The following is a 55651-nucleotide window of genomic DNA, read 5'->3' as shown; positions in this document are numbered from 1 at the left end:
CACGAACCCGCCGGCCGCCGCCACCGACACCGCCGAGGTGCCGCCCTCGCGGAAGAAGTCCTGGATCATCGGGCTGGCCTGCTCCAGGATCCCGATGCCCGCCGTCACGTTGCAGAACAGCACCACCCACAGCAGCCAGAACGACCGCGTCCTCACCGCGTTGGCAGCCGACACGTTCGCGGTCGTCACCAGCGGCTTCTCCGCCACCCGGGCCGGGTCGAACCCGGCCGGCCGCCAGTCCGGCGCGGGCACCCGCACGTTGAACACCCCGAACATCATGATCACGAAGTAGCCGACGCCGAGCGTCACGAACAACCACACCAACGCCGACCCCGACGCGGTGGAACCGCTGTCGGACGGGTCGTAACCGGCGTCGTAGAACGACAGCAGCTGCCGGGACAGGGGAGAGGCCACCATCGCCCCACCACCGAACCCCATGATCGCCAACCCGGTCGCCAGACCCGGGCGGTCCGGGAACCACTTGATCAACGTGGAGACGGGGGAGATGTACCCGATCCCCAGACCGATGCCGCCCAGCACCCCGTACCCCAGATACAGCAGCCACAGCTGCCCGATCGCGATGCCCAGCGCCCCGACCAGGAACCCCGCCGCCCAGAAACACGCCGAGACGAACATCGCCTTACGCGGCCCGTTCGCCTCCACCCACGTACCGGCCACCGCGGCCGACAACCCCAGCATCACGATCGCGATGCTGAAGATCACCCCGATCGCCGTCTGACCGGTGTCGAAGTGCGCGATCAGGGAGTTCTTGTACACGCTCGTGGCGTAGACCTGCCCGATGCACAGATGGATCGCCAGCGCCGCCGGGGGAATCAGCCAGCGGCTGTACCCCGGCGGCGCGACGGTGTGTCGACGATCGAGTGCGGAAAGCATCCTTGCTTCCTCCGTCCAGATGGCGAGAACACCCGGTTCATGCCCCCACCGCACGCTGCGCCCAAACCCGCCCCGCGCCCGGCGGTCGAAACGCTGAGCCGAACGGTCACCGCCGCAGCCACCCGTCATCACGCCACCACCACCCGTCACACCCCGTCCGGGATGCGACCATGAGCAGGTGAAGATCCTGTCCATCCAGTCGTCGGTCGCCTACGGTCACGTCGGCAACTCCGCCGCCGTGTTCCCACTGCAACGCCTCCGACACGAGGTCTGGCCGGTCCTGACCGTGCACTTCTCCAACCACACCGGCTACGGCGCCTGGCGCGGCCCGCTGCTCGCCCCCACCGACGTCGCCGACGTCATCGCCGGCATCGAGGACCGCAGCGTGCTCGGCACCGCCGACGCCGTCCTCTCCGGCTACCAGGGCGACCCCGCCGTCGGCGCGGTCATCCTCGACGCCGTCGCCCGCGTCAAGGCCGCCAACCCGGCCGCCCTCTACTGCTGCGACCCGGTCATGGGCGACGTCGGCCGCGGCATGTTCGTCCGCCCCGGCATCCCCGAATACCTGCGCGACACCGTCGTCCCCCGCGCCGACATCGTCACCCCCAACCAGTTCGAGCTGGAGTTCCTCGCCGGCCGCACCACCGACACCCTCGACGACCTGCTCGCCGCCGTCGACGCCGTCCGCGCCACCGGCCCCCGGCACGTCCTGGTCACCAGCGTCCTGCACGGCGACCTGCCCGCCGGCCACCTGGAGGTAGTCGCCGTCTCCGACGACGGCGCCTGGGCCGTCACCACCCCGCTGCTGCCGATCGCCCCCAACGGCGGCGGCGACGTCACCGCCGCCCTCTACCTCGCCCACCTCGCCACCACCGGCTCACCGCAGACCGCGCTGGAACGCACCACCAACTCGATCTACGCGGTACTCGAGGCGACCCTCGAAGCCGGCACCCGCGAGCTGCAACTCGTCGCCACCCAGGACGCCATCGCCGACCCACCCACCCGCTTCACCGCCCGACGGCTGCGCTGACCGCCGCCCGGGTGCCCCCGGGCCGCGGGTGCACCCGGGCGGCGACTCGCCGCTCGAACAGGTGGACGACACCACCGCCCAGCAGGCAAGATGCGGACGTGCCACCGCACCCGGCCACCGACGACCCCGCGTTCGCCCAACGCCTGCGCGACCTGACCCGGCTGCGCCGCGTCCGCGACCGCATCGACCGCGAGTACGCCAAACCCCTCGACGTCGAAGCCCTCGCCCGCGGCGAGCACATGTCCGCCGGCCACCTCAGCCGCCAGTTCCGCCAGACCTACGGCGAATCCCCGTACGCGTACCTCATGACCCGCCGCATCGAACGCGCCATGGCCCTGCTGCGCCGCGGCGACCTCAGCGTCACCGATGTCTGTTTCGCCGTCGGCTGCCAGTCCCTGGGCACCTTCAGCACCCGGTTCACCGAACTCGTCGGCGAACCACCCAGCGCCTACCGCGCCCGCCACGCACCCGACACCGCCGAACCACCCCCGTGCCTGACCAAACAGGCGACCCGACCGATCAGGAATCGAGAAGCCCGCACCGGCCGACCACCACTAGCGTGACCACCATGACGATCACCATTCACTACACGTTCCTGCCCCACACCGACGCCGACGCCGCCATCGCCTTCTACCGCGACACCCTCGGCTTCGAACTCCGCAACGACGTCGGCCAAGGCGACACCATGCGCTGGCTCACCGTCGGCCCGCCGAACCAGCCCGAGACCGGCATCGTCCTGCACCCGCCGGCCGTCGACCCCGGCATCAGCGACGACGAACGCCGCACCATCCTCGAACTGATCGCCAAGGGCAGCTACGGCGCGCTCACCCTCGCCACCGACGACCTCGACGGCCTGTTCGACCGCCTGGCGGCCAGCGGCGCCGACGTCGTCCAGGAACCCACCGAGCAGCCCTACGGCGTGCGCGACTGCGCGTTCCGCGACCCCACCGGCAACCTGATCCGCATCAACGAGCGGCGCTGACCGCACCGATGACCGACGCGCCCCGCACCCGCGCCCGCCGCCGCCACGACACCACCCACCGGCTCGACCACGACGTCGACTGCTGGGTCGCCACCGCCGGCCCCGACGGCACCCCGTACCTCGTGCCCCTGTCCTTCGACTGGGACGGCCACGCGCTGCTCGTCGCCACCCCGGCCGGCAGCCCCACCGGCCGCAACCTCGCCGCCGGCCGCGCCCGCGTCGGCCTCGGCCCCACCCGCGACGTCACCATGATCGACGGCGAGGTGGAAACCCTCGCCATCGACGCCCTGCCCACCGACCGCGGGGACCGCTTCGCCACCCGAACCGGCTTCGACCCCCGTACCCTGACCACTCCCTACCGCTGGTACCGCATCACGCCACGCCGCATCCAGGCCTGGCGCGAAGCCGACGAGCTGCCGGGCCGCACCCTGATGCGCGACGGCAGCTGGCTCGACTGACAGCCGCAACACCGGACGGAGACACCATGAGCAAGGCCACCACCGGCCTGCACCACGCCGACAGCCACGACATCATCCGCGTCCACGGCGCCCGCGAGAACAACCTGCGCGACGTCGACGTCGAGATACCCAAACGCCGCCTCACCGTCTTCACCGGCGTCTCCGGCTCCGGCAAGAGCTCACTGGTCTTCGGCACCATCGCCGCCGAGTCGCAGCGCCTCATCAACGAGACCTACAGCGCCTTCGTCCAGGGCTTCATGCCCACCCTGTCCCGCCCCGAGGTCGACATCCTCGAAGGCCTCACCACCGCCATCATCGTCGACCAGGAACGCATGGGCGCCGATCCCCGCTCCACAGTCGGCACCGCCACCGACGTCAACGCCATGCTGCGCATCCTGTTCAGCCGCCTCGGAGACCCCCACATCGGCCCACCCAACGCCTACTCCTTCAACGTCCCCTCCGTACGCGCCGCCGGCGCCATCACCGTCGACCGCGGCCCCGGCAAGACCCAGACCAAGAAGGGCACCTTCAACCGCCTCGGCGGCATGTGCCCCCGCTGCGAGGGCCGCGGCGCCGTCACCGACTTCGACCTCACCGTCCTCTACGACGAGAAGCTGTCCCTCAACGAGGGCGCCATCACCATCCCCGGCTACAGCATGGACGGCTGGTACGGCCGCATCTTCCGCTCCAGCGGCCTGTTCGACCCCGACAAGCCCATCCGCGACTACACCAAGCGGGAACTGGACGACCTGCTCCACAAGGAACCCACCAAGATCAAGGTCGACGGCATCAACGTCACCTACACGGGCCTCATCCCGGCCATCCAGAAGTCGATGCTCGCCAAGGACGTCGACGCCATGCAGCCCCACATCCGCGCCTTCGTCGAACGCGCCGTCACGTTCACCACCTGCCCCGACTGCGACGGCACCCGGCTGGCCCCCGAAGCCCGCTCCTCGAAGATCAACGGCATCAACATCGCCGACGCCTGCGCCATGCAGATCAGCGACCTCGCCACCTGGGTACGCGACCTGCGCGAACCCTCCGTCGGCCCGCTGCTCAAGGCCCTGGGAGACACCCTCGACTCGTTCGTCGAGATCGGCCTCGGCTACCTCAGCCTCGACCGCCCCGCCGGCACCCTCTCCGGCGGCGAGGCCCAGCGCACCAAGATGATCCGCCACCTCGGCTCGTCCCTCACCGACGTCACCTACGTCTTCGACGAACCCACCATCGGCCTGCACCCGCACGACATCGCCCGCATGAACAACCTCCTGCTGCAACTGCGCGACAAGGGCAACACCGTCCTGGTCGTCGAACACAAACCCGAGACCATCGCCATCGCCGACCACGTCGTCGACCTCGGCCCCGGCGCCGGCACCGCCGGCGGCACCATCTGCTACGAAGGCACAGTCGCCGGCCTGCGCGCCAGCGACACCACCACCGGCCGCCACCTCGACGACCGCGCCACCCTCAAGGACAAGCTGCGAACGCCCACCGGCACCCTGCCGATCCGCGGCGCCCGCACCCACAACCTGCGCGACGTCGACGTCGACATCCCCCTCGGCGTCCTGGTCGTCGTCACCGGCGTCGCCGGCTCCGGCAAGAGCAGCCTCATCCACGGCTCCCTCGCCAAGCGCGAGGACGTCGTCAGCGTCGACCAGACCGCCATCCGCGGCTCCCGCCGCAGCAACCCGGCCACCTACACCGGCCTGCTCGACCCCATCCGCAAGGCCTTCGCCAAGGCCAACGGCGTCAAACCCGCCCTGTTCAGCGCCAACTCCGAAGGCGCCTGCCCGACCTGCAACGGCGCCGGCGTCATCTACACCGACCTGGGCATGCTGGCCGGCGTCGCCAGCACCTGCGAGGACTGCGAGGGCAAGCGGTTCCAGCCCGCAGTCCTCGAATACCACCTCGGCGGCCGAGACATCAGCGAGGTCCTCGCCATGTCCGTCGACGAGGCCGAGACGTTCTTCAGCGACGGCGAGGCCCGCACCCCGGCCGCCCACACGATCCTCGACCGGCTCGCCGACGTCGGCCTCGGCTACCTCACGCTCGGTCAGCCTCTCACCACACTGTCCGGAGGGGAGCGGCAGCGGCTCAAGCTCGCCACCCGGATGGGGGACAAGGGCGGCGTGTACGTCCTGGACGAACCGACCACCGGCCTGCACCTGGCCGACGTCGCCCAGCTGCTCGGCCTGCTCGACCGGCTCGTCGACGCCGGGAAATCCGTCATCGTGATCGAGCACCACCAGGCCGTCATGGCCCACGCCGACTGGATCATCGACCTCGGCCCGGGAGCCGGTCACGACGGCGGCCGGATCGTCTTCGAGGGCACCCCCGCCGACCTCGTGGCCGCCCGGTCCACACTCACCGGCGAACACCTCGCCGACTACGTCGGCGCCTGACCGCCGTACCCCGCTGAGGCCCCCGGCCGCGCCGCGGGCCTCAGCGGGACAGGCCGGCCATCCGGGCCGGCGGCGCCGTGCCGGGTTCCACCAGGCCGCACTGGTACGCGGCCACCACCGCATGCGTCCGGTCACGCATCCCCAGCTTCGTCAGGACCCGGCTGACGTGCGTCTTGACCGTCGCGTCGCCGAGCACGAGGTGCTCGGCGATCTCCCGGTTCGACATCCCGTACGCCATGAGCACCAGGACCTCGCGTTCCCTCGGGGTGAGCCCGCGCATCTGGACCGGTGTGGGCAGCCCCGGGTCGGGCCGGGAGGCGAGGTCGTCGAGCAGCCGCCGGGCGACGGCGGGATCTAGCCACGCCTCCCCGGCGGCCACCGCGCGGATGGCCGACACCAGTTCCTCGGGCGCGGCGTCCTTGAGCACGAAACCGGAGGCGCCCGCCCGCAGCGCGGCGTGCACCGCCTCGTCCACGTGGTAGGTGGTCAGCATGATGATCCGCACCGGCCGGTCGGCGTCGTCGATGAGCTTCTCCTCGGCCATCGACCTGGTGGCGGCCAGACCGTCGGTGCCGGGCATCCGCACATCCATGAGCACCACGTCCGGGCGCAGGCGGCGACCGAGTTCCACGGCCTGCGCCCCGTCGTCGGCCTCGCCGACGACCTCGATGTCCGGCTCGTTCGTCAGGAGCATCGCGAGTCCCGCCCGTACGAGCGGCTGGTCGTCGGCGAGCAGCACCCGGATCATGAAGGCTCCCGTCGTCGGCGGCCGTGACCGCGGCCCCACCACATGATCATCGGCGCCGGCGTCGGCGGCTAGCCGGATGTCGCACAGCGGACACGCGTTCACCCGACAGCGGGCACCCCGCCGTCACCCGGCGCCGCCACGAGATCGCCGCGCTGCGCGACCGGCAGCGTCGCGCTCACCCGGAACCCGCCCTCGGGACGCGGCCCGGCGACCAGGCGACCACCGACGCGTTCCAGCCGCTCGGCCAGACTGGCCAGCCCGTTGCCGGTCGACAGTCCCGCCGCCGTACCGCCCGGGTCGCGGCCGGTGCCGTCGTCGTCGACGCGCAGCAACACCACCCGCTCCTGCCACCCGAAATGAACGGTCGCGCAGGCCCTCCGCCCGACGTGCTTCAGCGTGTTCGTCAGGCTCTCCTGCACCGTCCGGTACGCCGCCAGCTCGATACTCGGATCCAGCGGCCGGGGGCTGCCGGACACGGACATCGTCACCGTCAGCCCCGCACACCGCATCGACGTCAGGAGCACCTCGATGTCGTCCAGCCGCGGCTGCGGGCCCGGCTCACCGCCGGCCGCCGGACCCGACTCGGCCCGCATCACCGCCAGCAGCCGGCGCAGCTCCGCCATCGCCTGCTGCCCGGCCTGCTGGATGTGCAGCAGCGCCTCCCGGGTCCGCTCCGGGTCGGAGGCGGTGAGCCGGGCGGCACCGGCGGCCTGCAGGACCATCACAGTCACCGAGTGGGACACCACGTCGTGCAGTTCGGCGGCGATCCGGCGACGCTCCAACGCCACCGCCTCGGCCCGGGCCAGCCGCCGCTCCCGTTCCAGCTGGGCCACCCGCCGCCGGTGCCGCCGCACCACCGAACCAGCCGCCCACGCGGCGGCGTAGATGAGCGCGAACATCAACGCGGTGACCACGAACTCCCCGGCCCGCGCGCCCGGGTTCGGTTCCACCCGGAACGAATCGAGCGCGCTGAGCAGGCTACGCGCGCACGCCGCCGCGTACGCCACCGCCGACACCACGAACGGCCGCAACGCCGCCACCGTGTACAGGGCGACGATCAGGCCCACCCACGGCCGGTAGTCGTGCACCAGGAACCACATCGCCACGCCGTGGGCGCACTCGAACACGAACACGGCGACCGGCGCGCGGGCCCGCCACCACAGGGCGCCGATCGACAGCACCGCGGCGAGCACCTGCAGCCACTGCCGGGCCGGGCCGACCGGCTCGCTCTGGATCACCACCGACGAGGCCGTGAACAGGTCGAGCAGGCACAGCACCGGCAGCAGCAGAAGATCGTGACGCCACCATCTCGCAGCCCGCGCCGGGCCGGACGGCGCCACCGCACCGGTCACCGTGGTCATCGGCGGCTAGGAGTCTTCGGCCGGGCAGCCGATCCCGAACAACCGGCAGGTCCAGGACAGCGGGGAGCCGTCGTCGTCACCGCCGCCGTCACCGTCCGGCGGCGTCGCCGCGCTCACCCGGTGCGTCGTCACCGGCGCCGCCGGACGGCCCGGCACACCCGGCCGGCCCGCCCCCACCAGCACCACCGACGGTACGACGTCACCGGCGGCGTCCGCGGCCACCCGCCACCGCCGGTCCGTGTCGTCGGCGAGCAGCGCCAGCACCCGGCGCACCGCCGACGCGTCGGTGCCGTACCCACCGGGAACCGCCTCGCCGGCGATCGACACCATCAGCAGGTCCGCCGGGTCACGGTGCAGCACCGACACCTCGGCGACAGTGAGCGGTCGCACCTCCGCGCCGCTGACCCCGACCAGACGCACCGCGTCACCGGACCGCGGCCGGCCGGCACCAACCGTCCTCAGCAGACAACGCCGGCCGTCCAACGCGACCCCACGCGCGACAGTCACCCACCCGGCCGGCCGCTGCGCCTGCAGGAGCACAACCGTCGGCGGCGACTGGACCTCGGTCATCATCAAGGACCTCCAGAGAACAGGAAAGGGCGGGCGAACAGCCCGCGTACGCGACGAATTCTGGCCGACACCGGGCCCGGCGGACGTCCCCGTACCGGGTGACATCCGGTGTCACCTTCCAGACGGACCCCCGGCGCCCGGCACCGGGCCGGGGAGGACCCCGAACCTCGCCCCACGGCCGGACGCCAGGACCGGCCGGCTACGACCACGATGGAACCAGTCCGGACGACGGCGACGACACACCGAACGCCCCGGACACCCATCCCGTCCGTCACGGCAGCGAGGTTTGCCATGCCCACGCCCGGTGCGTTCCTGATCGCCGACCCGGTCCACGCCGACTCACCGGCATACGTCGCCGACGCTGCAAGCCGGTTCCCGCTGGCCGACCAGACCCCGCCCGGCGGCTGGCGCGTCGCCGAGCACGGCGGCTGGGTCATGTGGCACCCGCCCCACGCGCAGCTGCCGCAGCAGGGCTGGAAGGTGCACGTGTCAGTCGGCCTCGACGACGCCGCCGACGTACTCGACCTGGTACGCGACCACTGCGTACGCCACCGCGTCGCCTTCAAGTTCCAGCGCAGCCGGCGACTCGCCCTGGTCAACAACGAGAAGTACGCCCACCGGGCCGGCAGCGGCAAACTCGCCGCCCTCTACCCGGCCGACGACACCGCCCTGCGCCGCACCCTCAACGACCTCGGCGCCCGGCTCGCCGGCTACCGCGGCCCGTACGTCCTCAGCGACCTGCGCTGGCACGACGGCCCGCTCTACCTGCGCTACGGCGGATTCGCCGAACTCTGGTGCGTCGACGGCGACGAACCCGTCCCCGCCGTCGCACGCCCCGACGGAACCCTCGTCCCCGACCGCCGTGAACCCGTCTTCACAGTGCCCGACTGGGCACCCGTACCCGACTTCGTCGCCGAACACATCGCCGCCGTCGACGCGCAGGCCGACGACGAACCCCCGTACCGCATCGAAGAAGCCCTGCACCACTCCAACGCCGGCGGCGTCTACCGCGCCACCGACCTGCGCGACGGCCGCACCGTCGTCCTGCGCGAGGCCCGGCCGCTGGCCGGGCTCGACGGTGCCGGAACAGACGCGCTCACCCGCCTGCGCCGCGAGGAGGACATGCTGCGGCGCCTCGCCGGCCTCGACTGCGTACCACGACTGCTCGACCGCCTCACCTGGTGGGAACACGAATTCCTGGTCGAGGAGTTCGTCGAGGGGGACACCCTGCAACACCACCTCGCCATGCGGCACCCCCTGATCCACCCCGACCCCACCGACCAGGAACTGGCCGACTACACCGCGTGGGCGCTCGACGTCGTCGACCGGGTCGAGACCGCACTGTCCCAGGTACACGCCAGGGGAGTGGTCTTCGGCGACCTGCACACCGCCAACGTCATGATCCGCCCCGACGGCCGGATCGTGCTCGTCGACTTCGAACAGGCGTACCTGGTCGACGAGGACTTCACCCCGTCACTGGGCGACCCCGGCTTCGCCACCCCGCGGATACGCCGCGGCCCGGCCGTCGACAGGTACGCGCTGGCCTGCCTCCGGCTCGCCGTCTTCCTACCGATCACCCAGCTCACCGCCCTGACCGACGAGAAGTTCGACGACCTGACGACCGCGGCCCGACGGTTCCCCCTGCCGGCCGGCTACCTCCAGCGCATCCGGGACGACCTGCACACCGCACGCACCGCGCCCACCACCGACGGCACCACCACGGCACCCGACCGCAGCCGCGTCACCCGCTTCCCCTGGCCCACCGGCCAGACAGCCGACCACACCCCGCTGCTCGAATCACTCGCCGCCGGGATCCGCGCCACTGCCACACCGCACCGCACCGACCGGCTCTTCCCCGGCGACCCCGGGCAGTTCCCGCACGGCGGCGCCACCCTCGCGCACGGCGCCGCCGGCGTCATCTGGGCACTGGTCAACACCGGCGCCGACTACCCCGAACGCGACGAACACCTCGACTGGCTCGTCCGCGCCGCACGGCGCCTACCCACCACACACCTCGGCCTCTACGACGGCCTCGCCGGCATCGCCGCGCTGCTTGACCGCACGGGACGCCACGACGACGCCGCGGAACTGCTCGACCGATGTCGCACCGGCCTCCACGACCGGTACGGCCCCGGCCTGCACAGCGGCCTCGCCGGCATCGGACTCGCCCTGCTCCGCACCGGCCGGCCCGTCCCCGACGACGCCCTGCGCATCGGCGACCGGCTCGCCCGCACCCTCACCGGCGACACGAAACAGCCCGTACCCGAACCCGCCCGCCCCGGACTGCTGCGCGGCTGGTCCGGCCCGGCCGTCTTCCTCACCCGGCTCCACGAAGCCACCGGCGACCCCGCCTGGCTACGCGCCGCCCGCACCGCCGTCCGCCGCGACCTCGAACACACAGTCCGCGACGACAAGGGCAACCTGCACGTACGCGACGGCGCACGACGGCTGTTCTACCTCGACGAAGGCAGCGCCGGCATCGCCGTCGCCGCACACACGCTGCTCCACCACGGCGAACGCCCCTGGCTGCGCGACGTCGTCACCACCGTCCGCCGGACCGTCGACGTCGAGTTCGTCCTGCTGCCCGGCCTCTTCCACGGCCGCGCCGGACTGCTCGCCACCGCCGCCCTGCTCGCCACCGCCGCCCTGCTCGCCGACGACCCACCACCGCACCGGCCGCGCGCCACGCGCCCCGTCGGCCTCGTCCGCGACGGCGCGGCCCGCCCCCACCCGGCGCACCTGACCCGGCTCGCCTGGCACGCGTACGCCCTCGACGGCCGGCTCGCGTTCCCCGGCGACACCCTGCTGCGGATCTCGACCGACCTGGCCGCCGGCGGCGCCGGAATCCTGTCCGCGATGCACGCCACGCTGCACCGCACCGGAGTCACACTGCCCTTCCTCGACGCGCCCACCCACGTCGCGTCCACCGACCGCCTCCTCGCCGCGAGCTGAACCGGCCGGCACCCACAGACCCCGTCGGAACCCACCGACGGCCCCACCACACCCGCAAAGGAGGTGAACCACCATGACGAAGCTCCTCAACCTGCAGGCCATGGCCACGCAGAACGGCACCCGCCACGCGGTCCCGCCGCAGTCCAGCAGCATCAGCATCGCCTGCTGCAACGGCTGAGACGGCAGTGGCGACAGGGCCACGGCCCCGGCCACACCTGATCCGCCTGGCGACCCGGGCGGGCGGCCCCCCGCCCGCCCGGGTCCGTCGTCAACCCGCCCCACAGCCGGTGCAGCCCTCCCGCCCGCCACCTCGCCTACGGAGCCCTCATGCCGCCCACCGGCCTGCGACACAACCGCGACTTCCTCCTGATCACCGTCGCCCGCACCGCCTCGAAACTCGGCACCCAGGTCACCGCCGTCGCCACACCGCTACTCGTCCTGATGACGACCGGCTCCGCCACCGACGCCGGCCTCGTCGCCTTCGCCGAAGGCATGGCCCTCGTCCTCGTACTCCTGCCCGCCGGCCTGCTCGCCGACCGCCGCGACCGGCGCATCCTCATGCTGTGCTGCGACGGCGGCGCGCTGCTCGCCGTCACCGGCGTCACCGTGCTCGCCCTCGTCGGAGACGCACCCGTCCTGCTGATCGCGCTGCTCGCCGCCGCCACCGCCGGCCTCGGCGCCGCGCTGCAACCCGCCGCCGCGGCGGCCACCCGCGCCGTCGTCCCGGCCCGCCACCTGCGTACGGCGACCGTGTTCAACGAGACCCGCAACGGCGTCGTCCACCTGGCCGGCCCACCGCTCGGCGGCTTCCTGTTCGGCCTCGCCCCGGCGCTGCCGTTCCTCGTCGACGCGATCTCCTACGCCGTCTCCCTCGTCGCCGTGGTCCTGCTGCGCGGCCCGCTCGGCCAGTCCCTGACCAAGCCGGGGGAGTCCCTGCTCCGGCAGGCGGTCGCCGGTGTCCGCTTCCTGTGGCGCCACCCCTCACTGCGGTTCACGCTGCTCAGCGGCGCCGTCCTGAACTTCGCGTTCGCCGGCGTGCTCCTGGCGATCATCGTGGTGCCGGTCCGCAACGGCGCCTCCGGCCTGTCCGCCGGAACCGTCATGGCGTGCGTCGGGCTCGGCGCCGTCGCCGGCTCACTCGTCGCGTCCTGGCTGACCGCCCGGATACCCACCCGCTGGCTGATCCTCGCAGTCATCTGGGCCTGCGGCGTGCTGACCGCCGCCATGGCCACCACCGACAACGGACTGGTCCTGGGCGCGCTGGCCGGCGCCTGCGTCCTCGTCGTACCGGCTGCGAACATCAGCATGCTGACCCTCCAGACCCTGCTGACCCCCGGCGACCTCCAGGGCAGGGCGAACGCCGCCACCAGCTTCATCGCGCTGATCGTGGCGCCGTTCGGCCCGGCACTGTCCGGTCTGCTGATCGACCGGGTACCGGCCCCGCTGGTGTTCGGCAGTTTCGCAGCGGTCATGCTGACGCTCGCCGTCGTCGCCGCCCTCGCGCCCGCCGTGCGCGCCATGCCCGATCTGCGGTCCGCCGAGGACGTGCAGGAGGCGGGGGAGGCCGAGCACCGCGACCCGCAGCCGGTCTGAGCCGGCGCAGGGGGAGGCGTCGACAGCGATTCCACTCCTCAGGGTTGGTCGGAAGCAGAGAGCCGCGTCGGTGTTGCGGGTGCCGACCACCGCCTCGAACATCGATCGTCGGCTGACCGGGCCGCAGCCTGGTCAACGACCTTGGTGCTTTCCAACCTCGATTACCATGTAACAGCCGCCGGTGAGGTGGCAGCCGCTCCGGCCCACTTCGGAGAAGCCGGTTCGCGGACGCGCGGCAGCCGGCCCCGCAACGGTCCGGCGCCCCGCCGGACCTGGATGCCCCGAACTGATTGTCCGACCTGGCGCCGCGAGTCCAGAAGGCGCTCGATTCGGACGAGGCGTCGTAGCCGACCGGTGGCCGGGTGGCGTCTCCATTTTGGATCGATCCGCAGGTAGGCTGCGGGCGTGTCCCAAGGCGAAGCCTTCGAACAGGTCCCCTCTTACCTGTGGCAGTACGCGCAGGACCAAGATTTCCTGGCCGACGCGGCCGGCGAGACGAAACGCTTCCTCACCGAGCTGGCGAGGGACGCCAGTATCGACGTTCACCTAGTGGCGGCGCGCCCCAAAACCCTGGCCTCGTACACGAAGAAATCAAAAAAAATCAAGGACGACGGAACACCGAAGTACACCGATCCGGCTGCCCAAATCCATGACTGCGTAGCGGCGCGGGTAATCGTCTACACCACCCGTGCCCGCAACGACCTGGCGGATCTCATCGTGAGTCGCTGCGCGGTCCGGGAACGGCAGAATCCCGGCGACATCAAGCACAACGGTTACGACAGCGAGCACATCGTCATCTCGGGCATCAAGGATACCGACATGCAGCATCGCTACGTGGCCCTCGCGAAGTACCTCGGTAAGTACCAAGGCCTAGAGATCCAGGTGCGCAGCGTGGCGGGTCACGCCTGGGCGGAGTACGAGCACGACATCCGGTACAAGTCCGGTGCGTATCAGGAGCTGACGCCCGGCGACAGGGGGCGGGTGGATCGGTACTTCGTCGAAGCTGGCGGGATGCGCCGGTACATGGACAAAATCTTCGACGAGATCGAGGAGTTCCTCCGGCCGCAGGACGCCAGCGATGCCGCACCGGCGGGCGAGCCCGTGGTTGGGGTGGACGAGCCGTCGCCAGAGGCGCTTAACCCGACTCCACTGACTCTAGGAACATTGGGCGAGTTCATTGCCGACCGCTTCCCAAGCGATGAGCCGGGCGACCCCCAGTCGCTTGCCGTTCTCATCGACCAGCTGACCGCGCTGGACGTGACCACCATCGGCCAACTGCAAGCGGCGCTCTCCGACCTCGACGAGGGCCAGGTTGCCCGGCTGATGGACTATCCGACTGAGACGACCGTGGTCCGAAGGTTGGACGACGAGTTACTCGCCGTCTTCCGTGACCGCTACGTGAAGGCCACCGAGGACGCCGACCGGCAGCAACTGCTGCGCCTGCGGCTCCGCCGTGTACGCGGCCGGTTCACGATCTACTCTTTGGAGGAGCCGGGCGGCACGCGACGACCCGTGGCCGCGGCGCGAGCCGTACGCGATCTAGTGAAGTTCGTCGCCGAGCGCGAGGGCATCGCGGCGACGATCATCAACGGTGCCGTCGGCGCGAATCAAAACGATGTGACCCCGGGGTATTTTCCAAGGGAGGTACAGACCTCTTCCGGCCCGGTGTACGTCGCGACGAATCTGACTCGCTCCCACGCCGAGAGCCTGATGGAGAAGTTGGTCGCACGGGCTCCCGGATCGAGCCTACGGGTCAAGCGGGCAGGTGACCTCCTCTTCGAGGCGCCTTCAGGGATCTCGGAAGCAGATTCCGTTTGAAGCTGCCCGTTGCCTGCCGACGTATGCGGTGGCCGCCGTCGCGACCGGAGCAGAGGCTCCGCCGGGCGCATCGCGGCATCTACTGCGAAAGCGCGCGGGCCGTGGGGCGGCCGTAACAATATCCGGTATGCGGCCGCTTCCTGGCCGCTGGCGGGAGCACGGAGAGTCGATCCGCTGCAGGCGCGGCTGCTGTTCGTGTGCGGCCGTGAGAGATACGCCGGTTCAGAGGTTCGACGATGAGCCTGACGCGCCCCACACCATGGGGCTCAAACTCGCGACCATCTCGTGCCGCATCTCGCAACCAGAGCCATCGAAACCTAACCACATCAGTACCCAGCCCGAACGGCGTCAACGACCGGCGTCCCTCTGCACCGCCAGGTCGTCCGCAGGCAAGTTCGCGTTGACCATGACCTGGCGGCGCTGAGTATCCAGGATCCGCATCCGCAGCTCCTCGGATATCCCCACGACGAACAACTCGACGCCGAACTCCGCAGCCGCCAGGGCGAGCCAACCCGAGATCGAGTCGCGCGCTTCATGACTCGCGAACGCGATGATCGCACGGGTCCTCTCCCAGCCAGGTTCCCGCTTGAGCAGAGCCAGCTTGAGCACGTCCTGCGCGATCTTCTTCGGCTGCGACCCCTTCAGCCTGCCCTGCCGGGCATATGCCTCGACCACGATCCCCATGTCCGATGTCGCCGCATCCACCTCGACGAATACACCACCAGACAGAGCAATTCGATCCGGCCTAGCTAAGACCACGCCCAAAGACACCGCAAGCCCCGCGACGATTTCTCCCTCAGCCCGGCGCTGTGTCTGCGAGTCGCTCTGATGCGAAGCACCTTCAGGCATGCCGCCGAGCATAAGGCCACTGAGCGGCACAGCGGCACAAGCTGGCTGGTACCGGATTGATTGCTTGCCGATGTCGACACCTCATGCGGTTCGGCCTGAGCCGCCGAGCGGGTCAAACCAAACCGACCACAACCAGAGCGCATGTCATCACCGGATCTAGCACCGCGGCAGCCTCCCCGCGGCATGGCTTAGCGCGCCTTCCTCGTCGCCCCGCTTGGGCGCCGGCCTCAACAGGTCGGCAATCACAGCGCGTTCTCGTGGAGGGCCAGCTTAGCTTCGGGCCCGCTCTCCGTAGGCACCGTCGAGCCAGTCGACCAAAGCGGTTGCCCGTACCCGCCACTCACCGGCAATGGTGTTGCCGGGCATGTGACCACTGATCATCTCCGCGATGACGGTCTCTTGCGGCACCCCGAGCATTCGCGCCACATCGGCAGCTGTCCAGACCTCGAGCACTGCGCCCGCCTCTGGTGTCAATGCGATTGCCGCCTGAGCCGCGGGGGAAGTTCTCGGCATTGCTTGGGCTACCTGCTGCGACGCCGGGGCCGAGTCCCTTTCCGCGCTGCGGCCACTACAGTCTTCGTCCGCCAGCGCACTGTCGTCAGCTGCAGTGTTGCGTGCAACGGGCTTGAAGTCCTCGGCTACCGGTCGGCGGGCGAGACGCGGGCCTATCAGCACGGTGGCTCCCACGCTGACGAGCCAAAGCTGGAGCACGAGACCAGCGCCGTCTACCGCGACCGCCAGTACAATCAGCCAAGCGAGGGCAAGGGCAGTGCACAACCATGGCGACCACGTCGGCCGGATAGCCGCATCTCGCGCCGTACGTACCACCGGTCCATAGTGGCTCACCACCGCATCGGCGGCACAAGCGACACGCATCGGGGATCGAGGTCTGGTCTACCGGCCCGTTACGCCGAAGCCAGATCGGACGTACTCTACGTGCACGTTGGCCTCCCGGGGGGTGGCGCATGCGAGGCGGGATGGCGCAAACACTGTGGGTGCTGTGCGTTGTTCTTTTGAACCACTACAACGAGGATGCGCCCGTCACCTACAACGGTGGCTCACATGGCGCTAAGCCGTACCGCTGCAAGTTGTGCAGGCGCATCGGTTTGACAACTGTCCCGAGGCCGCAGTGCTTCGGCCGACAAGGTGACGCCCACGATGCGGCGCCGATGGAGCGGATGCCGGAAAAGTGCCGCGACCAGGCCGTCAAGCTGATCATCAGGTGAGCTGGCCGGACCATGGGTGATGTGCTGGCGGTGCGCCTGGGGGCCCGTCTCGTCTTTGTCACGGTCGTTCCCAATGTCTTCATGCTGGGCGCGCTGGGATTCCTCCTTGCCGCAGGTGCTCCCCGCCGCAGACCGTCATGGGTGGCAGCCCGGGAGACCATCGACGGCATGTCATTTCGAGACGCGTTGCTAATCGTCGCCCTGCTCACCGTCGTGTCGTTGGCTACTCATCCCCTTATGCTTCCATTGATTCAGGTGGTGGAGGGGTACTGGTCGTCGCTCCCCGGTGGGCAGGAGTGGGAGAACTGGGGCAGAGAGCGCTACCGCCGGTTCTGGCACCTCGCCGAAACGATCGCCAAGGATACTGGGGAGCCGGAAAACCGGCGCACGGAGGCCTTGCGTCGGATGCGGTGGCTACCGGAGGATTCCGACAGGGTTCGAGCCACTGAGCTGGGCAACGTGCTCTACGCTGGCGAAGTCCGCGCCGGCGCCCGGTACCAACTCAGGACGGACGTTGCGTGGCCCAGGCTTCGTCGGATCATCCCGGAGCAGACCAGTGCCGCCGTAAATGACGCACGCAACCAACTGGACGCCTCCGTGCGATTTTGCGCCCTCGGCCTGCTGGCCACGGTGGCCAGTCTGCCGATGTTAATCCGGTACGACGTCTGGCTACTGTTCTCCTTCGGCCTATATCTATTCGCTTGGGGCAGCTACCGCGCGGCCGTGGCAGCCGCAAAACGGTTCTGCCAAGAGTTGGCGGTCGCGTTCGACCTGCACCACCTCGAACTCTGGGACGCGCTGTCGCTCGAGCGCCCTGCGCACCTCTTCGCCGAGCGCCACGCCGGCGACGACTTGTGCGAGGTGCTCGCCGGCGAGGAGCAGATCGGCGACGAGATGTACGAGGCGTTCAGGTACGTCGCGCCACAGGACCGGGCGCCCCAGCAGACTGACGGATCGAACACGGGCTGACGACGCCAGGGGCAATGGCTCGCATCCGGCGGACCCGAGGCCGCGGTGGTGAAGACCTCGGCGCCGTCGCTTGCCATAACGGCCGAGGCGAGCCGCTCCATGGCAGCGGCGATCACCTCGTCGATCGCGTCCGTCTAGTGCTCTGACCACGAAGGTTCGCGGTGTTCGATGACACGCCGTCCGGCCTGGCTGCCGGACGGCATCGCGGCCATCAAGCTGTGGCGGTGGCAGAACCCGTGCGCGTCCGGCGGCTCAGCGACCAGGAGGGTCAGCAGCTGCTGAGGATCACCCGTCGTGGTACCGGCTCGGCAGTCCGATTACGGCGGGCCATGGTCGTGCTCGCTTCAGCCGGTGGGAACACCGTGCCGGCGATCGCCCGGCTGGTGCAGGCGGATGAGGACACGGTTCGGCAGGTCATTCACCGGTTCAACGAGATGGGCATGGTCAGCCTGGACCCTCAGTGGGCGGGTGGCCGTCCCCGCCTGATCAGCGACGATGACGAGGCGTTCATCGTCGAGACGGCCAGCGCCCGCCCGGAAGCACTGGGGCGGCCGTTCACCCGCTGGAGCGTGCGGAAGCTCGCCGACTACCTCACCGGCCATGCCGCCCGCCGAGTTCGGATCGGCCGAGAGCGGCTGCGACAGATCCTGCATCAGCACAGGATCACGTTCCAGCGGACGAAGACGTGGAAGGAGTCCACCGACCCCGACCGGGATGTCAAGCTGGCCCGCATCGAGTACGTCACCGCGCATTTCCCGCAGCGGGTGTTCGCCTTTGACGAGTTCGGGCCACTGGTCATCCGTCCGCAGGCCGGTGCCGGGTGGGCGCCGTCAGGGCATCCGCAGCGGCTGCCGGCGAACTACCACAAGTTGCATGGGGTCCGGCAGTTTCACGGCTGCTACAGCGTCGGCGACGACCAACTTTGGGGTGTGGTCAGACGTCGCAAGAGCGCCACGAACACCCTGGCCGCGCTCAAATCGATCCGGGCCGCACGTCCGGACTGGGCGCCGATCTACGTCGTCCTCGACAACCTGTCCGCGCACAAGGGCACCAAGATCCGGGCGTGGGCGGCTCGGAACAAGGTCGAACTGTGCTTCACCCCGACGTATGCGTCCTGGGCCAACCCGATCGAAGCGCAGTTCGGCCCGCTGCGGACCTTCGTGATCGCCGGCTCCGACCACCCGAATCACACCGTCCTGACCCGCAAACTGCAGGCCTACCTGCGCTGGCGAAACGCCAACGCACGCCACCCCGACGTTATGGCCGCCCAACGCCGCGAGCGCGCCCGTATTCGCAGCGAACGCCAACAAGTCTGGCGACAGCCGACCACACGTGCTGCCTGAGCGTCACGCGCCGGTTGGCCGCCCCACCTCGCCAAGCGCATCCAGTAACCGCTGCCTCGCCTCCTGCAGCCGGACCGGGTAGCCCGGCCTGAACACCTCCACCAGCGAGGTCTCCAGCGCACCCGAGATGCGATACAGCGGTGACCACACCGCCCGGTCACGATCGACCAACTCGTCGAAATCGGCAGTGCCCATCATCCGATGAAGCCAGTCCGAGAACACCAACGCCTCGTCCCGGCTCAGCCCGATCATGAAGTCATCCTCCGCCACCGCGCCGAGGCTACCGTCCGCTCAACACCGCGAACGTTCGTGGTCAAGGCACTAGACATGGCCGGTGACGGTGCCGTCTGCGTTGACGAACGCGATCACGCCTGACTGCGCCGCAGCGACCTCGGCCATGTCGAAGAATCAGACAGTCGGGCGTGGGAGCGCGGCGTAACCGACTGGGACGGGAACCTGGCTGGCTCCCTGCTCCATCTCTGCGGTCGGCGCCGGAGTCTCCTCGACCCCAAAAGTTCCATACAGGCCGATGACGGCGGTGGCGGCGAAGCGGCTCAAGCGGCTGGTCGCCGACGGTCTGCTGCAGCGACGACCCCATCAGGAGCCGGGGGAAAAGGATCAATACGAATACCCGCTCACCGAACTGGGCCGCGACCTCTTCCCGTGCTCGTCCCCTGATGTGATGGGGGAGCGGCTCGGCCGGGACGGCGCGGGAACTGTCCACGCCGGCTGCGGTAGCCCGCTCAGCGCTCTGGTGAAGTGCGCAAACGCGACGAACTCCCGTAAGGGAAGCTGCCACCTCCAGCCGAGGATCTCTAGGTCGTGCTCCAAGCCAGGTGCGGCCGAGGGTCCCAAGCGGTGAGGCGCAGGTCGGCGAGAGATTCTGCGCCCGGGCGCGGATCTCCTCACGGACGCTACCGCCTGGCTCAGGATGAGCGCCGACAGCGATGCCTGATGGGCTTCGCCGCGGAGACGAACCCGCGAGTCCTGCCCGAGAGCCTCCGGTGGATCCGGTTCGATAATGTACATTATGTCAAGTAACGAAGAGACGGCCCTCCCCGGGCGCACCCGTGGCGGCTGATCGCCACGAGCGCCGGGCGTCCACAGGACGCCACTTCCTTGCGTAGCCCAACGCTGTTCATGCGCGGGCGCAGCGACATTCATTCGGCCACAGCGAGCGGCCGGGTTCACCTCGGGTGGTCAGCGCCGAGGCTGCGAGGCCGCTGGCCCATCAGCGCAGGTCTCGGTCACGCCGTTGTCCGCACGCGGCAACTCCGCATCCCCGGAGCACCCCCCGCGCGCAGCACCCACCGCCCAGCCGCGCGGCCCCGTCCGCTCACCACCCCCGGCTCCGTCGATCATGAAGTTGGCGGCAATCGGTGTCCGCTTTGTCGCCGCCAACTTCATGATCGACGGCATGAGCAGCGGCGGGGGCGGCGGCCGGATTGGGAATCCGCCACTCTCCCCCGGGCGGGCACTTCTGGCGGGAACGCGAGAATCATGCATAATATGTCTTATGCATGACAAACCGGACGGAACGGTACCGGCTCTGATCGAGGAGTTCCTCACCGCCCGGGCCACCCGTAAGCCCTCCCCCCACACCCTGGCTGCGTACCGGAGGGATCTGACCGCTGTCGCCGCGCTGGTGGCGGCGGACGGTGACGCCGCCACTCCCCTCCCCCTGGACCGGTTGGCGGTCAGCGCCCTCTCCCCCCGGGTGATGCGGGCGGCGTTTGCGAGGTTCGCCGCTCCCCGCGCCGCCGCGTCGGTCCATCGTGCCTGGTCGACCTGGAACAGCTTCTTCACGTTCCTGGTCGCCGAGGGTGTCGTACCGGGAAATCCGATGCCGGCGGTGGGGCGGCCCCGCACGCCGCTCCCCCGGCCCAAGCCGCTGCGGGGCGAGGACACGCCGGAGGAGCTGCTGGCGGCGGTGGCCCGGGCGGAGGGCCGGCAACGTGATCCGTGGCCGGAGCGCGACCTGGCGGTGCTGGCGCTGGCGTTGTGCGCGGGGCTGCGGCTGTCGGAGCTGCTGGCGCTGCGGGTGTCGTCGGTGGCGGGGCGCGACGGCGAGCGGCGGGTGGACGTGGCGGGTAAGGGCGGGCGGCCGCGTACGGTGCCGATCGAGGACGCCGTGGACCGGGTGCTGGCCGGCTATCTGGACAGCCGGCGGCACCGGTTCGGGTCGCGCAGCGTGCGGCCGGACTCGCCGTTCCTGGTGGACCGTCAGGGTGAGGCGTTGCGCCGGGGTGGGCTGCAGTACCTGGTGGAGTCGTGTTACCGGCGGGCGGGCATCGGTGACCGGGTGCCGCGGGGCGCCCGGTTGCACGCGTTGCGGCACACGTTCGCGACGCGGTTGGCGGAGGACGGGGCGAGCGCGGCGGAGATCATGCGGTTGCTGGGGCACGCGTCGTTGGCGTCGTCGCAGACGTACATCGAGGTGACGGCGGGTCAGCAGCGGGCGGCGGTGGCGGCGAACCGTACCAACCGGGCGTTGTCGGGGTTGACGCCGCCGCGGTGACGGCCGCGCGGCGGTCGGCGCGAGGGGTGGTGCGCTGGCAGGATCGGCCGGATGCGGGTGGGTGCGGCGCGTGCGGTGGCGGTCGGGTGGGTGCGGGAGCGGATGCGCGTCGATCCGTCGATCGAGGGGGCGTTCTTCAGCGGGTCGACCGTGGGGTTGCCGGAGGACGCGGTGCTGCCGGTGTGGTCGGACGTGGACGTGTTGCTGGTGTGCCGGGAGCCCGGCGGGAAGGTGGGCAAGTTCGTGCACCGGGGGGTGCTGCTGGAGGTCAGCACGACCACGTGGGCGCAGTTGGGTGGCCCGGAGGACGTGCTGGGGTCGTGGGTGTTCGCGCCGATGTTCCGTACCGATGGGGTGATCGCGGATCCGTCGGGCCGGTTGGCCGCGGTGCGGGAGCGGGTGGCGGCGGGGTTCGCGGATCCGGTGTGGGTGGCCGCGCGGTGCGCGGGGGTGCGGCGGCGGATCGAGGCCGGGTTGCGGGCGGTCGACGCCGAACCGCCAACCGCGGAGCAGGTGCTGGCGTGGGTGTTTCCGACGTCGTTGCTGGCGGTGTGGCCGGCGGTGGCGGGGTTGGTGGATCCGACGGTGCGGCGGCGGTACGTGCGGGCGGAGCGGGTGTTGTCGCGGTTCGGGTTCGCGGATCGGTATTCGGAGCTGCTGGACACGCTCGACGGCGGCGGGGCGGGCGTGGACGCGGCTCGGGTGCGGGAGCATCTGGACGGGCTGGCGGTGGTGTTCGACGAGGTGGCGCGGCTGCCGCGGGAGGGGTTCGCGTTCGGGGCGGATCTGGGTGCGGCGGGGCGTCCGGTGGTGTTCGACGGTGCGGCTGAGCTGATCGCGGCGGGCCGGCATCGGGAGGCGATGTTCTGGGTGCTGGTGACGTACGCGCGGTGTCATGTGGTGTTGGGCGCGGTGGCGCCGGAGCGGGAGCGGGCGTTCGGGGCGGTGCTGGCGGATCTGGGGGTGGCGTCGGCGGCGGATCGGCGGCGGCGGGCGGACGGTTTGCTGGCGGCGTTGCCGGGGTGGCAGGCGGTGGTGGATGCGGTGGCGGCGGAGGCTGTGGCAGGCTGAGGGGGAACGCGACTGGCGGCACGGGGATGGGTGAACCATCGGGGAGCTCGTCGTGGGGGTCGACCGCCTGGGCCTCCGCGGGCGAGGTGTCGTATGTCTTCTGCGCGGTTGTTGCCGGGTGCTCCGGTGGCGGAGCGGGTGTTGTCGGAGGTCGCCGCGTCGGTGGCCGAGTTGCGTGCGGCGGGGGTGACGCCGGCGCTGGCGACGGTGCTGGTGGGTGACGACGACGCGAGCGCGGGCTATATCCGGATCAAGCAGCGCCAGGCGGCGGAGCTGGGTTTCGCGTCGCCGCACGTGCATCTGCCGGCGGCGGCGTCGCAGGCGGATCTGCACGCGGTGCTTGCGGATTTCAACGCGGACAGGACGGTGCACGGGGTGCTGGTGCAGTATCCGATTCCGGGTCACCTGGACTACGACCGGGCGTTGGCGGTGCTGGATCCGGACAAGGACGTGGACGGGATGCATCCGGTGAACATGGGCCGGTTGGCGTTGGGGTTGCCGGGTCCGTTGCCGTGTACGCCGGCGGGGATCGAGGCGTTGCTGGCGTTCCACGGTGTGCCGGTGGCGGGCCGCGAGGTGGTGATCCTGGGGCGGGGTGCGACGTTGGGCCGGCCGTTGGCGATGTTGCTGGCGCAGAAGCGGCCGACGGCGAACGCGGCGGTGACTGTGGTGCACACGGGGGTGGCGGACTGGCCGCGGTACACGCGGCGGGCGGAGATCCTGGTGGCGGCGGCGGGGGTGCCGGGGATCGTGCGGCCGGAGCATGTGCGTCCGGGTGCGGTGGTGGTCGGTGGTGGGGTGCGGTACGAGGGGCGGCGGTTGCTGCCGGACGTGGACGAGTCGTGTGCCGAGGTGGCGGGGGCGATCACGCCGCGTGTGGGTGGGGTGGGTCCGACGACTGTGGCGATGTTGTTCCGCAACGCGGTGGAGGCGGCGCGGCGGCAGAGCGGTCTGGGTTGAGCGTCAGCCGAGGTCGACGACGAGGGGCCGGTGGTCGGAGATGGTGGCCAGCGGGGTGTGGACGGCGGTGACGGGTGGGAGCCGGTCGAGGGCGTGCCGGTCGGCGAGGATGTGGTCGAGCTGGACGCGGGGTTGCCCGGCCGGGTAGGTGGGGCGGCGGGCCAGGGGTTGCCAGCGGGTGAGCGCGGCGGCGGGTCCGGCGGGCAGGTTGAGGTCGCCGAGCAGGATCCGGGGTGCGGGCAGGGTGCGCAGGACGCGGATGACGCGGCGTAGTTGCCAGAGGTTCCAGCCGGGCACGAAGGACAGGTGGGTGGCGGCGACGGTGAGGGGGCCGTGGGGGGTGTCGAGGACGGCGGCGAGCACGACGCGGGGTTCGTCGCGGAGCAGGACGAGTCCGCCGCCGGGGCCGGGTGCGTAGATGGGTGAGCGGACGGGGGCGGCGCGCAGGCGGGTGACCTGCCAGGAGCGGACGGGGTGTCGGCTGATCAGGCCGATGCCGTAGAGGGGTTCGCCGTGGCCGTCGTCGTCGTGGGTGAGGGGGCGGAACTGTTCGCCGGGGGTGCCGACGACGGCGGCGGCGAAGCGGTGGTGGTCGGCGTGCAGGGCGCGGGCGGCGACCGCGGTGAGGTCGAGTTTGCCGCTGCGGGTCTGGTCGCGGTCGACTTCCTGGAGGGCGAGGACGTCGGCGTCGAGGTCGGTGACGGCGGCGGTGAGCCGGTCGGGGTCGACGAGCCCGTCGGTGAGGGAGCGGCCGTGCAGCAGGTTGAAGGTGGCCAGGCGCACCTGGACACCCTACGTCGTCGTGGGAGTCTTGCCGGGTGCTGAAACTGTTGTGCTGTTCGATGCTGGTGTTCGTGGCGGTGGGGTCGGCCGGGATGTGGTTGCGGCGTCGCCGGGGGCGGTGAGGCTGGCCACAGGGGGCCCCGTCGCTGGTGGCGGCGTGGGCAGAATGCGGCTGTGGATGCCCTGTCGTTGACGACGTTGTTGAGCGCTGCCCTTCTGGCCGGGTGGGTGGACGCGGTGGTGGGTGGCGGCGGTCTGTTGTTGTTGCCGGCGTTGCTGGTGGCGGCGCCGGGTGTGCCGGTGGCGACGGCGTTGGGCACGAACAAGCTGGCGGCGATCTTCGGTACGTCGACGGCGGCGGTGACGTACGCGCGGCGGACGAAGCTGGACTGGGCGGTGGCGGGTCCGGCGGCCGGGTTGGCGGTGCTGACGGCGGGGTTGGGTGCGGCGTTGGCGGGTGCGGTTCCGGGTAGCGCGTACCGGCCGGTGGTGCTGGTGGTGCTGGTGGCGGTGGCGGTGTTCGTGCTGGCGCGGCCGTCGCTGGGTGTGGTGGCGTCGCCGCAGCGGCGGACTCCGGCGCGGGTGGTGGTGGCGGTGGCGGTGGCCGGTCTGGGCATCGCGCTGTACGACGGGTTGATCGGGCCGGGTACGGGCACGTTCCTGGTGCTGGCGTTCACGGCGATTCTGGGTTCGGATTTCGTGCACGCGTCGGCGATGGCGAAGGTCGTGAACGCGGGTACGAACCTGGGTGCGCTGGTGGTGTTCGGGTTGACCGGGCACGTGTGGTGGGCGCTGGGTGCGGCGATGGCGGTGTGCAACGTGGTGGGGGCTGCGGTGGGCGCGCGGATGGCGTTGCGCCGGGGTGCCGGGTTCGTGCGGGTGGTGCTGCTGGTGGTGGTGCTGGCGCTGGTGGCCCGGTTGGGTTACGACCAGTGGACGGCGGGCTGATCGCGGTGGCGGTGCGGGCGGAGCACGACCGGGCGGTGCTGGCGGGCCTGCTGGGCCGGGATCCGGTGTTGCACGCGTACCAGTTGGGTGATCTGGACGATTTCTTCTGGCCGTACACGTCGTGGTTCCGGCGTGGCGACCAGGTGGTGTTGCTGTATCACGGGGTGGAGTTGCCGACGTTGCTGGCGTTCGCGGCACCGGATCGGGTGGCGGATCTGGCCGGGTTGCTGGCGGAGGCGGCGCCGGTGTTGCCGGCGCGGATGTGGGCGCACCTGTCCCCCGGTCTGGAGGCGGTGGTGTCGCGCTGGTTCGTGGTGTCGGAGGCGGCGGCGCATCACCGGATGGCGTTGACGGATCCGGGCCGGCTGGCGGCGGTGCCGGCGGTGGGTGAGCCGTTGGGGCCGGCGGACGCGGCGGAGCTTTCCGGGTTGTACGCGGTGGCGTATCCGGGGAACTGGTTCGACGCGCGGATGCTGGAGACGGGCCAGTACGTGGGTGTGCGGGAGCGTGACCGGCTGGTGGCGGTGGCGGGGGTGCACGTGTTCTCGCCGCGGTGGCGGGTGGCGGCGCTGGGGAACGTGACGACGCATCCGGACGTGCGGGGCCGTGGGCTGGGTGCGGGTGTGGTGGCGGCGTTGTGCGCCCGGCTGCGCGCGTCGGTGGATCACGTGACGTTGAACGTGCGGGCGGACAACGCCGCGGCGGTGCGGTTGTACGAGCGGCTGGGGTTCTCCCGGGTGGCCGGGTTCACCGAGTGCGCGTTGACGTCAGCGGCCGCGGCTGGGTGAGTCGAACCGGCCGGCGCGGATCTCGCGCAGGGCGCGGCGGCGGGTGTCGCCGCGCAGGGTGTCGACGTAGAGGCGCCCGCGCAGGTGGTCGGTCTCATGTTGCAGGGCGCGGGCGAGGAAGCCGCTGCCGGTGACGGTGAGCGGCTCGCCGTGCTGGTCGTAGCCGTGGGCGGTGGCGTGCAGCGCGCGGGGTGTCGGGAAGTACAGGCCGGGGATGGACAGGCAGCCTTCCTCGTCGTCCTGGAGTTCGTCGGACACCTCCAGGGTGGGGTTGACCATGTGGCCGCGGTGGCCGTCGGCATCGTAGACGAACACCTGGGCGTTGACGCCGATCTGGGGTGCGGCGACGCCGGCGCGGCCGGGCGCGCCGAGCAGCGTGTCCATCAGGTCGGTGACGAGGGCGCGCAGTTCGGCGTCGAAGCTGGTGACGGGTTCGCTGGGGGTGCGCAGCACGGGGTCGCCGATGATCCGGATGGGGCGCATAGTCATGCCCGGAAGGCTATCCGTTGCTTACCGTTCGCGGGTGTCCGGTGGCGTGTCCAGCAGGCCGGTGTCGGCGATGCGGTCGCGCAGGGGCCGGCGGCGCAGGGCGGCCAGGACGGCGTACAGCTCGTCGGCCAGGGGCACCGGCAGTTCGGTGTCGAGGTGACGCATGGCGGTGCTGGTGGCGGCCCATTCGGCTTCGACAGCGGGCAGCAGGGCGCGGGCGCGGCCGGTGAGGGTGACGATGCGGTGTCGGGCGTCGGCGCCGGGGCGCAGGTCGACGAGGCCGGCGCGGCGCATCTGGGCGACGGTCTGGCTGGCGGCGGAGTGGGTGACGCCGACGCGGGCGGCGAGGTCGCGGATGGGCAGCGGACCGTCGGCGACGAGCGCGCGCAGCACCGGTGAGTAGCGGGGCCGGTAGTCGGTGAGACCGAGCCGCTCGTGGACGGCGGCGACATCGCCGTCGAGGACGTCCAGGACGTGGCGTAGCAGGGTGCCGAGCGCGTCGCGGTCGGGAGCGGTCACGTCCACTAATGTAACAGCGCTGTTGTATCTGACCCCGGGAGGCCATTGATGTATCCGCCGATCGAGCCGTACGCCCACGGCATGCTGGACGTCGGGGACGGGCAGCGCGTGTACTGGGAGACGTGCGGCAACCCGGACGGCCGGCCGGCGCTGGTGGTGCACGGCGGGCCCGGCTCCGGGGCGGGCGCGTCGTGGCGGCGGCTGTTCGACCCGGCCGCGTACCGGATCGTGTTTTTCGACCAGCGTGGCTGCGGGCGCAGCACTCCCCCGGCGTCCGATCCGGCGACCGACCTGTCGGTGAACACCACCGGGCATCTGCTGGCCGACATGGAAGTGCTGCGCGCGCATCTGGGGATCGACAGGTGGCTGCTGTGCGGCGCGTCGTGGGGGTCGTCCCTTGCGCTGGCGTACGCGCAACGGCATCCGCAGCGGGTCAGCGCGCTGGTGCTGTTCAGCGTGGTCGCCAACACCAGCCGGGAGATCGAGTGGGTGACCCGGGACATGGGTCGGGTCTTCCCGCAGGAGTGGGCGCGGTTCCGCGACGGGGTGCCCGAGGCCGACCGCGACGGTGACCTGTCGGCGGCGTACGCGCGGCTGGTGAACGACCCGGACCCGGCGGTGCGGGAGCAGGCGGCGCGGGACTGGTGCGACTGGGAGGACGTGCACGTGTCCCTCGCGGGCGGATACGCGCCGAGTCCCCGGTTCGCCGACCCGGAGTTCCGGTACGGGTTCACCCGGCTGGTGACCCACTACTTCGCGAACCGGGGTTTCCAGCCGGACGGGCAGGTGCTGCGCGACGCGGGTCGCCTGGCGGGCATTCCGGGGGTGCTGGTGCAGGGCAGGCTCGACGTCAGCGGTCCCCCGGACATCGCGTGGCTGCTGACCCGGGACTGGCCGGACGCGCGGCTGGAGATCGTGGAGTCCGGCGGGCACGGCGGCGGCCACGGCATCGGCGAGCGGGTGGTCGCCGCCCTGGACGAGTTCGCCGCCGGCTGAGGCGTCACGCGGGCCTTCGCCGCGCGAACCGCCGGAGGCCCGCCGGCGCCCGGAGCCGCCGGAGCCGGGCTGCCGGAGCCGGGCCGGCGGACAGCCCGTCAGCCGGCGAGCAGGGCGCGGATAGGGGCAGCCTTGGCGGCGGCCTCGGCGACCTCGGCGGCCGGGTCGCTGTCCCAGGTGATGCCGCCCCCGGCCCACAGGTGCAGCAGGTCCCCGTCGGCGGCGGCGGTGCGGATGGTCAGGCCCAGGTCGAGCCGGTCGGGCCCGACCCAGCCGAGCGCGCCCATGCCCGCGCCGCGTCCGACCGGCTCCAGCGCGGCGATGCGCGCCAGGGCGGCGTGTTTGGGCGCGCCGGTGACCGACCCGCCGGGGCACACCGCGCGCAGCAGGTCGGCCAGGCCCAGACCGTCGGCGGGCGCCGCCGACACCGTGGACTCCGCCTGCCACAGGTCACACCAGCGGCGTACGGCGAACAGCTCGTCGACGCGCACCGAGCCGGTGCGGGCGACGCGGGCCAGGTCGTTGCGTTCCAGGTCGACGATCATGACGTGTTCGGCGCGTTCCTTGGCCGAGGCGAGCAGGTCGCGGCGTCCGGCGGGGGTGGCCGGGCGGGTGCCCTTGATGGGGCGGGTGACCAGCCGGCCGTGCTCGACCGCGACGAGGGTCTCCGGGGAGGCGCAGCCGAGCGCCCAGCCGGGGCCGTGCAGGGTGCCGCCGTAGCGGGCGCCGGGCAGCGCGGCGAGGCGGGCCAGCGCGGGCAGCGGGTCGCCGGTGTAGCCGGCGGCGGTGTGGCCGACGACGTTGACCTGGTAGACGTCGCCGCGGGCGATGGCGTCGCGGACCGCGCCGACGGCGGCGGCGTGCGCGGCCGGGGTCCAGCTGTCGCGCCACGGTCCGAGCCGCCAGGGGGCGAGGACCGGGCGCGGGGGTGCCGGCGGGCGGTCGGTGTGGTGGTAGACGACCACTACCAGGTCGGGCAGCGCCGGTGCGGGACTGGGCGCGCCGGGCGACACGCCGATGGCGTACGCGCCGGCGGCGGCGGACAGGTACAGCGCGGCACCGCACACTCCCCCGTCGGGGTCGTGGCGGCCGGGGCGGGACAGGTCGTCGCGGTCGATGCCGTGCGCGGCGAGGAAGCGTTGGGCCAGGTCGGCGGGGTCGCCGCCGTCGCCGATCGACCAGTGCAGCCGGGCGGTCTCGACGAGCCGGCGGCGGCATCCGGGCGGCGCGCCGGGAACATCGACCTCCACCTGTGGGAGCGCTTCCACGACGTCTGGGCGGTTCCGGGTCATCCGTTCAGCCCATTCTGGGTGAACATGACGCATCCTTGCTCGTTGCCGCTCAGTTTTCCTTGGTACTGTGCGTCACTGGTCATGTGAACCATGACACAGTGCCCCCACAGTCCGGAGAACCCGATGTGTCAGCACCAGCCCACCTGCCCCTCCGCCGACGCGACCGACCGCGAGGCCGCCCGCGTTCTTGCCTGCTTCCCTGAGCAGGGCTGGAGCCTGCTCTGCAACGGTGTCATCGTCTTCGAGGACACCGGTGAGCTGCTCCCCGACGGGCGCACCATCGCCCCGCACCGGGGTCCGGCCCGCCACGCCCTCGTCGCCTGAGCGATCACGCAGCGTCAGTGAGCGTACGCGCCGGTCACGACCGTCCGGCGCACCGGCCGGGGCGGGGAGAGCCCACCGCCCCGGCGTCAGCCGCTCAGTCCTCGAACGCCTCCGGCGCGGGGCACGAGCAGACCAGGTTCCGGTCGCCGTACGCCCCGTCGATGCGCCGAACCGGAGGCCAGTACCGGCCCGCCCGGTCCACACCCGCCGGGTAGGCGCCCACCGACCGCGGGTACGGGTGCGCCCACTCGTCGGCGGACACCATCGCCGCGGTGTGCGGCGCGTTGGACAGCGGGTTGTCCCCCGCCGGCCACTCCCCCGAGCCGACCTTGTCGATCTCCGCCCGGATCGCGATCATCGCGTCGCAGAAGCGGTCCAGCTCGGCCAGGTCCTCGCTCTCGGTCGGCTCCACCATCAGCGTCCCGGCCACCGGGAACGACATCGTCGGCGCGTGGAAGCCGTAGTCGATCAGCCGCTTCGCCACGTCGTCGACGCTCACACCGGTGGCCTTGGTCAGCGGCCGCAGGTCCAGGATGCACTCGTGCGCGACAAGGCCCTTGTTGCCGGCGTACAGCACCGGGAAGTGGTTCCGTAGCCGCGCTGCCACGTAGTTCGCCGCCAGGACCGCCACGCCGGTGGCGCGGGCCAGCCCGTCGGCGCCCATCATCCGCAGGTACGCCCACGGGATCGGCAGGATCCCCGCCGAGCCGTGGTTCGCCGCCGAGATCGCCGGCCGCCCGTCGGCGCGCGCGCCCAGCGGGTCACCGGGCAGGAACGGCGCCAGGTGCGAACGCACCGCCACCGGCCCCACACCCGGGCCGCCGCCACCGTGCGGAATGCAGAACGTCTTGTGCAGGTTCAGGTGCGACACGTCCGCCCCGAACCGGCCCGGCTTGGCGAACCCGACCAGCGCGTTGAGGTTCGCGCCGTCGACGTACACCTGACCGCCGGCGTCGTGGACCTTCGCGCACAGCTGCGCGATGCCGGTCTCGTACACGCCGTGCGTCGACGGGTACGTCACCATGATCGCGGCGAGCGCGTCCCGGTGCTTGTCGATCTTCGCGTCGAGGTCGACCAGGTCGACGTTGCCGTCGGCGTCACAGCCGACCACCACCACCCGCATGCCGGCCATCACCGCCGACGCGGCGTTGGTGCCGTGCGCCGACGACGGGATCAGGCACACGTCGCGGTGGCCCTCGCCACGCTCCCGGTGGTAGGCGCGGATCGCCAGCAGGCCGGCCAGCTCACCCTGCGACCCGGCGTTGGGCTGCACGCTGACCGCGTCGTAGCCGGTCACCTCGGCCAGCCAGCCCTCCAGCTGCGCGATCAGCTCCCGGTACCCGGCGGTCTGCTCCTGCGGCGCGAACGGGTGCAGGTGCGCGAACTCCGGCCAGGTGATCGGTTCCATCTCGGTGGTGGCGTTGAGCTTCATCGTGCACGACCCCAGCGGGATCATGCCGCGGTCCAGCGCGTAGTCGAAGTCGGCCAGGCGGCGCAGGTAGCGCAGCATCGCCGTCTCCGAGTGGTGGCTGTGAAACACCGGGTGGGTGAGGAAGTCAGACGTGCGGGCCAGCCCGTCGGGCAGGGTCGCGTCGGCGTCGCCGTCGAATTCGTCGACGCCGAACGCCGCCCACACGGCGGCGAGGTGCGCGGGCGTGGTGGTCTCGTCGCAGGAGACGCCGACCCGGTCGGCGTCGACCAGCCGCAGGTTCACGTTGCGCGCCGCCGCGGCGGCCACCACGTCGGCGGCGCGGCCCGGCACGGTCGCGGTGACGGTGTCGAAGAACGCGACGTCCGCGACCCGCACGCCGCCGGCGCGCAGCCCGGCCGCGAGCCGCGCCGCCGCCTCGTGGGTACGCCGGGCGATGGCGCGCAGCCCGTCCGGGCCGTGGTAGACGGCGTACATGCCGGCCATCACCGCGAGGAGCACCTGCGCGGTGCAGATGTTGCTGGTCGCCTTCTCCCGGCGGATGTGCTGCTCGCGGGTCTGCAACGCCAGCCGGTACGCCGGGTTGCCGTCGGCGTCGCGGGACACCCCGACCAGCCGGCCCGGCAGCATCCGCTCCAGGCCCGAACGCACCGCCAGGTAACCGGCGTGCGGCCCGCCGAAGCCCATCGGCACGCCGAAACGCTGGGTGGTGCCGGCGGCGATGTCGGCGCCGATCTCGCCCGGCGGGCGCAGCAGCGTCAACGCCAGCAGATCCGCCGCGACCGTCACCAGCGCGCCCGCGCCGTGCGCCGCCTCGACCAGGGCGCGGTGGTCCCGGACCGCGCCGGACGCGCCCGGGTACTGCAGGTGCAGGCCGAAGAACTCCGCCGGCAGCTCGTCGCGGTCGACGTCGAGGACCCGCACCTCGATGCCGAGCGGCTCGGCGCGGCTGGCGATCACCGCGACGGTCTGCGGCAGCGCGTCGGCGTCAACCACGTACACCGGGCTCTTGCTCTTGGACGCGCGGCGGGCGAGCGTCATCGCCTCGGCCGCGGCGGTGCCCTCGTCGAGCATCGAGGCGTTCGCGACTGGTAGCGCAGTCAGACCGGACACCATGCTTTGGAAGTTCAGCAGCGCCTCCAGCCGGCCCTGGCTGATCTCCGGCTGGTACGGCGTGTACGCGGTGTACCAGGCCGGGTTCTCCAGCACGTTGCGGCGGATCACCGCCGGGGTGTGCGTGCCGTGGTAGCCGAGGCCGATCATGGACACGGCGACTGTGTTGCGGGCGGCCAGGGCGCGCAGCTCGGCGATGGCCTCCCGCTCACTCGCCGGGGCGGGCAGGTCCAGGGTGCCGTGCCAGCGGATCACCTCGGGGATCGCGGCGTCCATCAGCTCGTCGACGGAGCCGTAACCGACTGTGTCCAGCATCCGGCGTTCGTCGTCGCGGCCGGGGCCGATGTGCCGGTCGGCGAACTGCTCTGCGGTCATGCGCTGCGCTCCTTGGTGGGGCGAGGTCGACGGGTCGGCCTCCCCCTGAGTCGCGCTGACGCGCTCCACAGCGCCTGCCCACGTGGTCCTTTTGCCTGAGAGGTTCCGGGGAGAATCTGCCCCTTCGGCGCCGCCGGGTCGACGGTCTCTCCCACGTGGGTGGTACCGGCACCCCCAACGCTACCAGCGGGCGTGTTTCCGGCTCATGTCCCGGGGGTTGATCACACCGGCGCCGGAGCCGCCGCCACCCGGTCGGCCAGCGCGCACAGGGTGGCGCCCAGCGGGGCGTCCAGCCGCAGCGCCGCGTAGGTGTCACCGCGGGTGACGCCCTGGTTGACGATCGCCACCGGGATGCCGTGGCGGGCCGCCCGCAGCACGAACCGCCGCCCCGACATCACCGTCAACGACGACCCGAGCACCAGCAGCGCCCGGGCCCGCTCGACCAGCGCGAAACAGTCCGCGACCCGCGGGGCGGGGACCGTCTCACCGAAGAACACCACGTCCGGTTTCAGCATGCCGGCGCCGCAGAGGCCGCAGTCGACGGTGCGGAACCCGGTCACCGCGTCGTCGGGCAGGTCCACGTCGCCGTCGGGGTTGACGCGCGCCACCCGCGCGTCGAAGCCCGGGTTCGCCTCGGACAGGCGCCGGTGCAGCTCGTCACGGCCGGTGGCGTTGCCGCAGTCCAGGCACGTCACCTCGTCGAGGCGGCCGTGCAGCTCGATCACCCCGGTGGCGCCGGCGGCGGTGTGCAGCCCGTCGACGTTCTGGGTGATGATCCCGCCGAGCAGCCCGGCCGCCTGCAACCGGGCCACCGCCCGGTGCCCGTCGTTCGGTGCCGCCCGCGCGATGGTCTGCCAGCCCAGGTGGCTGCGCGCCCAGTACCGCCGCCGCGCCAGCGGATCCCGGGTGAACTCCTGGTACGTCATCGGGGTGTGCCGGCGCGCCGCGCCGCTGGGCCCCCGGTAGTCCGGGATGCCCGACTCGGTGGACAGGCCCGCGCCGCTGAGCACCACCACGTCCCCGGCGGCCACCAGCCGCGCCAACTCCTCGAACGCCTCACTCACCCGTCCATGGTCCCTCGCCGCGCCGCCCGCCGCCCCTCCCCCGCCCGCCTCGCCCGGTCGATCATGAGGTTGACGGTGGTCCGGCCCGGCGTGTCGTACCGCCAACCTCATGATCAACCAGGTCGGTCGCCCGGCGGGGCGCGGCTTGCCGGGCTAGGTTGAGCGCATGCGCGTCGTCATCGCCGGAGGGCACGGAAAGATCGCCAAGCTGCTGGAGCGGGAACTGGCCGGACGCGGAGACACAGCGGTCGGGCTGATCCGCAACCCCGACCACGCCGCCGCGCTGCGCGCCGCCGGCGCCGAACCGGTCGTGTGCGACCTGGAACAGACCGACGTCGACGCCCTCGCCGCCCACCTGGCCGGCGCCGACGCGGTCGTGTTCGCCGCCGGCGCCGGACCCGGCAGCGGCGCCGCCCGCAAGGACACCGTCGACCGGGGCGCCGCCGTGCTGCTCGCCGACGCCGCGGTCCAGGCCGGGGTACGCCGGTACCTGCTGGTGTCCTCCATGGGCGTGGACGCCGCGCCGGCCGAGGGCACCGACGACGTGTGGGCAGCGTACCTGCGGGCCAAGAAGGCCGCCGAGGACGACGTCACCGCACGGGACCTCGACGTGACGGTGCTGCGGCCCGGCCGGCTCACCGACGACGAGCCCGCGGGCCGGATCACCCTGGCCCGGCACGTCGAACCCGGCGCGATCAGCCGCGCCGACGTGGCCCGGGTGCTGCTCGCCCTGCTGTACGCCCCGGCCACCGCCGGGCACACCCTGGAACTCGTCGGCGGAGACAGCCCCATCGCCGAGGCGATCGACGCCGTCACCGCCTGACCCACCGCGCACGTCCCGGCCCGCCCGCCGCGGCGGACCGGGACGCCGGTCAACGCTGGTGGCGGGACAACGCCGGCTGCGGCGAGCCCCCGCCGCCCTGCGGCAACTCCCGGGCGATCCGCTCCATCGTGCGCGACAACTGCTCACTGCCGTCGTCGAGATGCCGGGCCGCCGCCTGCATGTGCGAAATCATCATCTCGCCGAAGATCCGCAACGCCTCCCGCGTCGCCACCGAGTCGTCGAAGCCGCTCCCGGCCGCGCTGCGGTACTCCGTCACCGCCCGCTCGGCCTCCCGCTTCGCCTCCTCCGCCGCCGCCCGCATGTAACTCTCGTACTGCGTACGGGCGTACTCGGCGACCCGCCGGGCGTAGTCGTGGGCCTGCGCGATGATCTGCTCGGCCTCCCGCTGCGCCGCCGACAACAGGTTGACCTCCTTCGCCGCCGGCGCCACCGCCTCGGTACTCGGGATCACCCCGTGCCGGTGCAGCTCCAGATGGTCGTTGAGCCGCTCGTTCTCCGCCCGCAGGTTCGCCACCTGCGCCGCCAGCAGATCCAGCTCGTCGGCCACCTGCAACCGGAACCGGTCCACATCGGTCTGGTCGTAACCGCGCCGGGTGAACGCCGCCGACCCGAACTCCCACCGCCGGACCCGGTCCGAGGTCAACCGCACCTGCACCGGACCGGACACCTGCTGCGCGTCGTAACTGCTGATCGGACCCGCGCTCACCGGCTCACTCCTCGCGCTCACCGGCCCACCTCCGTTGTTGCCGGCCCGTCCGCGCCGGTCATCGTCCGCCACGCCGGGCCGTACCAGTGCTTGCCGTAACCCTCGTGATGCACCTGACCCGGCTGGTATCCGGCGCCGGTCAACGCCGCCACCGAATGACCCACCATCTCGTCGGACCCGCACACGTACACGTGCCGCGACCGCCAGTCCCCATCGGCGAGCACCCGGTCGGCGATGCGCACCGACTCGCCCGGCCGGGCCGGATCCGCACCGGCCACGTACGACACCCGCAGCCACGGATGCGTCGCCGCCAGCTTGTCGATCGCCTCGCTGTCGTAGAACTCCGTCCGCGACCGGGCACCCACGTACAGGTCCACCCGCCGCCCCGAACCCTCCGCCGCCACCTGCTCCACGAGCGCCTTCACCGGCGCCCAGCCGGTCCCACCGGCCAGCAGCAGCAGATCCGACGACCCGGCCTGCCACAACGTCAACCGGTCACCCACCGGCGACGCCAGATGGATCTGGTCACCGGCCGCGCACCCGTACACCAGACGCGACGACACCACACCGCCCGGCGCGGCCCGCACGTGCAACTCCACAGTGCCGTCCGGACGCGGCGCGTTCGCCGGCGAGTAGTACCGCCACGACCGCACCGCCGGATGCGACACCCCGATCGACTGGCCGGGCGTGAACGGCAACAGATACTGCGGGCGTACGGTCAGCACCGCCACGTCGAAGGTGCGCTGCTCGTGCGTCAGCACCTCCGCCACCCACCACGGCGGCGACTGCGCCTCCGCGGCCTGCGCGCCCTCGGTCATCACCTGCGCCACCAGCCCGTACGCGGCGGCCCAGTCCGCGGCCAGCTCCTCGGTCCACGCCTCGCCGCAGAAGTGCCGCAACGTCGCCAGCAGCGCCTCACCGACCGCCGGATAGTGCTCCGCGCGCACCGCGAACTTGCGGTGGTCCGCGCCGAGGTCCCGCAGGAACCCGACCAGCCGGTCCACCTGGTCCACGTGGGACACCACATGCCCCAGCGCGGCCACCAGACGGTCCCGCTGCCCGGCCATGTTCGTGGGGAACATCTGCCGGGTCTCCGGATGCGCCAGAAACAGCGTCGAATAGAAGTAGAGCGGCACCTGGTCGCCGTGCCCGGCGACCAGGGACCAGCTCTGCTTGAGCCGTGCGACGTCCACGCTCAGGCGTCCCCCGCCGACACGACCTGCTCCCGCACCTGCCCGAGCACGACCTGCACGTCGGCGATCACGTCCGCCGGCACACCCAGCTCCACCAGGGTCGCCGTCAGGTGCTCACCGACCTTCGCGTAGTGCCCACCGGTGATGTTCAGCGGCTGGTGCGCCTCGGCCAGCCCACGGCCCGCGTACTCGTTGGGGCCGCCGAGCACCACCGCGAGCATCAGGGCCAGGTGCCGCCGCTGCTCCACCATGTCCACGTCGGCGAAGTAGCCGGCCAGATCCGGATCGGCCAGCACCTTGTCGTAGAACAGCTCCACCGCGGCCTTCACCGCGGCCGCGCCGCCGATGCGCTCGTAGTGGGAGATCGGGGTGGTCTCGCTCGTCACCGTCATGCTCGGTCCTTCCACCAGGGGTCCGCGGGCAGCGCCGCGGCAGGGGCTCGCCGTCCGGCGCGGCGTCACACAGCGTTCCGCCGTGACGTCGACACGCCGACGACCGGAACGGACCATAGCGCGCCCGCCACGACACTTCACGCCGCCCCTGTCCGGATCCCGAGAACTGTCGATCACGGACAGTCAGCAGCCCGGCCGCAGCCGGTGGACACACCGCAACCGGTCGCACACTCGACGTCAATGCGCCCGACGTACCGTCCTTTTCGGACATCACGCGCACACATGCCGTGACCTGCGCCGACTCCCACCCGGCCCGGTCCACACCGTCCACCCGCCTCAACCACCGGGCGGAGACCACACCCCGTCACCAAAACACGAATCGCGCCGCACCCTTTTCGGGCGCGGCGCGATCCCGTCAACGAGACGCGACGCAGGTCACCCCGCCCGGCGCCGGGCCCGGCGCGCCGCCAGCTCGTCACCCACCGACTCCGCCTCCGGCTCCACCGCCGGCACGGCCGGCTCCTGCCCACCCACCGGCTCCGCCGGCAGATGCGACAACGAACCCTGGATCTCCTTGAACGCACCACCGATCGCGATGCCGAACACCCCCTGGCCGCCCTGCAACAGGTCGACCACCTCCTCCGGCGACCGGCACTCGTACACGGTCGTCCCGTCGGAGATCAACGTGATGCCCGCCAGATCGTCCACCCCACGCGACCGCAACGCCTCGATCGCCTTACGGATGTTCTGCAACGACACCCCGGCGTCCAGCAGCCGCTTCACGACCTTCAACACCACCAGGTCACGGAACGAGTACAACCGTGACGTCCCCGAACCCGACGCGTCACGCACACTCGGCACCACCAGCGCCGTACGCGCCCAGTAGTCCAACTGCCGGTAACTGATCCCCACCGCCGAACATGCGGTCACACCCCGGTAACCGACCTCGCCGTCACCGGCCGGATCGGCCCCCACACCCGCCTGCTGTTCCGCACCCGGACCAGGATCCCGCGGCTCGTGCATCCGGACCAACCTCCCCGCGCCCGTGGCGGTGCCGCGCCGACTCCCCGTACGCGCACCACTCGACACGGCAACCCTAACGCCGCCCCCCGGACTACACCCGCAGGAGACACCGCGACACGCCGCGCCGGCCACCGCCACGCCACCCCGGCCACCCGGCCGGGACACCTCAACCCGCGAAGTCCTCCGGACGCACCTGCTCCAGGAACTCCCGGAACTTCTCCACCTCGTCCTCCTGCTCGTCCGGGATCACAATCCCCGCCTCGCTGAGGACCTGCTCCGCACAACGAATCGGAGCACCCACCCGCAACGCCAACGCAATGGAGTCACTCGGCCGCGCCGACACCCGCACACCGTCACCGAGCAGCAGATCCGCGTAGAACACGTTCTCCTTCAACTCGGTGATCTCCACCGCCCGCAACGGCGCCTGCAGCGCCGCCAGCACATCCCGAAGAAGATCGTGCGTCAACGGCCGGGCCGGCTTGACCCCCTGCTGCTCGTAAGCGATCGCCGTCGCCTCGACCGCGCCGATCCAGATCGGCAGATAGCGGTCCCCCTCGACCTCCCGCAGCAGGACGATCGGCTGGTTGCTGGGCAACTCCACCCGAACTCCGACCACGCTCAGCTCGCGCACCGCCGCCTCCGTGTCGTCGTCACCTTGCACCGCGCCCTTCCCTGCACGGTACACGGACCAGGACACGGGAGTCCCACGCGCTACGTGCACCACGCCTCGCCGGACGGGCATACCCCGGCAAGCCTACGACACGCTCCACCGACCAGATCTTTCCGCGCCCACCCACGACGAAGGGCCGGGCGCACACCGCACCCGGCCCCTCGCACCGACCTCACCGGCCCAACGTCGACCGCAGCCCCACCCGCACCAACGCCGCGTGCAACCGCTGCGACAACGCCACCAACTCCCGCGCCGTCTCCGCCGCCCGAGCCCGCGCCGCCGGATCACTCTGCCGCGCCAACGGCGCCACCAACTGCGCGAACAACCCGACCTCACGATCCGCCGACGACCGGTACGCCCGCAGATGCCGAGGCTCCAGCCCGTACGCCGCCAGACCCGCCACCGCACTCGCGATGATCAACGCGTCCGCGTCGTACCACCCCGGCGGATCCGGCACCAGCACACCCAGCCGCTCCAACTCCGCCAGCGTCGACTCGTCCACCCCACTACGGGCGATCAGACCCGCCCGGTCCAGCCGCACCTCCGACGACTCGGCCGACTCCGCCGGCTCCCGGCCCGGAACCTCACCACCCGGACCCACAGCCACCAGATTCGGCCGCCCCCGCCCCGGCGACGGACCAGACCCGTCCCACTGGGCCAACTGCTCCCGGATCACCCGCAACGGCAGATACTGATCCCGCTGCGCGGTCAACACGAACCGCAACCGCGCCACATCGTCCCAGCCGTACTTCCGATAACCCGCCGGCGTCCGCTGCGGCTCCACCAGGCCCTCGGCCTCCAGGAACCGCAACTTCGAGATCGTGACGTCCGGAAACTCCGGCCGCAACTGCGCCAGCACCTCGCCGATACTCATCAGCGCAGGCGCCCGCGCCGCCCCGGACGGCGTCGAAGCCGCAGGCTCGTTCACCCCCGGCCGGCCTCCTCCTCCGGGCGCGGACCGGCGATGAACACCACCCGGAACTTGCCGATCTGCACCTCGTCACCGTTGCTCAGCGTCGCCGCCTCGACCCGCTCACGATTCACGTACGTGCCGTTCAGGCTGCCCACATCCCGCACCGTGAACGTCCCACCGTCACGGTGGAACTCCGCGTGCCGACGCGACACCGTCACGTCGTCCAGGAAGATGTCACTGTCCGGGTGCCGCCCACTCGTCGTCACATCGTGGTCCAACAGGAACCGGGCGCCCGCATTCGGACCCCGGCGAACCACCAGCAACGCCATACCCGGCGGCAACGAGCCGGACATGCGGCTCGGCACCACATCGGTGTCCGGCCCCTCCAGCACTTCGTCGAGCGAACCGAGATTGAGCGTCGAAGTGACGTCGAGCGGGGGGAACTCGTCGTCTGGGCGCGTCATGGGACCACCTCACGGATCTGTTCGGTCGGCGTCAGGGAATGGCGGGTCTGGCCGCCGGGCAACACCACACCCGGCGGCTGGCTCCCCGTGCCCGGGAAGGCGCATTCCGCAACGCTCAAACTATTGGTTCTCGGTCGACTGGGCGAGCCTAGCCAGCGCCGAAATGCAGGGCAACCGGACGCGCGGAACCTCGCCGCCGCCCGGAACAGCACGAACTCAGCTCTCGGTGAGCTCGCGGTACGCATCGGCGGTCAGCAGACCCTCGACCGCCGCCGGATCGTCCGGAGTGATCTCCACCAACCACCCCGCACCGTACGGATCCGTGTTGATCACCTCAGGGGTGTCGGCCAACGCCTCGTTGCGCGCCGCCACCGTACCGCTCAACGGCGCGTAGATCTCCGACACGCTCTTCGTCGACTCGATCTCGCCCAGCGACTCGCCCGCCGCCACCACCGCACCGGGCTCCGGCAGCTGCACGAACACGATGTCACCCAGGGCGTCCTGCGCGAAGTGCGTGATACCGACGCGGACGGCACCACCGTCACCAGCGACCACCCACTCGTGCTCGGCGGTGTACCGCAGATCCTCAGGAATCACCAGCTGCGTCCTTCGTCATCGGTGCACCGGAGAAACCGGCGCGGCCGCGACCGGTCACGAGACCGGCCGGGCGTGGTCCAGCTTGATCGGCGCGTGCAGCTGCGAAACCTCCACAACCTCACGATCCTCGGAGGTCACGTTACCGCCGCCGTCCCGCACCGATGCGACCACCCCGCCCGGAATGTTCAACGCCGTACGCATCGTCGCCGGATCACCGATCACCATGATCGTGAACGGACCCGTCAACCGCCGCCCGTCCACCACCAGCGCACCGTCGGGCCCGTCCACGAAATACGTCGACGCGATGATCCGCGCCGCCGTACCGTCCGCACCCTGGATCTGCATCGCCTCCGCGCCCGCACCCCGCAGCTCCTGCACCGCATCCAGGATCCGCGTCGACGACACCGCCTTCGCCGGCCCCGAGAACCGCACCTCAAGACCCGGACCCACCGCCGGCAACGTCCCCGCCAGGATGCCCAGTTCGTCCGCCCGCCGCGTCGCCTCCTCCAGCGCCGCCTGCCGGCCCTGCTCACCCGACCGCAGCTGCCGCTGACTCTCCTCCAGCAACTCGATCTCCTGGCGCAGCCGCCGCTCCCGCGAATCCAGATCCGACGAGATCCGCACCAGGTCCTCCTCCCGCGTCGCCGCGAGCGTCGGATCCGTCGACGTCGTCTTGAACTGCACCACCAGCGTGAAACCCAGCAACGCCAGCAACACCGCGATCATCGCGCCCGCCGACGAGAACCGTCGCGCCGCCGACGGCGTCCCGGCACCGGCCGTCGCACCCGGCTCCGGCTCGGACTCCGGCACCGCCTCCCGCTCCGCGGGCTCCGCCTCGTCCGGCACCGGCTCCACAGGCGCCAACGGGCTCAACTCGTCCGGATCGGGCGCGTCCGGGCGCGGATCCGGCTCACCCGCCGGACCCGACGGCCGCGCCGGCTCCCCCGGCTGCGGCCACCCGGTACCCGTTTCCCTGTGTTCCTCGCTCATCGCCACAAACCTACGCCCGGAACAGGTGCCGGCGGATCGCCGCCACATTTCCGAAGATGCGCACCCCGAGCACGACCACCACACCGGTGGACAACTGACCGCCCACGCCCAACTGGTCACCCAGGTACACGATCAGAGCCGCCACCAGCACGTTCGAGATGAACGACACCACGAACTGCTTGTCGTCGAAGATCCGGTCCAGCTTCGCCCGCACCCCACCGAACACCGCGTCCAACGCGGCCACCACCGCGATCGGCAGATACGGCTGCAACGCCGCCGGCACAGTGGGGTCCAGATACACCCCGAGCACCACACCGGCGAGCAACGCCAGCACCGCGATCATCGGCCACCTCCCGAGGGGCTGGAAGAACCACCCGGGCCGGACGACCCGGGACTCGACGAACCGGCACCACCCGAACCCGACGGGCGCACACTCGCGCTCGCACTCGGACTGGGGCTCGCCGGAGGCTCGGCGTAGCGTAGCCGCGGCTGCGGCGCCGCCGGCAACGTGAGGTCCTCGACCCGCTTCACCCCGAACGACAGACCAGTCGTCCGCGCCACCTCACGCATCAACGCCGCCGCACGGCTCTCGTCGAACCGGTCCCGCATCGACCTCGGCCCGATCGCCTGCACCTCGTACGGACCCGTCACCGGCCGGTAGTCCACCAGGATCGCCTCACCCGCCGACCGGATCGTCGACGTCGCCGTCAACCGCTGGCCGTTCACCGCCACCGCCTCGGCGCCCGCCGCCCACAACGCGTTCGCGACCTTCTGCAGATCCGAGTACAGCACCCGGGACGGGCCCGCGTCCCCGCCGGTCACCCCGTCCTGGTCCGCCGCCGCGTCGGCCAGCCGCACCACCACGCCGTCCCCACGCACCCGGGCCAGGCCGGTACCCGCCTCCAGCGTGCGCAACCGGGACGCCTGCGAACCGCTCAACGTCGCGTCCCGCTGCCGGCCGACCTCCTCACGCAACTGCTCGGCGCGCTCGGTCAACCGGTCGGTCTCCGCCTCCCGCCCCTTGATCTCGGCGACCAGACCCGCCCGCGCCGTCGCGCGGCTCGGCTCCTCAGCCATCGTCTCCCGGTACGCCACCGCGAACAGGAAACCGATCAGCGCCAGCACCACCAGGCTCACCGGCCGGCCCAGCACCTGCCGCACCCGCGAGATCGAGCCCGTCGCCCGGCGCGCCGCCGCGTCCCCGTACCCCGGATCCAGCGGATTGCGGAACAGCTCCGTCAGGAAGTCCGGCGCGTACACCCGGTTCGACGGGTCGCGCTCCTTCTCCCCGTCCCGCCGCGGCGGCGTGGTCATGCCGCCGCCCCGGTACGCCGCGCCCGCATGGCCCGCACGAGGCGGCTCGCCTGCACCACGTACATCGCGCCGGCGACCCAGTAGAGGACCAGGCCCCACCAGGCCAGCCCCCAGCCGATCGCGCCGGCGGCGGTGCCGATGTCCGGCGCCGCGTCGGCGAGCAGCAGGATCGGGAACGCCGCCAGCAGCAGGAACGTCGCGGTCTTGCCGACGTAGTGCACCGGCGGCGGGCCGTAGCCGTAGCGCCGCAGCACCCCGAGGGACACCAGCAGCAGCAGTTCCCGGGCCAGCAGCGCGCCGGTGAACTGCCAGGGCACGACCTCGCGGGCGGTGAACGCCAGCAGCGTGGCGAGGATGTAGAGGCGGTCGGCCAGCGGGTCGAGCAGCTCCCCGAGCCGGCTCACCTGGCCCAGGCGGCGGGCGATCCAGCCGTCCACCCAGTCACTGGTGCCGCCGACGGCGAGCACGGCGATGGCGGCGACGTCGGCCCGGACCACGAGGAACAGGTAGAGGAAGATCGGCACGCCGACGAGCCGGACGAAGCTGATCAGGTTGGGCAGCGTGAGGACGCGGTCTCCCACGACCGCGGCGGTCCCGGAATCCGGTTGCTCCGCTGGAGCCGGCCGACGCGACACCGAACCCTCCCTTCGCAGCACGGTCCGGCAGCCGGATGAACGGCCGCTGGAGGGACGTGCGCGTTGCCGGCCGGTCAGACGCCGGCGCCCTCTGTGATCCCGGGCTGGGACCTCCCCGTCGCGGCCCGCCCTCGTCGTGATCACGGGCCGCTCAGTTGCGCTGCCACTATATCGGGCTCGCCGTTCTCCCCCGGGCGCCCGCTGCGTCGTTGCTCAGTGGTGTCACGGTGGGGACCGTCACAACCGCTAAGGCATCCTAGGACACTAGTCGAGCGGTGAACGGCGGCGGGCGTCGGTGTGAGGCTCAGGCGGTACGGGCGGTGGAGTCCGACCCGGCCTGCGGGGCGGTCGCCGACGCCGCCTGGCTGAACGCCACCAGCGCCAGCAGCAGCTCGTGCTGCACCCGGTTGGGCATCCGGTCGAGCACGGCCTGCACCGCCCGGTGCCGCCTGTCCTGGAGGTCGCGCAGCAGCGTCTCCGCCGCCGCGGTGGGGATCAGCCGCACCTCCCGCCGGTCACGCGGGTCCGCCACCCGGCGCAGCAGGCCGACCGCCTCCAGGCGGTCGCACAGCCGGCTCGCCGACGACGGGACCACGTCCAGCAGCTCGGCCAGACGGTTCACGTTGGTGTCCGGATGCGACACGATCAGCGACAGCACCCGCAACTGCGTCGGCGAGACGCTGACCGTGTGCCGGGACGTCGCGGAGTCGAGCACACCGATGAGCGCCTCCGCAGCCGATTCGATGGCCGCGGCAAGATTCGGAGGTCGCTCCACTCGCTGTCCCCTGCGATCGTCCCGCTCGTGTCCGCTCCGCCGCCCCCGTCACTGCCCCGTCACGTCGTCGGACCGGCTGGAGCCGCGCCAGTCCAGGCAGACGACGACCGCGTCGTCACGGAGATCCGCGTCGGCATGGTACGCATGCAGTTCGCGCATCACCGTACCAACTGCCTCGGTCGCCGGCTGCAGCCGAGTCGACCGCATCGCGCGCGCCATCGCCCGGACGCCGTACGGCTCCTGCCCGTCCGGCTCCGCCGCGTACACCCCGTCGCTGACCACGAAGAGACGATCGCCCGGCTCCAGAGTGAACTCCTGCACGTCGTAGCGCGTCTCGGCGAACATGCCCAGCGGCAGTTGCTGCTCCAGCGCGATCGGCGTGACGCGGCCCCCGCGCAGCCGCAGCAGTTGCGGCGAGCCGGCGTCGACCGCCCGCATCACGCCCCGGCGGCTGTCCAGCTCCAGCAGCAGCGTGGCCACGTGGCGGCTGCCCCGGTGCTGGTAGTAGATGGTGTCCGAGGCCAGCTCCGCCTGCTCCACCAGGCTGCCGCCGGAACGCCTGGCGTTGCGCATGGCGTTCACAGTCATCGCCGTGAGCATCGACGCGGCCAGGCCGCCGCCGGTGCCGTTGAGCACGGTGAGGGTGAGCCGGTCGCCGTCCACCGACCAGTCGAAGTGGTCACCGCCCACCGTGTACGCCGGTTCGAGCTGACCGGCGAGCAGCGCGTCACCGAGCCGTACGCTGCGCCCCGGCAGCAGGTCCCACTGCATCTCGGCGGCCATGCTCAGCCGCTCGCGCCGCCGGGCGCGCCGGTAGCGGTCGGTCTCCCGGTCGGCCGCCCGGATCGCGACGGCCAGTTCCCCGGCGGCGTCACGGGCGGCCTCCACAGTGGCCGCGTCCGGGTCGCCGGGCAGCTCCACCATCAGCACACCGAGCCGCTCCCCCCACACCGACAGCGGCAGGTAGGCGCGGCAGCGGCCGTCCTCGACGATGTCGAGCACCGGCTCCTGGCTGCTGAAACAGCGCTGCGCCACGGTGTGGGCCACCAGCGGGCCGCCGTCGGGGACATCCGGGTCGAGCACCGGCCAGAGTCCGCTGGCGCGGTAGTCGGCGACGAACACCTCCGCCCGCGCGGCCCCGAGCGTCTGGCGCAGCACCGCGTCCGCGGTCTCCGCCAGCTGGTCGGGTGGCGCCGTGCGCAGGGCACGCGACACCGTTCCGGACGCGTCCGGCATGCTCATCCTCCGATGACGACTATTGCTACAGGGCAAACATCATACGAAGGCCGCCCGACGGCGAACGCCCCGCCTCGGCCGGGCGTGACGGGACCTGCTCAGCCGGCCGGGCGCAACGCCAGCGCGCCGTGGAACGCGTCCGGCACCGGCTCGGGCTCACCCGCCGGCCGCCACCGCGCCACCGGCACGATGCCGTCGTCGGTCGGCTGCCAGCGACCCAGCAGCGGCGCGAACCGCTCGGGCGCCCGCATCCGGAACGCCGGGCCCATCATGGCCAGCGCCTCGGGGTGCCCGGCCAGCTCCTCCGTGTCGAAGTCGATCGCCAGCCGGCTGCCGGGCGCCACCGCCTGGTACAGCTCGTCGAGCGTACGGGCGAGCGTGTCGTCGTCCAGGAACGCCGCCAGCCCGAGGAAGACCACACCCACCGGCCGTCTCCCCCAGCCCGGCACGAACCGGTGCAACTGCGCCCGGTCGACGGTCCCGATGTCGGTGGCGTCGCCGTAGCCGTACCCGGCCCGGTTGCTGTCGGCGAGCAGGCTGCGGCCCAGCCGGACCGTCTCCGGATCCACGTCGGTGTAGAGGACCGTCGCCTCCGGCGCGACCTCGTGGACGTTGCCGCAGGTGGGCACGCCCGCACCGAAGACCAGGAAACCGTCGATCCCGTCGGCGGCCATGGCCCGCACGGTGCGCCCGAGGAAACCGCGCAGCGACCGGAAGATCGCCGCGCAGGGCCCGTACGCCGCCTCGAACGCGGCGGCCGCGGCGACGTCCACCGGGCGGTGGTGCCGGCCGCCGAGCCAGTAGTCGATCATGCGGGCGGTACTCGGTCCGTCCGGCTGATCCATCGACGGGGCTCCTCCCCTGGGCGCTGCAGCCAGCGTACCCACCGGGCGACCCCGGCGGTATCGCCCCGGGCCGCCCACCCGGACCGCGATACTGGCCGCGGCAGCGCCGGCCACGAGGAGGTACTGGTGAACTCGGCGAACGGGGCCGCGGTGGTGGTCGGGGTGGACGGCTCCGAACCCGCCACGCGGGCGGTGCGCCTGGCGGCCCGGGAGGCGCGGCGGCGCAACCGCCCGCTGCGGGTCGTGCACGGTTTCATCTGGCCGCTGCTGCGCGTACCGGTCTCCGCGCCGGCCGGGTCACCACCCGGCGCCGGACTGCGCAACCAGGCCGGGCAACTGGTCGCCGACGCGGTCGCGGTCGCCGAGGCGGAGTCACCCGGGCTGCGCGTCACCGGCGAGATCATCGACGGGGAGGCCGCAGCGGTGCTGCTCGGCGAGTCCCCCACCGCCGCCGTGATCGTGCTCGGCGACCGGGGCCTCGGCGGATTCGCCGCGCTCGTGGTCGGGTCGGTCGCGGTGCAGGTCGCCTCGTACGCCGACTGCCCGGTGCTGATCGCGCGCGGCACCGGCCACGCGGACGGCCCCGTCGTGGCCGGCGTGGACGGCTCCACGCTGTCGCGCGCCGCCGTCGAATTCGCCGCCGAGACCGCGTCCGCGCGGGGCGCCCCGCTGCACGTGGTGCACGCCCGCCCGGCGCCGCGCGGCCGGGGCGACGCGACGCGGGCCGAGGAGGACGAGCGGGTGCTCACCGAGGCGCTGGCCGGGATCGGCGAACGGTGGCCGGACCTGACCGTGCACGCCGAGGCGGTCCGCGCCAAACCGGTCGCGGCGCTGACCACGGCGTCGGCCGAGGCCCAGCTGGTCGTGGTGGGCCGGCAGGGCCGGGGCGAACTGGGCGGGCTGCTGCTCGGCTCGGTGAGCCAGGCGATCCTGCACCGCTCCGCCTGCCCCGTCGCCGTGGTCCGCCCCCCGGACTGAACGGCGACCCGCGCCGCCGGCTGGGCGGCGCTCCGGCCGGGCGGGGTCCGCGCGCAACGGTTGGTCCCGGCCCGGGCGGGTAGACGCCTACGGTCAGCCGACAGCGATCCGGAGGAGGCAGAGATGCCAGGACCACGGCCGGGCAGCAACGCGTACGACAAGCAGCGGGCACGCCTTCGCGACCTCGTCGAGCAGTCCGGACGGGCGGCCGACAAGGAGGCGAACCAGGTCGCCAACCGGATCCTGCAGGACGACCGGGGGCAACGGGGCGTGGTCCGGGGCGAACGGACCTACGGCCCCAAGGGCAACCGGGAACCGGGTGACCCGAAGTGAGGACGGCAGCGGTTGTCGACGGCGCCATCGCGGGCGCCGTCGGCAGCGCCGTCCTCAACGCGGTCTCGTACCTGGACATGGCGTTGCGGGCCCGCCCGGCCAGCAGCACCCCGGAGTCGGTCGCCGGACGGCTGGCCGACGTGACGCACGTCGACCTGGGCCCCGGCGACGAGGCGGCGAACCGCCGCTCCGGTCTGGGGCCGTTCCTGGGGTACGCCATGGGCATCGCCGCCGGGGCCGGATTCGGCGTCCTCGCCGCGCGCCGGCGGATTCCGTTGCCGCTGGCCACGGTGCTGCTCGGCGGCGGGGTGATGGCCACCTCCGACGGCTCGATGACGGTGCTCGGCGTGACCGACCCGCGTACCTGGCGGCGCAGCGACTGGATCTCCGACCTGATCCCGCACCTGGCGTACGGGCTGTCGGCCGCAGCCACCTGGCGGCGACTGCGGCCGACGTCGGCTCGCGGTTAGCTGTCGCTCTCGTCGTCGGCGACCGGCTCACCGGCCGGGCCGTACGGCGACACCTGCCCCTTGGGGACGGGCCGTCCCACGTCGCCGTTCGAGGTGCCCTTGTTGCGTGGATGCCCACCCGCCGTGACGGCCGTCTTGCGGCTGTCCTGGCTGGTGGCGCCGAGATCGTTCCGGCGCAGTTCCTCCTGCTGCGGCTTGACCACGGGTCTCTCCTTCCCGGTGGAGCGCACGGCCGTCGACCGCGCACCCGACCCGCGTACCCGTCGCCGCCGCGCGCATTCCGGATCGGCCCGGGGGTCTGGCCGGGGCCGGGGCGGGTAAGCCGGATGGATGCCAGACGATCGCAACGTCGCGCGCGCCCTGCTGGACCGGCAGTCCCGCACGTACGCGGAGGAGGCCGGCATCGCACTCGCGGACCGGCCCGGCCCGCTCTACCAGCTGCTGGTGCTCACCACGCTGCTGAGCACCCGGATCCGGGCCTCGGTGGCGGTGGCCGCCGCCCGGGAGCTGTTCGCCGCCGGCTACCGCACCCCGCAGGCGATGGAGGCGGCGAGCTGGCAGGACCGGGTCGACGCGCTGGGCCGGGGCCACTACCGGCGCTACGACGAGCGGACCGCGACCATGCTCGGCACCGGCGCCCGCCTGTGCCTGGACCGCTGGCACGGCGACCTGCGCCGGCTGCACAAGGAGGCCGGCGCCGACCGGGCCGCGCTGCGCCGGCTGCTCACCGAGTTCCCCGGCATCGGCCCCACCGGCGCGGACATCTTCCTGCGGGAGGCGCAGTCGGTGTGGCCGGACGTGCGCCCGTACGCCGATCGGCGCACGCTCGCCGGGGCGCGGCGGCTGGGCCTGCCGGCGAGCCCCGGCGACCTGGTCGGGCTGGTCGGCGAGGCCGACTTCGGCCGGCTGGCGTCGGCGCTGGTGCGGGTGGCCCTGGGCGAGGAGTCGGCGGGCGAGGTGAGCCGCAGCGCCGCGACCGCGCACTGAGCCGGCGGCTACTTGGCCGGGCCGGGTTTGGTCAGGTTCCAGGCCAGCAGCGAGGCGAGCAGCGCCAGCAGCACCACGCCTCCGGAGACGCCGCCCTCCCCGCCGCTGTCCCGGCTTCCGGTGAAGCCGAAGTAGATCACGGCCAGTCCGGCCAGCACGGTGACGAACGTACGCATTCCTCGGTCCTTCACGCCCGCACCGTACGACCGGCGGCGCCGGCCGGGACGGGAATCGGGCGGCTGTCCCCCGTCCGGGTGTCAGTCCGGTGTGCGGCCCACAGCGGGGCCGCGCAGCCGGACCCGGCGGATCGCCCGTCCCGCCACCTCGACCACCTCGACGGTGAGGCCGGGCAGCCGCACCCGCTCCCCCGGGCCCTCGGGCAGCCGGCCCAGCCCGGCCAGCACCAGCCCCGCCACGGTGGTGTACTCGCGCGACAGCGGGAACGACACGCGCACGCCCACGTCGGGCAGGTCGTGCAGCGGGAAGTCGCCCGGCAGCAGCAACCCGCCGTCCGGCTCCCGCTCGGCGCTGTGCACGTCCCGGTCGGTCTCGTCGTACAGCTCGCCGACCACTTCCTCGAGCAGGTCCTCCATGGTGACCAGGCCGTCCACGCCGCCGTACTCGTCGACCACGAGGGCGAGCTGCTCGTGCCGCTGGCGCAGCTGCCGCATCGCGTCGGCCACCGGCAGCGTGCCCGGTAGCAGCACCGGCGGCCGGGCGCGGTCGCCGACCGGCGCGCCGCCGGCGTCCACCAGGTCGCGGATGTGCACGGTGCCGCACACGTCGTCGAGCCCACCGGGGCCGATCACCGGCGCCCGGGACCGGCCGGTGGCCGCGAGCCGGCGCATCGCCTCGGCCGCCGGCAGGTCGGCGGGCAACGTGGTCACGTCGCGGCGGGCCACCAGAACCTCGCGCAGCGTACGGCCGGCGATGTCGAACGCCCCGGCGAGGATCTCCCGCTGCTGGGCGGACAGCCCGCGCTGGCTGACCAGCATCTCGCGCAGTTCGTCCTCGGTCACCTCCTGCCGGCTGGCGCGCGGGTCACCGCCGGCGAGCCGGACCAGCAGGTCGGTGGAGCGGCCGAGCAGCCACACCGCCGGGCGGGACAGCCGGGCCAGCAGGTCCAGCGGCCCGGCGCTGATCAGCGCCCACCGTTCCGCCGTCTGCATGGCCAGCCGCTTGGGTGCCAGCTCCCCCACCACGAGCGTGAGGAACGTCAGCAGCAGCGTCACCAGGAACACGGCCACCGGGCGGGCGGCCCCGCCGAGGAACCCCAGCGGCCCGACGAGCGGCTCGGCGAGCGTCACCGCGGCGGCGGCCGAGGCGAGGAACCCGGCGAGTGTGATGCCGAGCTGGATGGTCGCCAGGTAGCGGTTCGGTTCGCGGGTGAGGCGGCTCAGCCGCGCCCCGGCCCGCCCGGAGCGCGCCAGTCGCCGCAGCTGCCCCTCCCGCAGGCTCACCAGCGCCATCTCGCTGCCGGACAGGGCGGCGTTGACCAGGATCAGCACCAGCACCAGCGCGACCTGCCCGCCCATCAGTCGGTCTCCAGGTCGTCCAGCGAGATCGCGTGCGTCATCAGCCAGCGGGCCAGCGCGGCCATCCCGAACAGCCACAGCGGCGCCGACTCGGTCGGGCCGTTCGTGGCGAAGATCGCGAAGCGCAGGTCCGGGGCCCGGTACGCCTCGATCCGCCACTTGTGGTTCTTGTCCCGCCAGACCGCGGAAGGGTCCATGGCGTCACGGTAGGTGACCGGGACGGCCGGGCGACGCCGGTTGGCTCAGCCGGGCGGGCGGACCACCTCGCGGGCGTCGTCCGGGAGCCGCCGGGTGGCGCCGCGCCGGTCCAGCAGTTCCAGCAGCGGCACCGCCACCCGGCGGGTGGTGCCGAGCGCCTGCCGGGCGGCGCTGAGCGTGAACGGCTGCGGCAGCCCGGCGAGCACGCGTACCGCGTCGTCCGGGGCACCCGGCAGCAGCACCACGTTCTCGGCGAGCCTCAGCAACGCGCCGGCCCGTACCGCCGCGCCGATCTCGCGGGGGCCGAGCCCGAGGTCGGCCAGGTGGTGCGCCTCGGGGGCCTGGAAGGGGCGGTCGCCGTACTCGTCCCGGACCCGGTCCACCGCGCGGGCCACCGGGTCCGGCAGGGTCTGCTGCCCGGCGGCGGTGACCAGGCCGTCGCGCAGCCGCAGCGGCGGGCGCAGCAACGCCGTGACCAGGGCACGGTCGGGCAGGTCGAGCCGGTGGCGCAGCACGTCGACGGGCACTCCCGCGGCGAGCGGATGCTCGCCGGCGTACCGGGTCACCTCCTCGGCGAGGCGGCGGCCCAGGTCCCGCCAGTGCTCCGGGTCGGCCAGCCACTGCCCGGCCACCGGCGTCGTGGTCGGCGGCACGCCCATCCGGGTCAGGTCCCCGGCCCGGACGAGCCGTCGCCGGCGCAGCTCCCCGGCCAGGTCGGGCCGTCCGTCCAGGCCGGCCAGCACGGCCGCGCGGGCGGCGGCCGCACCCCGGCGGCGCAGCGGCGGCGGGTTCACGTCCAGCACCGTCACGCCGCCCGCGACGTGGTGCCGGCCGGGGTCGCGCAGCAGCGCCCGGTCCCCGATCAGCAGCGGCAGCGGGCGGGCCAGGCGCAGCCGCACCGTGTCCGGGCCCAGCGGCCGGACCCGGACGGGCACCGCCGCCGAGCCGGCGTGCAGGGTGAGCGTGGCCGGCAGGTCGGCGGCCGGATCGCCGGACAGCCGCACGTCGAGCAGGTCGGTACGCCCGAACCGGCCGGGTGTGAGCAGCGCGTCGCCGCGCCCCACCCGGTCCCGGGACAGGCCGCGCAGGTTCACCGCGACCCGGGCGACCGCCTCGACGGCGGGGTGCGCGACGCCGAGCGAGTGCAGTCCGCGTACCCGCACCGCCTCGCCGGTGGCGGCCAGCTCCAGCTCGTCGCCGACGCGCAGCCGGCCGCCGCCGAGCGTGCCGGTGACCACTGTGCCGCTGCCGCGCACGGTGAACGCCCGGTCCACCCAGAGCCGCACCGGCGCGTCCCGGGCCGGGTCGGGCAGCCGGGCGGTGAGCCGGTCCAGTGCGGCGCGCAGCTCGGGGAGCCCGGCGCCGGTGACCGCGGAGACCGGCACCGCCTCCACCTCGCCCAGCGAGGTCGCGGCGATCTCCGCGCGGGCGCGTGCCGCCGCCGGTCCGGGATCGGCCAGGTCCGCGCGGGTGACGGCGAGCAGCCCGTACGACACACCCAGCGCGTGCAGCGCGGCCAGGTGCTCGGCGGACTGCGGCATCCAGCCCTCGTCGGCGGACACGACGATCAGCGCGGCCGGGACCGGGCCGACACCGGCGAGCATGTTCGGCACGAACCGCTCGTGCCCCGGTACGTCGACGAACGCGACAGTGCCGCCCGACGGCAGCGTGGTCCAGGCGAAGCCGAGGTCGATTGTCATGCCCCGGCGGCGTTCCTCCGCCCACCGGTCCGGTTCCATCCCGGTCAGCGCCCGCACCAGCGTGGACTTGCCGTGGTCGACGTGCCCGGCGGTCGCCACCACCCACATGCCGGTCAGTCCCCCACGCTCAACACGGCCGCGCGGACCCGGTCGTCGGCGCCCTCCGGCACGGCGCGCAGATCCAGCAGGAGCCGGCCCTGCAGGACCCGGCCGAGGACCGCCGGGTCGCCGGTGCGCAGCGGCTCGGCGTACCACTCGGGCAGGCTCAGCGCCCACGAGTCCAGCTCCACGCCGGGTGCCCCGCCGCCGCCCACCACAGCGGCGCTGGGCACCACCTCGGCCTTGCAGCCGTCCTCACCGAGCCGGTCGCGCAGCCGCTCCAGCCGTTCCCGCAGCCGGGCCGGGTCGGCGTGCAGCGCGTCCCGGGTGGGCGTGGTCGGCGCGTACAGGGTCGCGGCGAGCGCGGCGAGGGTGAGCTTGTCGACCCGCAGCGCCCGCGCGAGCGGGTGCCGGCGCAGCCGCTGCACCAGTTCGGCGTCGCCGAGCAGCAGACCGGCCTGCGGGCCGCCGAGCAGCTTGTCGCCGCTGGCGGTGACCAGGTGCGCGCCCGCGCGCAGCGTGGTGGCCGCGTCCGGCTCGGCCGGCAGCAGCGGATCAGGCGCGAGCAGGCCCGAGCCGATGTCGGCCACCACCGGCACGCCGAGCGTGGCCAGCTCGGCCACCGGCACCGCCGAGGTGAAACCGGTGACCACGAAGTTCGACGGGTGCACCTTCAGCACGAACCCGGTCTGCTCGCCGATCGCGGCTTCGTAGTCGGCGCGCGTGGTGCGGTTTGTGGTGCCCACCTCGCGCAGCCGCGCGCCGGTGCTCTCCAGCAGGTCGGGCAGGCGGAACCCGTCGCCGATCTCGACCAGCTCACCGCGGCTGACCACGATCTCCCGGCCGGCGGCAAGCGCGGTCGCGGCCAGCACCAGCGCGGCGGCGCCGTTGTTCACCACGTGCACCGCCCCGGCGTCGGGCACCGCCGCGGCGAGCGCGTCCAGCGCCTCCCGGCCGCGCCGGGCCCGCCGCCCGGTCCGCAGGTCCAGCTCCACGTCGGTGTGCCCGGCGGCGGCGACCAGCGCGTCCACGGCGGACGGTGCGAGCGGGGCACGGCCCAGGTTGGTGTGCAGCACGACACCGGTGGCGTTGAGCACCGCCCGTGGCGTACGGCCGGGCAGGTCGGCCAGCGCCGCGTCGCGTACCTGATCGGGGGTCAGCTCGCCGCGGCGGGCGCGGTCCTGCGCGCTGACGATCGCGGCCTTGACCCGGTCGCGGCCGAGCGTGCCGGCGGCGGCGGCCAGCGCGGGATCGGCGAGCAGCGCGTCGGTGCGCGGCACCCGCCGTCGCGGGTCGACCTCACGCATCGCGCACTCCCGGGAACGGTTTGGCGGAGACGGACGGGAATCGAACCCGCCTGGCCCGGGTCCCGGACCACACCGGTTTTGAAGACCGGGAGGGGCACCAGCCGCCTGAACGCCTCCACGCAGCAGTCAACCACAGCGGACGGCAGGCCGCCCGGGGAGGTGTCAGTCCTGGTCGGCGGCCCGCCGGTCGGCGCGTTCGCGCTGCGGCACGACCGTGTAGCGCGGGTCACGCGCCGAGGCGACCCCGCCGTGGAAGATCCCGAACCGGGTGCACACCGACGCGGCGATCAGCGCGCCGCCGGAGAGCGCGGACAGCACCCGGCTGCGCCGGCCGACCAGCGCGCCGAGGACACCGGCGGCGGTCAGCGCCCGGCCCGCGCGCAGCAGCTTCCCGGGCGTGCCCTGCGTGTAGGGCTCACTGAGCAGGCCGAGCCGGTTCTCCACCCGGTGCGAACCCCACAGCTCCATCGCCGCGCCCGCCACCGCGAGGCGACGCGCCGGGCCGGCCTGCGCGCAGGGCGCGGCCGCCAGCCCGACACCGGCGCCGCTGGCCAGGGCGCTGCCCGCGAAGATGGCCGGCAGTTCCGGGTACGCCTCGTGCCACGACGGCACCGCCGTGTCCGCCAGCAGCACCCCGGTGTACGTGGCCAGCGCCGGCGCGGCGACGGCGGCCACCACACCGGCCGCGTGCCCGGCCGGGGGCAGCAGCCGGCGGCCGAGCCCCAGCACGCCGCGCTCGGGCAGCAGCGGGGCCGCCTCGGCGACCGCCGCGACTCCGGCGGCCGGGCCGAACACGCTGAGGATCCAGGTGCCCACCGACATCGGCGAGGTCACCTTCGCCACCCGCAGCATGTGGTGGAAGCGCGACGGCCGGCCCAGGTCGTTGATCAGGAAGTACGTGCTCGCGCCGACGCCCGCGAGCGCGGCGACCCGGCCGGCGCGGCGCAACGCGGGACGGCCGGTGAGCTGCCCGCCCGCCGCCAGCAGCGAGGAGCCGGCGGCGAGACCGCCGGTGAACAGGTACGCGGCGATGTCCCACCGCCAGACCGGCGGTTTGAGGACGGGCCGGCCGTAGTAGGAGGTGAACTCGGCCGGCGGGACGTTGAGCTGCTCGCCACCGCCCTTGTCGCCCCGGCCGCGGCGCCGGCGCGGTGCCGCGTCGCGGGGCGGGTGCGGAGCCAGGCCGGCGTCGCGGGAGCCCGCGTCGGTGCGGCCCACGCCGGGACCGGCCGCGGTGGCCCGGCTGCCGTTGCCGTGTTCCGCGGCGCTGCCGCTGCTCAGCCGATCGACGCCGCCGTGCGGCCCGGCGGCGTGCGGGCCGACGGGGTGCGGGCCGATGGCGTCGGGGCGTTCGGCGGACAGGCGCTCACGGAAGCGGCGGAACAGGTCACCGACCGGGCGGTCCGGGCTCACGACGATCCTCCGACGAACGCGGCCACGGCAGCCGCCGCCATGGCCAGGGCGGCGAACCCGGCCCGCTTCCACATCTTCGGCAGGTCCCGGGTGGTGACCACCGGGTCCGGCGGCAGCCCGTACACCTCCGGTTCGTCCAGCAGCAGGAAGAACGCGCCGTCGCCGCCGAC

General features: G+C 72.6%; 60 protein-coding genes, 1 tRNA gene and 1 riboswitch (2 of these 62 only partly in view). Of the genes, 24 read left to right on the top strand and 37 right to left on the bottom strand.

Annotation, left to right across the window (positions count from 1 at the left end; all coding sequences use genetic code 11):
* A protein-coding gene (locus tag Q3W68_RS18020; protein WP_302906534.1) for an OFA family MFS transporter crosses the window boundary here: on the bottom strand, positions 1–894 show its 5' portion. Its footprint begins 525 nt before the window's first position; the window shows 894 of its 1419 coding nt (coding positions 1–894); it begins with the start codon at positions 892–894; its stop codon lies off the left edge, out of view.
* A 178-nt stretch (positions 895–1072) separates the two neighbouring features.
* Here Q3W68_RS18020 and pdxY point away from each other — a divergent pair, with 178 nt between their 5' ends.
* The 5 genes from pdxY to Q3W68_RS17995 all read left to right on the top strand — a co-directional run bounded on the left by pdxY (position 1073) and on the right by Q3W68_RS17995 (position 5766).
* Positions 1073–1924 carry a pyridoxal kinase PdxY gene (gene pdxY / locus Q3W68_RS18015; RefSeq protein WP_302906533.1) on the top strand — a complete coding sequence of 284 codons (852 nt, stop codon included), beginning with the start codon at positions 1073–1075 and terminating at the stop codon, positions 1922–1924.
* A gap of 98 nt (positions 1925–2022) precedes the next feature.
* The gene (locus Q3W68_RS18010) at positions 2023–2487 is read left to right on the top strand and encodes a helix-turn-helix transcriptional regulator (protein WP_013286348.1); all 465 of its coding nucleotides are present in this window, start codon (positions 2023–2025) and stop codon (positions 2485–2487) included.
* A 5-nt stretch (positions 2488–2492) separates the two neighbouring features.
* Entirely contained in the window at positions 2493–2906 is a 414-nt protein-coding gene (locus Q3W68_RS18005; RefSeq protein ID WP_043330132.1) for a VOC family protein, read from the top strand.
* Between the two features lie 8 nt (positions 2907–2914).
* Positions 2915–3364: a pyridoxamine 5'-phosphate oxidase family protein gene (locus tag Q3W68_RS18000; RefSeq protein WP_302906532.1), complete on the top strand. Its 450-nt coding sequence runs from the start codon at positions 2915–2917 to the stop codon at positions 3362–3364.
* A 26-nt stretch (positions 3365–3390) separates the two neighbouring features.
* On the top strand, positions 3391–5766 hold the full coding sequence (locus Q3W68_RS17995; RefSeq protein ID WP_302906531.1) for an excinuclease ABC subunit UvrA: 2376 nt from the start codon (positions 3391–3393) through the stop codon (positions 5764–5766).
* Positions 5767–5806: 40 nt separating this feature from the next.
* Here the strand turns inward: Q3W68_RS17995 and Q3W68_RS17990 are convergent, their stop codons facing one another.
* The 3 genes from Q3W68_RS17990 to Q3W68_RS17980 all read right to left on the bottom strand — a co-directional run bounded on the left by Q3W68_RS17990 (position 5807) and on the right by Q3W68_RS17980 (position 8295).
* On the bottom strand, positions 5807–6514 hold the full coding sequence (locus tag Q3W68_RS17990) for a response regulator transcription factor (RefSeq protein WP_302906530.1): 708 nt from the start codon (positions 6512–6514) through the stop codon (positions 5807–5809).
* Between the two features lie 98 nt (positions 6515–6612).
* Positions 6613–7875: a sensor histidine kinase gene (locus Q3W68_RS17985; RefSeq protein WP_302906529.1), complete on the bottom strand. Its 1263-nt coding sequence runs from the start codon at positions 7873–7875 to the stop codon at positions 6613–6615.
* 6 nt (positions 7876–7881) lie between these two features.
* Positions 7882–8295, bottom strand: a complete 414-nt coding sequence (locus Q3W68_RS17980) for a hypothetical protein (protein ID WP_158614791.1) — start codon at positions 8293–8295, stop codon at positions 7882–7884.
* Between the two features lie 441 nt (positions 8296–8736).
* Between Q3W68_RS17980 and lanKC the strand changes: the two genes are divergently transcribed.
* The 3 genes from lanKC (at position 8737) to Q3W68_RS17965 (ending at position 14808) form a co-directional block, all read left to right on the top strand.
* Positions 8737–11397, top strand: a complete 2661-nt coding sequence (lanKC, locus tag Q3W68_RS17975) for a class III lanthionine synthetase LanKC (protein ID WP_302906528.1) — start codon at positions 8737–8739, stop codon at positions 11395–11397.
* Between the two features lie 327 nt (positions 11398–11724).
* Entirely contained in the window at positions 11725–12990 is a 1266-nt protein-coding gene (locus Q3W68_RS17970; protein WP_302906527.1) for an MFS transporter, read from the top strand.
* Positions 12991–13395: 405 nt separating this feature from the next.
* The gene (locus tag Q3W68_RS17965; protein WP_302906526.1) at positions 13396–14808 is read left to right on the top strand and encodes a hypothetical protein; all 1413 of its coding nucleotides are present in this window, start codon (positions 13396–13398) and stop codon (positions 14806–14808) included.
* A 348-nt stretch (positions 14809–15156) separates the two neighbouring features.
* On the opposite strand, the gene Q3W68_RS17960 is transcribed toward Q3W68_RS17965, so the two are convergent.
* Together Q3W68_RS17960 and Q3W68_RS17955 are read right to left on the bottom strand one after the other, a co-directional pair.
* Positions 15157–15657 carry a hypothetical protein gene (locus tag Q3W68_RS17960; RefSeq protein WP_302906525.1) on the bottom strand — a complete coding sequence of 167 codons (501 nt, stop codon included), beginning with the start codon at positions 15655–15657 and terminating at the stop codon, positions 15157–15159.
* 270 nt (positions 15658–15927) lie between these two features.
* The gene (locus Q3W68_RS17955; protein WP_302906524.1) at positions 15928–16110 is read right to left on the bottom strand and encodes a helix-turn-helix domain-containing protein; all 183 of its coding nucleotides are present in this window, start codon (positions 16108–16110) and stop codon (positions 15928–15930) included.
* A gap of 524 nt (positions 16111–16634) precedes the next feature.
* Here Q3W68_RS17955 and Q3W68_RS17950 point away from each other — a divergent pair.
* The 3 genes from Q3W68_RS17950 to Q3W68_RS17940 all read left to right on the top strand — a co-directional run bounded on the left by Q3W68_RS17950 (position 16635) and on the right by Q3W68_RS17940 (position 19195).
* A complete protein-coding gene (locus Q3W68_RS17950; RefSeq protein ID WP_302906523.1) occupies positions 16635–16883 on the top strand; it encodes a hypothetical protein in 249 nt (82 codons plus the stop codon).
* Between the two features lie 12 nt (positions 16884–16895).
* Entirely contained in the window at positions 16896–17852 is a 957-nt protein-coding gene (locus tag Q3W68_RS17945; RefSeq protein ID WP_302906522.1) for a hypothetical protein, read from the top strand.
* Between the two features lie 224 nt (positions 17853–18076).
* Positions 18077–19195 (top strand): IS630 family transposase, encoded by a 1119-nt coding sequence (locus Q3W68_RS17940; RefSeq protein ID WP_302906706.1) that lies wholly within the window; start codon positions 18077–18079, stop codon positions 19193–19195.
* 3 nt (positions 19196–19198) lie between these two features.
* Here Q3W68_RS17940 and Q3W68_RS17935 read toward each other — a convergent pair whose 3' ends face one another.
* Positions 19199–19465: a hypothetical protein gene (locus Q3W68_RS17935; RefSeq protein ID WP_302906521.1), complete on the bottom strand. Its 267-nt coding sequence runs from the start codon at positions 19463–19465 to the stop codon at positions 19199–19201.
* 259 nt (positions 19466–19724) lie between these two features.
* Here Q3W68_RS17935 and Q3W68_RS17930 point away from each other — a divergent pair, with 259 nt between their 5' ends.
* From Q3W68_RS17930 to Q3W68_RS17915, 4 genes are all read left to right on the top strand, one after another.
* The gene (locus tag Q3W68_RS17930; RefSeq protein ID WP_302906520.1) at positions 19725–20057 is read left to right on the top strand and encodes a helix-turn-helix domain-containing protein; all 333 of its coding nucleotides are present in this window, start codon (positions 19725–19727) and stop codon (positions 20055–20057) included.
* Positions 20058–20711: 654 nt separating this feature from the next.
* Positions 20712–21713, top strand: coding sequence for a tyrosine-type recombinase/integrase (locus Q3W68_RS17925; protein ID WP_302906519.1), 1002 nt, complete (start codon positions 20712–20714; stop codon positions 21711–21713).
* 51 nt (positions 21714–21764) lie between these two features.
* Complete coding sequence (locus tag Q3W68_RS17920) at positions 21765–22784, top strand: hypothetical protein (RefSeq protein WP_302906518.1); 1020 nt, start codon at positions 21765–21767, stop codon at positions 22782–22784.
* 93 nt (positions 22785–22877) lie between these two features.
* Positions 22878–23744, top strand: a complete 867-nt coding sequence (locus tag Q3W68_RS17915; RefSeq protein WP_302906517.1) for a bifunctional 5,10-methylenetetrahydrofolate dehydrogenase/5,10-methenyltetrahydrofolate cyclohydrolase — start codon at positions 22878–22880, stop codon at positions 23742–23744.
* A gap of 3 nt (positions 23745–23747) precedes the next feature.
* Here the strand turns inward: Q3W68_RS17915 and Q3W68_RS17910 are convergent, their stop codons facing one another.
* Positions 23748–24527 carry an endonuclease/exonuclease/phosphatase family protein gene (locus Q3W68_RS17910; protein ID WP_302906516.1) on the bottom strand — a complete coding sequence of 260 codons (780 nt, stop codon included), beginning with the start codon at positions 24525–24527 and terminating at the stop codon, positions 23748–23750.
* Between the two features lie 198 nt (positions 24528–24725).
* Here Q3W68_RS17910 and Q3W68_RS17905 point away from each other — a divergent pair, with 198 nt between their 5' ends.
* Entirely contained in the window at positions 24726–25475 is a 750-nt protein-coding gene (locus tag Q3W68_RS17905; protein WP_302906705.1) for a TSUP family transporter, read from the top strand.
* A complete protein-coding gene (locus Q3W68_RS17900) occupies positions 25460–26263 on the top strand; it encodes a GNAT family N-acetyltransferase (RefSeq protein WP_302906515.1) in 804 nt (267 codons plus the stop codon). Before Q3W68_RS17905 ends, Q3W68_RS17900 begins: the two co-directional genes overlap by 16 nt.
* Here Q3W68_RS17900 and def read toward each other — a convergent pair.
* Both def and Q3W68_RS17890 read right to left on the bottom strand, forming a co-directional pair.
* On the bottom strand, positions 26243–26752 hold the full coding sequence (gene def, locus Q3W68_RS17895; RefSeq protein ID WP_269696996.1) for a peptide deformylase: 510 nt from the start codon (positions 26750–26752) through the stop codon (positions 26243–26245). The two genes, Q3W68_RS17900 and def, sit on opposite strands and share 21 nt — an antisense overlap.
* Positions 26753–26773: 21 nt before the next feature.
* Complete coding sequence (locus tag Q3W68_RS17890; protein ID WP_302906514.1) at positions 26774–27271, bottom strand: MarR family winged helix-turn-helix transcriptional regulator; 498 nt, start codon at positions 27269–27271, stop codon at positions 26774–26776.
* 48 nt (positions 27272–27319) lie between these two features.
* Between Q3W68_RS17890 and pip the strand changes: the two genes are divergently transcribed.
* Positions 27320–28267, top strand: a complete 948-nt coding sequence (gene pip / locus Q3W68_RS17885) for a prolyl aminopeptidase (RefSeq protein WP_302906513.1) — start codon at positions 27320–27322, stop codon at positions 28265–28267.
* A 98-nt stretch (positions 28268–28365) separates the two neighbouring features.
* Here pip and Q3W68_RS17880 read toward each other — a convergent pair whose 3' ends face one another.
* Positions 28366–29559, bottom strand: coding sequence for a chorismate-binding protein (locus Q3W68_RS17880; RefSeq protein ID WP_302906512.1), 1194 nt, complete (start codon positions 29557–29559; stop codon positions 28366–28368).
* 123 nt (positions 29560–29682) lie between these two features.
* Between Q3W68_RS17880 and Q3W68_RS17875 the strand changes: the two genes are divergently transcribed.
* Positions 29683–29883, top strand: a complete 201-nt coding sequence (locus Q3W68_RS17875; protein WP_013286363.1) for a DUF5999 family protein — start codon at positions 29683–29685, stop codon at positions 29881–29883.
* Positions 29884–29977: 94 nt separating this feature from the next.
* Here Q3W68_RS17875 and gcvP read toward each other — a convergent pair whose 3' ends face one another.
* Complete coding sequence (gene gcvP, locus Q3W68_RS17870) at positions 29978–32800, bottom strand: aminomethyl-transferring glycine dehydrogenase (protein WP_302906511.1); 2823 nt, start codon at positions 32798–32800, stop codon at positions 29978–29980.
* A 73-nt stretch (positions 32801–32873) separates the two neighbouring features.
* Positions 32874–32964: riboswitch (glycine riboswitch) on the bottom strand.
* 57 nt (positions 32965–33021) lie between these two features.
* Entirely contained in the window at positions 33022–33864 is an 843-nt protein-coding gene (locus Q3W68_RS17865) for an NAD-dependent protein deacetylase (RefSeq protein ID WP_302906510.1), read from the bottom strand.
* A 166-nt stretch (positions 33865–34030) separates the two neighbouring features.
* Between Q3W68_RS17865 and Q3W68_RS17860 the strand changes: the two genes are divergently transcribed.
* On the top strand, positions 34031–34687 hold the full coding sequence (locus Q3W68_RS17860; protein ID WP_302906509.1) for an NAD(P)H-binding protein: 657 nt from the start codon (positions 34031–34033) through the stop codon (positions 34685–34687).
* 49 nt (positions 34688–34736) lie between these two features.
* Here the strand turns inward: Q3W68_RS17860 and Q3W68_RS17855 are convergent, their stop codons facing one another.
* The 15 genes from Q3W68_RS17855 to Q3W68_RS17785 form a co-directional block, all read right to left on the bottom strand.
* Complete coding sequence (locus Q3W68_RS17855) at positions 34737–35414, bottom strand: DivIVA domain-containing protein (RefSeq protein WP_302906508.1); 678 nt, start codon at positions 35412–35414, stop codon at positions 34737–34739.
* Between the two features lie 17 nt (positions 35415–35431).
* Positions 35432–36607: a globin domain-containing protein gene (locus tag Q3W68_RS17850; protein WP_302906507.1), complete on the bottom strand. Its 1176-nt coding sequence runs from the start codon at positions 36605–36607 to the stop codon at positions 35432–35434.
* A 2-nt stretch (positions 36608–36609) separates the two neighbouring features.
* The gene (locus tag Q3W68_RS17845) at positions 36610–36999 is read right to left on the bottom strand and encodes a group 1 truncated hemoglobin (protein WP_120569863.1); all 390 of its coding nucleotides are present in this window, start codon (positions 36997–36999) and stop codon (positions 36610–36612) included.
* Between the two features lie 435 nt (positions 37000–37434).
* A complete protein-coding gene (locus Q3W68_RS17840) occupies positions 37435–38022 on the bottom strand; it encodes a MerR family transcriptional regulator (protein WP_233585654.1) in 588 nt (195 codons plus the stop codon).
* Between the two features lie 166 nt (positions 38023–38188).
* Positions 38189–38653, bottom strand: coding sequence for a bifunctional nuclease family protein (locus tag Q3W68_RS17835; protein ID WP_088647333.1), 465 nt, complete (start codon positions 38651–38653; stop codon positions 38189–38191).
* A 211-nt stretch (positions 38654–38864) separates the two neighbouring features.
* The gene (locus tag Q3W68_RS17830; protein WP_302906506.1) at positions 38865–39566 is read right to left on the bottom strand and encodes a MerR family transcriptional regulator; all 702 of its coding nucleotides are present in this window, start codon (positions 39564–39566) and stop codon (positions 38865–38867) included.
* Positions 39567–39616: 50 nt separating this feature from the next.
* Complete coding sequence (locus tag Q3W68_RS17825) at positions 39617–40069, bottom strand: FHA domain-containing protein (protein WP_007071101.1); 453 nt, start codon at positions 40067–40069, stop codon at positions 39617–39619.
* A 216-nt stretch (positions 40070–40285) separates the two neighbouring features.
* Positions 40286–40666 (bottom strand): glycine cleavage system protein GcvH, encoded by a 381-nt coding sequence (gene gcvH / locus Q3W68_RS17820; protein WP_302906505.1) that lies wholly within the window; start codon positions 40664–40666, stop codon positions 40286–40288.
* A gap of 54 nt (positions 40667–40720) precedes the next feature.
* Positions 40721–41656 carry a DUF881 domain-containing protein gene (locus Q3W68_RS17815; protein ID WP_302906504.1) on the bottom strand — a complete coding sequence of 312 codons (936 nt, stop codon included), beginning with the start codon at positions 41654–41656 and terminating at the stop codon, positions 40721–40723.
* A gap of 10 nt (positions 41657–41666) precedes the next feature.
* Complete coding sequence (locus Q3W68_RS17810) at positions 41667–41999, bottom strand: small basic family protein (RefSeq protein WP_091426880.1); 333 nt, start codon at positions 41997–41999, stop codon at positions 41667–41669.
* Positions 41996–42970, bottom strand: a complete 975-nt coding sequence (locus Q3W68_RS17805) for a DUF881 domain-containing protein (protein WP_302906503.1) — start codon at positions 42968–42970, stop codon at positions 41996–41998. Before Q3W68_RS17805 ends, Q3W68_RS17810 begins: the two co-directional genes overlap by 4 nt.
* Complete coding sequence (locus tag Q3W68_RS17800; protein WP_302906502.1) at positions 42967–43605, bottom strand: CDP-alcohol phosphatidyltransferase family protein; 639 nt, start codon at positions 43603–43605, stop codon at positions 42967–42969. Before Q3W68_RS17800 ends, Q3W68_RS17805 begins: the two co-directional genes overlap by 4 nt.
* Positions 43606–43909: 304 nt before the next feature.
* Entirely contained in the window at positions 43910–44380 is a 471-nt protein-coding gene (locus Q3W68_RS17795) for a MarR family transcriptional regulator (protein ID WP_302906501.1), read from the bottom strand.
* 48 nt (positions 44381–44428) lie between these two features.
* A complete protein-coding gene (locus Q3W68_RS17790) occupies positions 44429–45616 on the bottom strand; it encodes a PP2C family protein-serine/threonine phosphatase (protein ID WP_302906500.1) in 1188 nt (395 codons plus the stop codon).
* A gap of 98 nt (positions 45617–45714) precedes the next feature.
* Entirely contained in the window at positions 45715–46461 is a 747-nt protein-coding gene (locus Q3W68_RS17785) for an SAM-dependent methyltransferase (RefSeq protein WP_302906499.1), read from the bottom strand.
* A gap of 126 nt (positions 46462–46587) precedes the next feature.
* On the opposite strand from Q3W68_RS17785, the gene Q3W68_RS17780 reads away from it, so the two are divergent.
* The 3 genes from Q3W68_RS17780 to Q3W68_RS17770 all read left to right on the top strand — a co-directional run bounded on the left by Q3W68_RS17780 (position 46588) and on the right by Q3W68_RS17770 (position 48242).
* The gene (locus tag Q3W68_RS17780) at positions 46588–47439 is read left to right on the top strand and encodes a universal stress protein (protein WP_302906498.1); all 852 of its coding nucleotides are present in this window, start codon (positions 46588–46590) and stop codon (positions 47437–47439) included.
* Positions 47440–47562: 123 nt separating this feature from the next.
* Positions 47563–47772 (top strand): phosphatidylethanolamine-binding protein, encoded by a 210-nt coding sequence (locus Q3W68_RS17775; protein WP_120569853.1) that lies wholly within the window; start codon positions 47563–47565, stop codon positions 47770–47772.
* A complete protein-coding gene (locus tag Q3W68_RS17770) occupies positions 47769–48242 on the top strand; it encodes a hypothetical protein (RefSeq protein ID WP_302906497.1) in 474 nt (157 codons plus the stop codon). Before Q3W68_RS17775 ends, Q3W68_RS17770 begins: the two co-directional genes overlap by 4 nt.
* Here Q3W68_RS17770 and Q3W68_RS17765 read toward each other — a convergent pair.
* Positions 48239–48445: a hypothetical protein gene (locus tag Q3W68_RS17765; protein WP_302906496.1), complete on the bottom strand. Its 207-nt coding sequence runs from the start codon at positions 48443–48445 to the stop codon at positions 48239–48241. The genes Q3W68_RS17770 and Q3W68_RS17765 overlap by 4 nt on opposite strands.
* Before the next feature lie 127 nt (positions 48446–48572).
* Between Q3W68_RS17765 and Q3W68_RS17760 the strand changes: the two genes are divergently transcribed.
* The gene (locus tag Q3W68_RS17760; protein WP_302906495.1) at positions 48573–49229 is read left to right on the top strand and encodes a hypothetical protein; all 657 of its coding nucleotides are present in this window, start codon (positions 48573–48575) and stop codon (positions 49227–49229) included.
* Positions 49230–49237: 8 nt separating this feature from the next.
* Here the strand turns inward: Q3W68_RS17760 and Q3W68_RS17755 are convergent, their stop codons facing one another.
* The 8 genes from Q3W68_RS17755 to Q3W68_RS17720 form a co-directional block, all read right to left on the bottom strand.
* Complete coding sequence (locus Q3W68_RS17755) at positions 49238–49420, bottom strand: hypothetical protein (protein WP_120569850.1); 183 nt, start codon at positions 49418–49420, stop codon at positions 49238–49240.
* Positions 49421–49486: 66 nt separating this feature from the next.
* Positions 49487–50764, bottom strand: a complete 1278-nt coding sequence (locus tag Q3W68_RS17750) for a hemolysin family protein (RefSeq protein ID WP_302906494.1) — start codon at positions 50762–50764, stop codon at positions 49487–49489.
* Positions 50764–50961 carry a hypothetical protein gene (locus Q3W68_RS17745; RefSeq protein ID WP_013286387.1) on the bottom strand — a complete coding sequence of 66 codons (198 nt, stop codon included), beginning with the start codon at positions 50959–50961 and terminating at the stop codon, positions 50764–50766. The genes Q3W68_RS17750 and Q3W68_RS17745 overlap by 1 nt, the downstream gene beginning before the upstream one ends.
* A 45-nt stretch (positions 50962–51006) precedes the next feature.
* On the bottom strand, positions 51007–52770 hold the full coding sequence (gene selB, locus Q3W68_RS17740; protein WP_302906493.1) for a selenocysteine-specific translation elongation factor: 1764 nt from the start codon (positions 52768–52770) through the stop codon (positions 51007–51009).
* A gap of 5 nt (positions 52771–52775) precedes the next feature.
* The gene (gene selA / locus Q3W68_RS17735; protein WP_302906492.1) at positions 52776–54068 is read right to left on the bottom strand and encodes an L-seryl-tRNA(Sec) selenium transferase; all 1293 of its coding nucleotides are present in this window, start codon (positions 54066–54068) and stop codon (positions 52776–52778) included.
* Between the two features lie 21 nt (positions 54069–54089).
* Positions 54090–54185: transfer RNA gene (locus Q3W68_RS17730), tRNA-Sec, on the bottom strand.
* A 45-nt stretch (positions 54186–54230) separates the two neighbouring features.
* Positions 54231–55481: an NrfD/PsrC family molybdoenzyme membrane anchor subunit gene (gene nrfD / locus Q3W68_RS17725; protein ID WP_302906491.1), complete on the bottom strand. Its 1251-nt coding sequence runs from the start codon at positions 55479–55481 to the stop codon at positions 54231–54233.
* Positions 55478–55651, bottom strand: partial view of a 4Fe-4S dicluster domain-containing protein gene (locus Q3W68_RS17720; protein WP_302906490.1) — the final stretch only. It continues 870 nt past the right edge of the window; only the last 174 of its 1044 coding nucleotides appear in the window; the start codon falls outside the window, past its right edge — the gene reads right to left on this strand; the stop codon is at positions 55478–55480. Before Q3W68_RS17720 ends, nrfD begins: the two co-directional genes overlap by 4 nt.

It is taken from the genome of Micromonospora sp. C28ISP2-4 (assembly GCF_030519385.1).
Lineage (GTDB): Bacteria > Actinomycetota > Actinomycetes > Mycobacteriales > Micromonosporaceae > Micromonospora > Micromonospora tulbaghiae.
Note: the sequence above shows the minus strand (reverse complement) of the source record. Positions and strands in the feature narration are given on the sequence as shown.

Bases quoted from the DNA above. Each gene is read 5' to 3' on its own strand.
- Q3W68_RS18005 (WP_043330132.1), top strand. From the start codon at position 2,493: ATGACGATCACCATTCACTACACGTTCCTGCCCCACACCGACGCCGAC.
- Q3W68_RS18000 (WP_302906532.1), top strand. From the start codon at position 2,915: ATGACCGACGCGCCCCGCACCCGCGCCCGCCGCCGCCACGACACCACC.
- Q3W68_RS17995 (WP_302906531.1), top strand. From the start codon at position 3,391: ATGAGCAAGGCCACCACCGGCCTGCACCACGCCGACAGCCACGACATC.
- Q3W68_RS17990 (WP_302906530.1), bottom strand. From the start codon at position 6,514: ATGATCCGGGTGCTGCTCGCCGACGACCAGCCGCTCGTACGGGCGGGA.
- Q3W68_RS17985 (WP_302906529.1), bottom strand. From the start codon at position 7,875: ATGACCACGGTGACCGGTGCGGTGGCGCCGTCCGGCCCGGCGCGGGCT.
- lanKC (WP_302906528.1), top strand. From the start codon at position 8,737: ATGCCCACGCCCGGTGCGTTCCTGATCGCCGACCCGGTCCACGCCGAC.
- Q3W68_RS17970 (WP_302906527.1), top strand. From the start codon at position 11,725: ATGCCGCCCACCGGCCTGCGACACAACCGCGACTTCCTCCTGATCACC.
- Q3W68_RS17960 (WP_302906525.1), bottom strand. From the start codon at position 15,657: ATGCCTGAAGGTGCTTCGCATCAGAGCGACTCGCAGACACAGCGCCGG.
- Q3W68_RS17950 (WP_302906523.1), top strand. From the start codon at position 16,635: ATGGCGCAAACACTGTGGGTGCTGTGCGTTGTTCTTTTGAACCACTAC.
- Q3W68_RS17945 (WP_302906522.1), top strand. From the start codon at position 16,896: ATGGGTGATGTGCTGGCGGTGCGCCTGGGGGCCCGTCTCGTCTTTGTC.
- Q3W68_RS17930 (WP_302906520.1), top strand. From the start codon at position 19,725: ATGACGGCGGTGGCGGCGAAGCGGCTCAAGCGGCTGGTCGCCGACGGT.
- Q3W68_RS17925 (WP_302906519.1), top strand. From the start codon at position 20,712: ATGCATGACAAACCGGACGGAACGGTACCGGCTCTGATCGAGGAGTTC.
- Q3W68_RS17920 (WP_302906518.1), top strand. From the start codon at position 21,765: ATGCGGGTGGGTGCGGCGCGTGCGGTGGCGGTCGGGTGGGTGCGGGAG.
- Q3W68_RS17915 (WP_302906517.1), top strand. From the start codon at position 22,878: ATGTCTTCTGCGCGGTTGTTGCCGGGTGCTCCGGTGGCGGAGCGGGTG.
- def (WP_269696996.1), bottom strand. From the start codon at position 26,752: ATGACTATGCGCCCCATCCGGATCATCGGCGACCCCGTGCTGCGCACC.
- pip (WP_302906513.1), top strand. From the start codon at position 27,320: ATGTATCCGCCGATCGAGCCGTACGCCCACGGCATGCTGGACGTCGGG.
- Q3W68_RS17880 (WP_302906512.1), bottom strand. From the start codon at position 29,559: ATGACCCGGAACCGCCCAGACGTCGTGGAAGCGCTCCCACAGGTGGAG.
- Q3W68_RS17875 (WP_013286363.1), top strand. From the start codon at position 29,683: ATGTGTCAGCACCAGCCCACCTGCCCCTCCGCCGACGCGACCGACCGC.
- gcvP (WP_302906511.1), bottom strand. From the start codon at position 32,800: ATGACCGCAGAGCAGTTCGCCGACCGGCACATCGGCCCCGGCCGCGAC.
- Q3W68_RS17860 (WP_302906509.1), top strand. From the start codon at position 34,031: ATGCGCGTCGTCATCGCCGGAGGGCACGGAAAGATCGCCAAGCTGCTG.
- Q3W68_RS17845 (WP_120569863.1), bottom strand. From the start codon at position 36,999: ATGACGGTGACGAGCGAGACCACCCCGATCTCCCACTACGAGCGCATC.
- Q3W68_RS17840 (WP_233585654.1), bottom strand. From the start codon at position 38,022: ATGCACGAGCCGCGGGATCCTGGTCCGGGTGCGGAACAGCAGGCGGGT.
- Q3W68_RS17830 (WP_302906506.1), bottom strand. From the start codon at position 39,566: ATGAGTATCGGCGAGGTGCTGGCGCAGTTGCGGCCGGAGTTTCCGGAC.
- Q3W68_RS17825 (WP_007071101.1), bottom strand. From the start codon at position 40,069: ATGACGCGCCCAGACGACGAGTTCCCCCCGCTCGACGTCACTTCGACG.
- Q3W68_RS17815 (WP_302906504.1), bottom strand. From the start codon at position 41,656: ATGAGCGAGGAACACAGGGAAACGGGTACCGGGTGGCCGCAGCCGGGG.
- Q3W68_RS17810 (WP_091426880.1), bottom strand. From the start codon at position 41,999: ATGATCGCGGTGCTGGCGTTGCTCGCCGGTGTGGTGCTCGGGGTGTAT.
- Q3W68_RS17805 (WP_302906503.1), bottom strand. From the start codon at position 42,970: ATGACCACGCCGCCGCGGCGGGACGGGGAGAAGGAGCGCGACCCGTCG.
- Q3W68_RS17790 (WP_302906500.1), bottom strand. From the start codon at position 45,616: ATGCCGGACGCGTCCGGAACGGTGTCGCGTGCCCTGCGCACGGCGCCA.
- Q3W68_RS17785 (WP_302906499.1), bottom strand. From the start codon at position 46,461: ATGGATCAGCCGGACGGACCGAGTACCGCCCGCATGATCGACTACTGG.
- Q3W68_RS17775 (WP_120569853.1), top strand. From the start codon at position 47,563: ATGCCAGGACCACGGCCGGGCAGCAACGCGTACGACAAGCAGCGGGCA.
- Q3W68_RS17760 (WP_302906495.1), top strand. From the start codon at position 48,573: ATGCCAGACGATCGCAACGTCGCGCGCGCCCTGCTGGACCGGCAGTCC.
- Q3W68_RS17750 (WP_302906494.1), bottom strand. From the start codon at position 50,764: ATGGGCGGGCAGGTCGCGCTGGTGCTGGTGCTGATCCTGGTCAACGCC.
- Q3W68_RS17745 (WP_013286387.1), bottom strand. From the start codon at position 50,961: ATGGACCCTTCCGCGGTCTGGCGGGACAAGAACCACAAGTGGCGGATC.
- selB (WP_302906493.1), bottom strand. From the start codon at position 52,770: ATGTGGGTGGTGGCGACCGCCGGGCACGTCGACCACGGCAAGTCCACG.
- selA (WP_302906492.1), bottom strand. From the start codon at position 54,068: ATGCGTGAGGTCGACCCGCGACGGCGGGTGCCGCGCACCGACGCGCTG.